The 49,730-nt window shown below is 68.8% G+C and carries 62 protein-coding genes (2 of these 62 running past the window's edge); 1 reads left to right on the top strand and 61 read right to left on the bottom strand.

The window, feature by feature from the left end; genetic code table 11:
• The 32 genes from DEIPH_RS18170 to DEIPH_RS18020 form a co-directional block, all read right to left on the bottom strand.
• Window positions 1-1,358 carry the 5' end (the start) of a hypothetical protein gene (locus DEIPH_RS18170; RefSeq protein WP_152545032.1) on the bottom strand. The gene continues 2,224 nt to the left of window position 1, outside the view, so the window shows 1,358 of its 3,582 coding nt (coding positions 1-1,358); it begins with the start codon at window positions 1,356-1,358; the stop codon falls past the left edge of the window.
• An 895-nt stretch (window positions 1,359-2,253) separates the two neighbouring features.
• A complete protein-coding gene (locus DEIPH_RS18165; protein WP_034360985.1) occupies window positions 2,254-3,624 on the bottom strand; it encodes a replication initiator protein A in 1,371 nt (456 codons plus the stop codon).
• 107 nt (window positions 3,625-3,731) lie between these two features.
• Window positions 3,732-4,292 carry a hypothetical protein gene (locus tag DEIPH_RS18160; protein WP_034360982.1) on the bottom strand — a complete coding sequence of 187 codons (561 nt, stop codon included), beginning with the start codon at window positions 4,290-4,292 and terminating at the stop codon, window positions 3,732-3,734.
• A gap of 31 nt (window positions 4,293-4,323) precedes the next feature.
• Entirely contained in the window at window positions 4,324-5,235 is a 912-nt protein-coding gene (locus tag DEIPH_RS18155; protein ID WP_152545031.1) for a hypothetical protein, read from the bottom strand.
• A 259-nt stretch (window positions 5,236-5,494) separates the two neighbouring features.
• Window positions 5,495-6,604: a hypothetical protein gene (locus DEIPH_RS18150; protein WP_034360978.1), complete on the bottom strand. Its 1,110-nt coding sequence runs from the start codon at window positions 6,602-6,604 to the stop codon at window positions 5,495-5,497.
• A gap of 65 nt (window positions 6,605-6,669) precedes the next feature.
• Window positions 6,670-7,191 (bottom strand): hypothetical protein, encoded by a 522-nt coding sequence (locus tag DEIPH_RS18145; RefSeq protein WP_034360976.1) that lies wholly within the window; start codon window positions 7,189-7,191, stop codon window positions 6,670-6,672.
• Window positions 7,192-7,521: 330 nt separating this feature from the next.
• Window positions 7,522-7,782: a hypothetical protein gene (locus tag DEIPH_RS18140; protein WP_034360974.1), complete on the bottom strand. Its 261-nt coding sequence runs from the start codon at window positions 7,780-7,782 to the stop codon at window positions 7,522-7,524.
• A gap of 184 nt (window positions 7,783-7,966) precedes the next feature.
• On the bottom strand, window positions 7,967-8,881 hold the full coding sequence (locus DEIPH_RS18980) for a ParB/RepB/Spo0J family partition protein (protein WP_051517525.1): 915 nt from the start codon (window positions 8,879-8,881) through the stop codon (window positions 7,967-7,969).
• Entirely contained in the window at window positions 8,878-9,813 is a 936-nt protein-coding gene (locus DEIPH_RS18130) for a ParA family protein (protein ID WP_161636100.1), read from the bottom strand. The genes DEIPH_RS18980 and DEIPH_RS18130 overlap by 4 nt, the downstream gene beginning before the upstream one ends.
• A 203-nt stretch (window positions 9,814-10,016) precedes the next feature.
• Entirely contained in the window at window positions 10,017-10,655 is a 639-nt protein-coding gene (locus DEIPH_RS18125) for a hypothetical protein (protein WP_034360972.1), read from the bottom strand.
• Between the two features lie 54 nt (window positions 10,656-10,709).
• Complete coding sequence (locus DEIPH_RS18120) at window positions 10,710-11,255, bottom strand: hypothetical protein (protein WP_034360970.1); 546 nt, start codon at window positions 11,253-11,255, stop codon at window positions 10,710-10,712.
• A 367-nt stretch (window positions 11,256-11,622) separates the two neighbouring features.
• Complete coding sequence (locus DEIPH_RS18975; protein ID WP_051517523.1) at window positions 11,623-12,321, bottom strand: N-6 DNA methylase; 699 nt, start codon at window positions 12,319-12,321, stop codon at window positions 11,623-11,625.
• Window positions 12,318-12,713 (bottom strand): hypothetical protein, encoded by a 396-nt coding sequence (locus DEIPH_RS18110; RefSeq protein ID WP_152545030.1) that lies wholly within the window; start codon window positions 12,711-12,713, stop codon window positions 12,318-12,320. Before DEIPH_RS18110 ends, DEIPH_RS18975 begins: the two co-directional genes overlap by 4 nt.
• A gap of 11 nt (window positions 12,714-12,724) precedes the next feature.
• Complete coding sequence (locus DEIPH_RS18105; protein ID WP_034360966.1) at window positions 12,725-13,012, bottom strand: hypothetical protein; 288 nt, start codon at window positions 13,010-13,012, stop codon at window positions 12,725-12,727.
• Window positions 13,013-13,274: 262 nt separating this feature from the next.
• Entirely contained in the window at window positions 13,275-13,421 is a 147-nt protein-coding gene (locus DEIPH_RS20305; RefSeq protein ID WP_161636099.1) for a hypothetical protein, read from the bottom strand.
• A 260-nt stretch (window positions 13,422-13,681) separates the two neighbouring features.
• Entirely contained in the window at window positions 13,682-14,938 is a 1,257-nt protein-coding gene (locus DEIPH_RS18095; protein WP_034360956.1) for a class I SAM-dependent methyltransferase, read from the bottom strand.
• A gap of 49 nt (window positions 14,939-14,987) precedes the next feature.
• On the bottom strand, window positions 14,988-15,692 hold the full coding sequence (locus tag DEIPH_RS18090) for a hypothetical protein (protein ID WP_152545029.1): 705 nt from the start codon (window positions 15,690-15,692) through the stop codon (window positions 14,988-14,990).
• An 80-nt stretch (window positions 15,693-15,772) separates the two neighbouring features.
• On the bottom strand, window positions 15,773-16,033 hold the full coding sequence (locus DEIPH_RS18085) for a hypothetical protein (RefSeq protein ID WP_034360952.1): 261 nt from the start codon (window positions 16,031-16,033) through the stop codon (window positions 15,773-15,775).
• A gap of 92 nt (window positions 16,034-16,125) precedes the next feature.
• Window positions 16,126-16,569 carry a BRCT domain-containing protein gene (locus tag DEIPH_RS21005; protein ID WP_407636523.1) on the bottom strand — a complete coding sequence of 148 codons (444 nt, stop codon included), beginning with the start codon at window positions 16,567-16,569 and terminating at the stop codon, window positions 16,126-16,128.
• Window positions 16,512-18,185, bottom strand: coding sequence for an NAD-dependent DNA ligase LigA (gene ligA / locus DEIPH_RS18080; RefSeq protein ID WP_407636522.1), 1,674 nt, complete (start codon window positions 18,183-18,185; stop codon window positions 16,512-16,514). Before ligA ends, DEIPH_RS21005 begins: the two co-directional genes overlap by 58 nt.
• 138 nt (window positions 18,186-18,323) lie before the next feature.
• On the bottom strand, window positions 18,324-19,064 hold the full coding sequence (locus tag DEIPH_RS18075; RefSeq protein ID WP_161636098.1) for a PRTRC system ThiF family protein: 741 nt from the start codon (window positions 19,062-19,064) through the stop codon (window positions 18,324-18,326).
• Between the two features lie 32 nt (window positions 19,065-19,096).
• Entirely contained in the window at window positions 19,097-19,798 is a 702-nt protein-coding gene (locus DEIPH_RS18070; protein ID WP_051517522.1) for a PRTRC system protein B, read from the bottom strand.
• A 96-nt stretch (window positions 19,799-19,894) separates the two neighbouring features.
• Window positions 19,895-20,347, bottom strand: a complete 453-nt coding sequence (locus DEIPH_RS18065; RefSeq protein ID WP_034360948.1) for a hypothetical protein — start codon at window positions 20,345-20,347, stop codon at window positions 19,895-19,897.
• Window positions 20,348-20,414: 67 nt separating this feature from the next.
• The gene (locus DEIPH_RS18060; RefSeq protein WP_034360946.1) at window positions 20,415-21,317 is read right to left on the bottom strand and encodes a hypothetical protein; all 903 of its coding nucleotides are present in this window, start codon (window positions 21,315-21,317) and stop codon (window positions 20,415-20,417) included.
• Window positions 21,314-21,502 (bottom strand): hypothetical protein, encoded by a 189-nt coding sequence (locus tag DEIPH_RS18055; RefSeq protein ID WP_034360944.1) that lies wholly within the window; start codon window positions 21,500-21,502, stop codon window positions 21,314-21,316. The genes DEIPH_RS18060 and DEIPH_RS18055 overlap by 4 nt, the downstream gene beginning before the upstream one ends.
• On the bottom strand, window positions 21,499-22,497 hold the full coding sequence (locus DEIPH_RS18050; RefSeq protein WP_034360943.1) for a hypothetical protein: 999 nt from the start codon (window positions 22,495-22,497) through the stop codon (window positions 21,499-21,501). Before DEIPH_RS18050 ends, DEIPH_RS18055 begins: the two co-directional genes overlap by 4 nt.
• 39 nt (window positions 22,498-22,536) lie before the next feature.
• Complete coding sequence (locus DEIPH_RS18045; protein ID WP_034360940.1) at window positions 22,537-23,496, bottom strand: hypothetical protein; 960 nt, start codon at window positions 23,494-23,496, stop codon at window positions 22,537-22,539.
• Window positions 23,496-24,476, bottom strand: coding sequence for a hypothetical protein (locus tag DEIPH_RS18040; protein ID WP_034360939.1), 981 nt, complete (start codon window positions 24,474-24,476; stop codon window positions 23,496-23,498). The genes DEIPH_RS18045 and DEIPH_RS18040 overlap by 1 nt, the downstream gene beginning before the upstream one ends.
• Before the next feature lie 61 nt (window positions 24,477-24,537).
• Complete coding sequence (locus DEIPH_RS18035) at window positions 24,538-24,753, bottom strand: PRTRC system protein C (RefSeq protein ID WP_034360937.1); 216 nt, start codon at window positions 24,751-24,753, stop codon at window positions 24,538-24,540.
• A gap of 73 nt (window positions 24,754-24,826) precedes the next feature.
• Window positions 24,827-26,050: a carboxypeptidase-like regulatory domain-containing protein gene (locus DEIPH_RS20300; protein ID WP_034360935.1), complete on the bottom strand. Its 1,224-nt coding sequence runs from the start codon at window positions 26,048-26,050 to the stop codon at window positions 24,827-24,829.
• Window positions 26,047-26,499, bottom strand: coding sequence for a hypothetical protein (locus DEIPH_RS18025; protein ID WP_034360933.1), 453 nt, complete (start codon window positions 26,497-26,499; stop codon window positions 26,047-26,049). The genes DEIPH_RS20300 and DEIPH_RS18025 overlap by 4 nt, the downstream gene beginning before the upstream one ends.
• Before the next feature lie 58 nt (window positions 26,500-26,557).
• Window positions 26,558-28,063, bottom strand: a complete 1,506-nt coding sequence (locus DEIPH_RS18020) for a vWA domain-containing protein (protein WP_034360931.1) — start codon at window positions 28,061-28,063, stop codon at window positions 26,558-26,560.
• Window positions 28,064-28,147: 84 nt separating this feature from the next.
• On the opposite strand from DEIPH_RS18020, the gene DEIPH_RS18015 reads away from it, so the two are divergent.
• Window positions 28,148-28,567 (top strand): hypothetical protein, encoded by a 420-nt coding sequence (locus DEIPH_RS18015; RefSeq protein WP_034360929.1) that lies wholly within the window; start codon window positions 28,148-28,150, stop codon window positions 28,565-28,567.
• A 54-nt stretch (window positions 28,568-28,621) separates the two neighbouring features.
• Here the strand turns inward: DEIPH_RS18015 and DEIPH_RS18970 are convergent, their stop codons facing one another.
• The 29 genes from DEIPH_RS18970 to DEIPH_RS17870 form a co-directional block, all read right to left on the bottom strand.
• Entirely contained in the window at window positions 28,622-30,196 is a 1,575-nt protein-coding gene (locus DEIPH_RS18970) for an AAA family ATPase (RefSeq protein WP_051517521.1), read from the bottom strand.
• A gap of 198 nt (window positions 30,197-30,394) precedes the next feature.
• Window positions 30,395-30,817, bottom strand: coding sequence for a type II toxin-antitoxin system VapC family toxin (locus tag DEIPH_RS20295; RefSeq protein WP_034360927.1), 423 nt, complete (start codon window positions 30,815-30,817; stop codon window positions 30,395-30,397).
• Complete coding sequence (gene mazE, locus DEIPH_RS20290) at window positions 30,814-31,044, bottom strand: type II toxin-antitoxin system MazE family antitoxin (RefSeq protein ID WP_034360925.1); 231 nt, start codon at window positions 31,042-31,044, stop codon at window positions 30,814-30,816. Before mazE ends, DEIPH_RS20295 begins: the two co-directional genes overlap by 4 nt.
• Before the next feature lie 163 nt (window positions 31,045-31,207).
• Complete coding sequence (locus DEIPH_RS17995; RefSeq protein WP_034360923.1) at window positions 31,208-31,597, bottom strand: hypothetical protein; 390 nt, start codon at window positions 31,595-31,597, stop codon at window positions 31,208-31,210.
• Window positions 31,598-31,708: 111 nt separating this feature from the next.
• The gene (locus DEIPH_RS17990; protein WP_051517520.1) at window positions 31,709-32,359 is read right to left on the bottom strand and encodes a Rad52/Rad22 family DNA repair protein; all 651 of its coding nucleotides are present in this window, start codon (window positions 32,357-32,359) and stop codon (window positions 31,709-31,711) included.
• Between the two features lie 112 nt (window positions 32,360-32,471).
• A complete protein-coding gene (locus DEIPH_RS17985) occupies window positions 32,472-32,912 on the bottom strand; it encodes an NADAR family protein (RefSeq protein WP_034360921.1) in 441 nt (146 codons plus the stop codon).
• Window positions 32,913-33,584: 672 nt separating this feature from the next.
• Window positions 33,585-33,824 carry a hypothetical protein gene (locus tag DEIPH_RS17980; RefSeq protein ID WP_034360919.1) on the bottom strand — a complete coding sequence of 80 codons (240 nt, stop codon included), beginning with the start codon at window positions 33,822-33,824 and terminating at the stop codon, window positions 33,585-33,587.
• A 15-nt stretch (window positions 33,825-33,839) separates the two neighbouring features.
• The gene (locus DEIPH_RS17975; RefSeq protein ID WP_034360917.1) at window positions 33,840-34,385 is read right to left on the bottom strand and encodes a transposase family protein; all 546 of its coding nucleotides are present in this window, start codon (window positions 34,383-34,385) and stop codon (window positions 33,840-33,842) included.
• 167 nt (window positions 34,386-34,552) lie between these two features.
• Entirely contained in the window at window positions 34,553-35,161 is a 609-nt protein-coding gene (locus tag DEIPH_RS17970; protein WP_034360915.1) for a hypothetical protein, read from the bottom strand.
• A 38-nt stretch (window positions 35,162-35,199) separates the two neighbouring features.
• Window positions 35,200-35,466, bottom strand: a complete 267-nt coding sequence (locus tag DEIPH_RS17965; RefSeq protein ID WP_034360913.1) for a hypothetical protein — start codon at window positions 35,464-35,466, stop codon at window positions 35,200-35,202.
• A 353-nt stretch (window positions 35,467-35,819) separates the two neighbouring features.
• On the bottom strand, window positions 35,820-36,032 hold the full coding sequence (locus DEIPH_RS17960) for a hypothetical protein (RefSeq protein ID WP_034360911.1): 213 nt from the start codon (window positions 36,030-36,032) through the stop codon (window positions 35,820-35,822).
• Window positions 36,033-36,256: 224 nt separating this feature from the next.
• Window positions 36,257-36,448 (bottom strand): hypothetical protein, encoded by a 192-nt coding sequence (locus DEIPH_RS20285; protein WP_161636097.1) that lies wholly within the window; start codon window positions 36,446-36,448, stop codon window positions 36,257-36,259.
• Between the two features lie 41 nt (window positions 36,449-36,489).
• Window positions 36,490-36,912: a hypothetical protein gene (locus DEIPH_RS17950; protein ID WP_034360907.1), complete on the bottom strand. Its 423-nt coding sequence runs from the start codon at window positions 36,910-36,912 to the stop codon at window positions 36,490-36,492.
• Window positions 36,909-37,613, bottom strand: a complete 705-nt coding sequence (locus DEIPH_RS17945; RefSeq protein WP_034360905.1) for a hypothetical protein — start codon at window positions 37,611-37,613, stop codon at window positions 36,909-36,911. The genes DEIPH_RS17950 and DEIPH_RS17945 overlap by 4 nt, the downstream gene beginning before the upstream one ends.
• A 233-nt stretch (window positions 37,614-37,846) precedes the next feature.
• Window positions 37,847-38,770: a ParB/RepB/Spo0J family partition protein gene (locus DEIPH_RS17940; RefSeq protein WP_034360903.1), complete on the bottom strand. Its 924-nt coding sequence runs from the start codon at window positions 38,768-38,770 to the stop codon at window positions 37,847-37,849.
• 493 nt (window positions 38,771-39,263) lie between these two features.
• On the bottom strand, window positions 39,264-39,719 hold the full coding sequence (locus tag DEIPH_RS17935) for a hypothetical protein (protein ID WP_034360901.1): 456 nt from the start codon (window positions 39,717-39,719) through the stop codon (window positions 39,264-39,266).
• A 64-nt stretch (window positions 39,720-39,783) separates the two neighbouring features.
• The gene (locus DEIPH_RS17930; protein WP_034360899.1) at window positions 39,784-40,053 is read right to left on the bottom strand and encodes a hypothetical protein; all 270 of its coding nucleotides are present in this window, start codon (window positions 40,051-40,053) and stop codon (window positions 39,784-39,786) included.
• Between the two features lie 190 nt (window positions 40,054-40,243).
• Window positions 40,244-40,567 carry a type II toxin-antitoxin system VapC family toxin gene (locus DEIPH_RS17925; protein WP_034360897.1) on the bottom strand — a complete coding sequence of 108 codons (324 nt, stop codon included), beginning with the start codon at window positions 40,565-40,567 and terminating at the stop codon, window positions 40,244-40,246.
• A complete protein-coding gene (locus tag DEIPH_RS17920; RefSeq protein WP_034360895.1) occupies window positions 40,564-40,776 on the bottom strand; it encodes an AbrB/MazE/SpoVT family DNA-binding domain-containing protein in 213 nt (70 codons plus the stop codon). The genes DEIPH_RS17925 and DEIPH_RS17920 overlap by 4 nt, the downstream gene beginning before the upstream one ends.
• Window positions 40,777-40,790: 14 nt before the next feature.
• Window positions 40,791-40,988 (bottom strand): hypothetical protein, encoded by a 198-nt coding sequence (locus tag DEIPH_RS17915; RefSeq protein ID WP_034360893.1) that lies wholly within the window; start codon window positions 40,986-40,988, stop codon window positions 40,791-40,793.
• A 47-nt stretch (window positions 40,989-41,035) separates the two neighbouring features.
• On the bottom strand, window positions 41,036-41,749 hold the full coding sequence (gene ssb, locus DEIPH_RS17910) for a single-stranded DNA-binding protein (RefSeq protein ID WP_081790998.1): 714 nt from the start codon (window positions 41,747-41,749) through the stop codon (window positions 41,036-41,038).
• 114 nt (window positions 41,750-41,863) lie between these two features.
• Window positions 41,864-42,490, bottom strand: coding sequence for a hypothetical protein (locus DEIPH_RS17905; protein ID WP_034360891.1), 627 nt, complete (start codon window positions 42,488-42,490; stop codon window positions 41,864-41,866).
• A gap of 469 nt (window positions 42,491-42,959) precedes the next feature.
• Complete coding sequence (locus DEIPH_RS20365) at window positions 42,960-43,145, bottom strand: hypothetical protein (RefSeq protein WP_034360889.1); 186 nt, start codon at window positions 43,143-43,145, stop codon at window positions 42,960-42,962.
• Window positions 43,146-43,227: 82 nt separating this feature from the next.
• Window positions 43,228-43,815, bottom strand: coding sequence for a TetR/AcrR family transcriptional regulator (locus DEIPH_RS17895; RefSeq protein WP_051517517.1), 588 nt, complete (start codon window positions 43,813-43,815; stop codon window positions 43,228-43,230).
• Between the two features lie 32 nt (window positions 43,816-43,847).
• Complete coding sequence (locus tag DEIPH_RS17890) at window positions 43,848-44,285, bottom strand: hypothetical protein (protein WP_034360887.1); 438 nt, start codon at window positions 44,283-44,285, stop codon at window positions 43,848-43,850.
• 58 nt (window positions 44,286-44,343) lie between these two features.
• The gene (locus DEIPH_RS17885) at window positions 44,344-46,422 is read right to left on the bottom strand and encodes a hydantoinase/oxoprolinase family protein (RefSeq protein WP_051517516.1); all 2,079 of its coding nucleotides are present in this window, start codon (window positions 46,420-46,422) and stop codon (window positions 44,344-44,346) included.
• Between the two features lie 19 nt (window positions 46,423-46,441).
• Entirely contained in the window at window positions 46,442-47,641 is a 1,200-nt protein-coding gene (locus tag DEIPH_RS17880; RefSeq protein WP_034360885.1) for an FTR1 family iron permease, read from the bottom strand.
• Between the two features lie 3 nt (window positions 47,642-47,644).
• Entirely contained in the window at window positions 47,645-48,637 is a 993-nt protein-coding gene (locus tag DEIPH_RS17875; RefSeq protein WP_034360883.1) for a hypothetical protein, read from the bottom strand.
• 445 nt (window positions 48,638-49,082) lie between these two features.
• Window positions 49,083-49,730, bottom strand: the 3' portion of a protein-coding gene (locus DEIPH_RS17870; RefSeq protein ID WP_051517515.1) for an MFS transporter. 567 nt of this gene lie beyond the right edge of the window; the window shows 648 of its 1,215 coding nt (coding positions 568-1,215); the start codon falls outside the window, past its right edge; the stop codon is at window positions 49,083-49,085.

Genomic DNA, 49,730 nt, shown 5'->3' with positions numbered 1-49,730 from the left:
TCGCTTCGCGCCTCGGTGGAGCGCACGAACTCATTGGCGTCGAAAGTCAACAAGGCGATGTTTTCAACCCCGGGAAGACCGAACGACGTGCGGAAGTCGAGTCCTGCGAGGAACACAAACTCGTCGATCGGTCGGGGGCGCGACACGAGGAACCGCTCATGCAGCGCGCGCCTTGCCTCCGCGAAGCGGTGGAGTGTGAGCGGTTGCTCGCGGTACGCGCGCGACACGACCTCCAGATCGTGCGGTCCGAGCATGATGAGCCGCATGGCGTCTTTGTCCGACGTGTGCAGCCGGACGGCGTCCCCATGGGTGGCACTCACCACAAGGGCGGGGGCGTCCGGTTCGCCCAGGTCGTCGAGGTACGCCCGCAGGCCCTCCAGGTCACACACCCAGCGGCTGACCAGCGAGTCCGGCCGCACGTTCTCCGCAGGCTCGATAACTTCGATGACGTACAGGCGACGATGTACGTCATACGTGTAAAGCCCTTGGTACACGGCGCACGGCCAAGGCGGTGGACCAAGGTCCCGCTCAGCCGGGTTGAGGCCGAGTCGAGCGAGCGCCACCAATGTTTGACCATGCACGCCGTCCGCCACACAGGCGTTGAGAACGTCCGTGACCTTCATGTCCTGCGCGAGGCGCAGGAGGGCGCGCGTGGCTGCGGCCAGCAAGGCGTGCGGGGCCGCCACGACGATGTCGCGCCCAAAGCGGACCAGGGGGCGCAAGGGCAGCGGACCGCACGCCTCACGCTCGAAATGCGACAGGTCGAGCGTTCCGCGATCGACGGCGAGGGCCGTGAGCAACCACTCGCTCTCCTCAGGACCCACGCACGCCATAAAATCGGCGGGGGTGAACACGACGGCCCGGCGGAGGTCAGTCAAGCGCTCAGGGGAAGGCAGCGTCACGTCCCGTTCCGGAAACTCCTCGTGCGATTCCTGTGCCGGGGGGATCACGCTGCGCGGCAGGTGGGCGCGCCTGGCGAGTTCGTCCGAGAGCCGCACCACGCCGTCGATGAAACGGGCGGCGCGTTCCGCAAACATCGTCGGCAAGCGCCCGTTGTCGAAGCGCAACGCCGCGTGAAGTTGCCCGAGAGGCTGAATGCCGCCCGTGACCGGACCGGGGAACACGGTGAGTGGCCCTTCGGGTGAGGGGAAGGCTTGCGTGAACAGGTGTTCGTGTGGATCCTCGTTCAAGGCGACGTCGCCGAGGCGAAGCGCCGGTTGACGCAGGAGGCGCCGCAGGTCCCGCCCCTTGGGGCGGCGGCCGGGCTGAACGCGGCTGGCGGCAGCGGTGGCCAGCACTTCGAGGCGATGCCACACGTCCGCGTTCTCTGGCAGGAGCTGCAAGGCGGCGGCCGACATGAGGACATCAGCGGCGTCCCAGCCTTCGAGGGAACGGCGAACGGCCTGGACAGCGTGCGACATGCGGTTTCGGGGAGGGAAAGACGTATCGACGTTGGAAATCCTAGCATGGCGGCTGTGGACTTCCGCGTGATTTCGGCGTCATGGGCGAGCATGAGACGCACGACGGCAAAGGGACGCCACATGGTCTGCATCGTTTGGGCCTGGTTGGGTACAGCGGGAGGGGGACAGGCCGGTCAGAGACTGGCAGAGGGGACAGGCGCATGACGATCTCCTTGCTGAGAGCTTCCGGTGATCCTTCCCTTGAAGGACCAGCTCTGCTGATTGATGTTTTTCTCTTTAAAAACATCTTGAAGACTTGATGACATCATCATATGAACGTGCAATCTACCCTCCAGAACGGCTTTTTCCCATTTTTTCCCCGAAGTTACCCGATATTTTCCCCGAAGTTACCCGATACTTCCCCCCGAAGTTACCCGATAGTTCAGCGCCCAAACCCCCGAAGTTACCCGATACTTTCCCCCGAAGCTACCCGATAGTTGGATCCGTCAAACCCCCGAAGTTACCCGATACTCGGTGCCCAAACCCCCGAAGTTACCCGATAGTCCAGCGATCAAACCCCCGAAGTTACCCGATAGCGTCCACTGGAGGACCTAGTTAACGTTCTAGACAACAAAAATTGCGGATTTCCCCGAAGTTACCCGATAGTTGGATCCATTAAATTCCCGAAGTTACCCGATACCCGGTTTCCGGGGTTCCACCCCGTCTCTCGTCGGAGAGAACAGGAATTCGAACGGTTCCGCCGGAATCTGTTGGGGAATACAGGAACGGCGTTGAGGTCGGCAGACCAGAAGAGGCAGAAAGCAAAGCGTCTCTGCCCCAGCCCACGTCTGTTTCACAGCAACTGCCGGAGCGCCTCCAGGCCCTCGGCAGACATCAAAGCCCGGTTCACCGCAGCGTCCATCTCCGAGGCAGTCACCTCACCAGCCAAGACCCGCGCCCGCACCTGATCCAGCTCCTGCAAGCTCAGTCCCCGGCGCTCGAGCTGCCTGGCCTTGAAAGGAGACAGCACAAACTCCAGGGCCTCTTCCGGGGTGGCTTCCAGCACGCTCTGGCGCTGGGCCTCGAAGAGCTGATGTTGCTCAGCCTCAGCCTTGCCCTGAGCCCCCTGGGCGGCCTTCCGGGTGCGCTGCACCTCCTGCGTCCTCAGGGCCTCGACCCGGGCCTCCTCGACGATGGAGGCGGCCTCCTTCAGCAGTTTGGAGAGGTACCCGCCTTCGTTGTTGATCTTCTCCCCTGTTCTCCGACGCTCCTCGAACTTCTGCACCACCGGGAGCACGTCGTCGCCCAGTTCGCGGACGTACTTCTCGGCCACGCCCCGGTGCACCCCGTACCGGGTCAGCAGCGTCACGTGTTCTGGATTGATCGGTGAGCTGGCCTCGCCGTATGTGTAATGCACGCTGGTCTTGCTGCCCCGCCCTATGAAGTCCACCTCCTTGAGGTACCCGATGTTCAGGAGCGGCGCGTGCATGCTTTCCAACGTCTTCCGCATATGGTCCGTCCGGCGCCCGAGCAGGCCGCAGCTTTCCGCGAGGGCCATCATCGGGACAACCACCCGGTACGGTTTCGAATCGCCCCTGTGTGCGGCCTCGTCCAGGTACACGTCCAGCAGGCGGTAGAGCGCGCGAGACCCGACGCTGGGCAGATGCTGGTAGACCGTGAGGTTCAGGGGCTTGATATACCCGGCATTGATGCTCTTGGTGATCTCTTCGTTCAACCGAATCCGCAACGCCGAGCGGCGGTCGAGGCGGATGCGGCCCTTCTCGGGCTCGCCATGGGTGCGGCTCAAGTTGTCGATGATGCGAAAGGACACGGTGGTGTAGCGCTTCTCCCGCACGTCGAACCACCCGTCCGTCACATGGTAGGTAGTGTGCAGCATCCTCTCTAGGCCTTGTCCGAGCGCCTGATAATGCTGGCCTCCGGTGTCCAGACCAGCCAGCTTCAGCAGGGCGTACGCCGTGGTGGTGATGACCCCGTCCGCGGGGCAGCCGGCCTCGATGTAGGTGTTGATGAGCGCAACCAGGAGATCGTTGTCGCTGCCACGGGCGAGCCCGATCTCTGACACACCCACGCAGACGATCCTGGCAGGCTGCCCGCTGGGACGGAACACGATCCGTTCGAGCCGGAGCATGTCCTCGGGCAGACGTTCCTGAGTCGGAACGAAGATCAGGGACGCGACGTTCTTCTCGTCATGACCCCTCAGCATGTCTCCTTCCCTCCCGTCTCCATGCGGGAAGTGTATGGAGGATGTGGTTTTGTCCAACGTAGGGGTCGCTGAAGAACTGGTACGCCCCCGCCCGCCCTTGGGTGCCATCAGAAGGGAGGTGGCTCACTGCCGCCCAGGAGGTCCGGCGCGCGCTCGATCTCCGGACTGGACAGGTGCGCGGTGCCGTGAGCGGTGATCACCGTCTCACGCCACTGGGGGTTGAAACTGCTGCTGGCGGCGATCTCCGCCTCTGTGTGCTTCACCGGTGTGTGTAGACCGGCCTGCACTTCACCCCGGTACCGCAGCGCCTGCACGTACTCCCGGACCACGGCCTCCAGCAGGGCCGCAGTGCCGACATCGACGCCGGTCACGCTCGTGGTGGACTTCAGCGCGGCCAAGTCGCCGTGCTCGAAATGCATCTGGCCCCGTTCCACGTCTTCTGGGGAGAGCATGGGCGCCAGCAGGTTCCGGAACGTCTCATCGCCGAGCAGGGTGGCCACCGGGAGGGTGCCCTGGAGCGTGACGTGCAGCCGTACCTGGCTGTGGCGCGAGGCGGCCTCCACGGTCAGACCACTGAGCACGGGACGCAGGGGACTATCCAGCATAGGCACCTTCATGGTGGCCACGGCCTCACGGTAGGTGGCGAAGGGATCGGCAGGATCGGTCATCTGAGCCTCCTGGGGGTGAGTGGTAAGGCCATCAGTCGGCGGCACCTGGTTGATGAAGCTCGAGGAGTTCGTCGGCGGGCCAGCGGGTGGGGGACGCCAGGTGGCGGATCTCGGCGATGTGGCGCCGTCCCATGATCAGGGCCTGGAATTTGTCGACGGCGATTCGCTCGCCCGTGAGTTGTACGTCAGGGTGAGCCGCGGCGACGCGCCGGGCCAGCTCGCGCAAAGCACCGAGCTGGGCAGGGTCACCGGGGTCAACGAGGGCGAGTACCCGGTAGCGAGGCAGACTCACAGGGTCTTCGACGCGAATCGACAGCAGCAGAATGCTGGGCGAGGCAGCCGGCAGCTCACCAGGGTCGCCCGTCAGCAAGGCCAGCTCTAGGCTGCTACGCTGGGCCACCCGTTCGAGCACGTCGTCCGCGAGTCGCTCTGTCGGTATGGTGCCGCCGGTCAGGGAACCGACCTCGCGGCCGGGGCGGGGGTGGACGCCGAGGAGCCAGTCGGGATCGACCTGCCACTCGTCGGCGACGTAGGCCAGGAGCGTGGCGGAGGCGTTCGTTCCGAATTCGGACAGGCTCCGTTGCAGCAGCTCCAGGGTCGCCTCGTTGTTCGCGAGCGTTGCCCAGGGCAGGAGAGTTGCCTGCGCCGAGGGAGGCAGCAGCCGGTGCAGCTCGGCAGGACCCGCGCCGTGCCAGCTCAGCAAGGCGAGCAGGCGCCGGTGCGTGTCTTGCAGCGGCGCGGCCGGCAGGGCGAGCTGGTGGGTGAGGCGACTGAGCACCAGTGCCATCATGGAGGCCCCGCTCAAGCCCAGCGGCCGCCCCTGCGCCGCGAAGTATTCGGACACCCCCCTGGGAAGACTGAGGGTATGGCGTACCACCTCAGTCGCCCGCAGGGAATGGGCGTCCGGCGGGTCGCCCAGCAGTGGGAGGTCGACCACAGTCATACCCCACCCTATAACGAACATCAATCCGCATCAACGTATGAATACGAAGAAGAAGGTCACCGCTTCATGACCTCTGAGCCCAGCCCGGTAGTCTGCGCTTGTCCGCCTCGCGTTCCACTGGAACTTCCGCTGGCAGCGGCCGCCGGGGTGCCCAGCAACAGTTTCCATTTCATGTTCTTACTCCTCACGCAGCGTCCACCACCACAAGTCGTTTTCCTGCCCACTGTTACGTGAGAACGGGACGAAGACTTTCATCTTCTTATGGAAGGCGAAGGCCGGAAATCTCGGTGGGCCACAGGTTATACCTGAAGCGGGGGGCACCCTGCGCGGTCAGGTTGAGGGTGAACGTCTTTTGCAGAGGCCCGTCCACCGCCGCGGGACTGACTGGCACGCCCGTGGTGACGGCGGTGCCCTGGACCGCCGCAGGAGGCAACGTTCCCACTTGCACCGGGCCGATGAACGGCGAGCCGGAGGCGGCCTGCGCCGGGAGATTGACCGGCGTGACGTCGCGTACCAGAACCTCGCGGGCCGAGGCGCGCACGTCCTGAACCTCGACCACCTGGGTGCGCGCGAGCGTTACCTGGGCCACCTGCTCCGCGACCGCGACCGTCCAGGCTTGCAGGACCTGCGGCACGGCCTGAGCCTGCCCGTCGGTCAGGGACAGGGCGAAGGACTTGCTCCACTGCTTCGCCCCCGGACCCTGGCGGGCTTCGATCACGCCTGTCCCGGCGGCGAGCGGGATCTGGGTCCAGCGACCGCGCGCGCCGCTGGGAAGCAGCATGATCTTCCCGTTTTCGTACCGAAGACGCAACTCCAGCTCCCGGGCACTGTCCCCGTTGTAGAGCCGCAACGTGGCCTGCCCCCCCAGACGCACGGTGTTCACCGGCGTCCACTGGCGCCCCCTCACGGTGTTGTTGATGGTCGTGGCGCTGACCTCGACCGGGCCGGTCACGCTCAGGCCGACCGCGCGTTTGGCCGCGCCGGTGACCGACATGGTCAGCCGGTAGGCGCCGGGCTGGAGGGCGCCGGAAAAGAGCGTCTGAGGTGCCACCTGTCCGGGCGCGGAGTCGCGCCGCAGCAGGACCCGCCCGGCCGCGTCGCTGAGCTGATAGGTGGTGGTGACCACCCCGGGCCGATACTGCTCGTCGCCGGTGGCCGTCCGGCGTGCCGTGTACCCCGAGCCGTCAAAGCCGGGGCGGTCCACCGTCAGGGTGACGACCCCCGGCTCGCGGACGTTCAACGTGAGGCTCTGGTCGCCGGACGGCCAGTTCAGCGCCTGACCGACCGCCACCAGGCGGTGCGAGGGTGTGGCCGCGTGGGCCACGCCTCCGAGGGCGAGCAGCAGCAGGGAAAGAGACAAGGTCCGCATGCTTTCAGCGTGCACCGGGAGCGGTTCTTCCCGAGACCTCTTCCCTTCCGCGGGGCAAGGGGGGTTCAGTGCGGTGCTGGGGAGGCTGGGAAGCGCCGGGGTGGCGTCTCACGCAGCACGACGCCGAACTCCTGGCCCGTCTGCTCCAGACGGTAGTGGAAGTCCCGCCTGAACCGGCGGCCGTCCTCTTCGGCCACCACCAGCGGGTGGTAAGCGGAAGAGTCACCCTCGAAGAGGAGGAAGCGCCAGTCCTCGTGATGGGAGGTCAGATCGGACCGGTACTCGAACAAGCGGCTCCCGTTGTAGAACAGCGCGCGAAGCTCGATCCGCTCGCAAGCCGGGGGATGCGGGTCCAGAAAGCCGCTGCTGAGAATGGCCGCTGGCCCGACTCGGCCCGGGAGGACGGCCAGAGCCGGGGCAACCAGCGGGTTGCACTCGTCGCCGAACGGTTCCTTCGCGCCCAGCGACTGCAAACCGAGCGCTCGCAGCAGGCGGAGGAATCCCACCGCAAGCGACAGGCGCGACAGCGAGAAAGGCAGTCCTTCGGCACTGGTCTTCTGCCTGTCGGTCTTGGTATCGGGCATCATCCGGATCAACTCCTTTGGTCTCTGGGCCTGGGACCGTGTGTGGACGGTCACTGCCCAGCTTGGCACGGTGGGGTCGTCGTCACTCGCGGCTCACCTGGTTGACGACCGCCGAGCATGGCAGGTCGACTTCCTCGTCGTCGCTGCCATTCCTGACAGGCTCTACGTGAGCACGGGTGCCGGTTGCCGCCGATTTTGGAGCCCTGCCGGTCCGTCTGGTCATGCGGCCCACGCAGATGCAGGCCCCACCCCGTGCCCAGTCTCCCCTCCCCTGCCTCCTTCGGGGCGCAGGCGTGCCCGGGCTTCGCGAAGGTAGCCGTCCGGTGGCCGTGCTCACCTCCACCACCCGAGGCTGACCGGCGGAAAGGAGGGCTCGCCCTCACCTTGAGCCGCTTCTGGCACGTCACTCGCCCGGCGGGTTTTGGCGAACACCTCCCCCAGGCCACTACGCAGGGGGCCGGACCCCGGCGGAATCGGCACGGCCGTCAGCATGCGCGGGTTGCCCGGGTCGATCAACAGCTTCAACTCCTCGCGGTCGAGGTCGTGCTCCCGGCGGATCAAGGCCCCCAGCACCGGCCAACCCAGCCGGGTCATCCCGGGTTTTGCCCGCAGCGCAACCGCTGGACCATTATCCAGGTCAGCCCCCGGTCGGCGTCGTGCAGGGCTCGGGGTGGTCACCCGACACCTCGTGCAGCCGGAGTGCGGTGTTCTCACGCAGCCCATTGGGGGACACCGGGGTCATGCGCGAAACGATACGGACGGGTAGGTTCTTCCCCGCTTAGCGCTTCTTGTCCTGACCCAGCAGGGCGCGCAGTTCTGCGATCAGCTTCTGGGCCTGGGCCGCCTCCTTGCCGGTCAACTGCTTGAGGCGCGGAAGGTCACCGCGCAGCCCTTCCACGGAGGACAGCAGCGGGTGAGCCTTCTTCGGGGTAAGCGCTTGGACCGCCTTGCGGACATCCTCCGCCTTCCAGCCGTGCCGCACCGCCTCCGCAAGCAGCTCGCGCCGCTTGTCCTGATCCTTGACGTTCAGCAGCTCGTACACCGCCTTCACGTCCAGTTGCCTCGCCTGGACGGCGCTCAACTCCTCGGGGGTAAAGTTCAGGATCTTGCTGCGCTGTTGAGCCCACACGCTGATGCCGGTGCCGTAGGTCGCCTGGAGCCACTCCCCCACGCCGTGAGTGTCCTTAAGCTGCCCTTTGCGCACCCCGTTCAGGTGGCGCACCAGTTCCTCCTGACTCATCTTCGTGCGGAGTGCCAGCAGCTTGAAGCCGCTGAGGGTCTGGTCGACGATGGACGGGTTGGTCCGGTGGGCGTTCTCGATCAGGGCCAGTTCCTCGGCCCGCTCGTCGCTGACCGCACCGAAGTTCAGGACCGGCAGGTGGGTGAGGTCGGCAATCATTGCGGCCCGGTACCGCCGCTCACCGGCGATCACGGCGTACTCCCCGCCGTGCAGGCGAACCCACAGGGGTTGCAGGACCCCGTGTTCCCGGATCGACTTCACCAGCTCCTGGAGTTTTTCCGAGTTCAGCTCGTCTCCGCTGTACCTCCCGCGCGGGTTGAAGCCCGGCAGGACATGCACGCTGGAGATCGGGGCGTTCACCAGCACGGCCTGCTCCGTGATGGCGGCCAGCTCGTCCGCGGACGGCACCAGGTTGGCGAATCCGGCACCCGGCTTCTTGCCCTTGACGGTCACGCGGGCACCTTCACGCCGAGAATCTTGAGCACGTTGTGGGTCATGGCGACGATGTCCTCGCTGACTTTCGCCTTCGGCTTGTAGAGCACGGCCGGGAGGCGCTGCTGGGTGGCCCCTCCCATCGTCGCCAGGCTGTCGCGCACGTTGGACGTGACCGGCGCGAGCCGGGACAGGTCGGTCTGGAGGTGGTGCAGCAGCTCCTTGTGGTGATCCACGTTCTCGCGGATGCGGTTGGGGATGAACGCCCGCAGGGTCAGGCTGGGCGCGATGCCCCTGGCCACCTTCACCAGCTTCAGCAGCACGTCCAGGTTTTCCAGGCCCTTGATGCCCGAGACCGGCACCAGCAGGTGATCGGCCGCGGCCACGCTCGCGGTGAGGAAATTGGTGCGCTGCGGCTTGGTGTCCAGGATGACGAAATCGTACGGCTCCGCCATACCGCTCAGGTAGGCGTCAAGCGCCTCGCGCAGGTTGGCGGCGCGGGCGAAGTCGTTGTTCAACACGTTGTCGACGCTGTTCAGGGAGTCGTTGGCGGGCCACACATCCACGCCGTGCACCTGCATGGGCTCGGGCAGCGGGGGCGGCTCGTCGCGCGAGAACACCCGGCCGACGGTCGCCTCCTCGGTGCGTGCTGGGGAGGCTGGATCGTCGTGCAGGCCCAGCGCCTTGGTGAGGCTGGCCTGCGGGTCGAGGTCGAACAGCGCCACCTTGTAGCCGAGCAGGGCCAGGCTGTACGCCAGCTCGCGAGCGACCGTGGACTTCCCCTCCCCTCCCGAGGCGTTGGCGATCACGAGACGTTGGGTGGGCATGAATTCCTCCTTGGGGCGGTGCTGGCGGGCGCGCCGCATGATCAGCTCCCAGTAGTCGGTCATGGGGATCAGAGCGGCCATGGGCGCGGCGTGCCGCTCGATCACGACACGCCGTCCCGCCTTCACCTGGTCGAGCGTGGCATACAGGTTCGTGCGGAGGGTCGCCGACTTGCAGCTCGCATCGCTCTCCACCCGCTGAGCTTACGAAAGGTTGTACAACTCCCGCAAGCCTCATGGTCCTCCTCATGCCCTCGTCTGATCCTGTTCCCTGATGACCTATGCAAATGGAGGCACCCCAGGGTCCCTCCGCATCGTGGAGAGGTTGGAAGTCAGTTCAGGAGGCTGAGCATCGTAAAGAAGCCCAGGACGGACACGACGCTGCCGAGGCCCAGAACCACGTACTCAACGGCTCGCCGCCCTTCTCTTGGAACCTCCACGAGACTGCGGCTGAGAAAGGCGAGGGTGCTCATGGCCAGCCAGCACAGCAGGATGATCCCCACCGTTCCCCAGGAGATCGAGTGGGCGATCCATCCCGGGGTCAGCAATCCCAGGAAAAGCAGAACCATGTTGATGACGCTGAAGAAGAGCAGTGTTGCTGTGAGGCCGTGCCGGAAACCTCGTAAGGAAGGGATGGTGGGGACGGTCGGCCTGGGCACTGGCACGCTGTGCCTGGCCCGGCGATCCCCGAGGGCTGACCAGCCCCAGATCAGCAGGAGAGGCAACAACAGAACAACGGTTAGCCAGGGACCATGCCGAATTCCCAGTTCAATCAGGGAGGACAGCACGGGAACGGCCTGGACCCGCGCCATGTCGAAGTCAAGCGTGTTGGAAGAGCTGGGAGCCTGAAGGTTCAGCGAGATCAGGCCCGCCACCATGACGACGGCACCATATGCCGCGAGGAGCGCGGCGGCCATGCTGGTCAGGGTGAACCGGAGAGGTTCGCGCAGAAGGGTGACAGTGGTCAGCATAGGCTTACTTCCTCTCGGGGACGGGTGAGCGACACGATTTTCGCCATGCCCGGTTCACCGCCAATGCATCAGGACGGTCGTTGCCTGATTGGTAAACGCTTCACTCCAGCCCAGGGCCTCGCGGAGAAGCGCGTTGGCACCGTCCGCGTCCCCCTGGTTCAGCAGGTACCAGGGATTGGGCGGCGCGTCATACGGCGCGCTGGTCTGGACCGAGGTGACCTGGACGTTCTCGGGGTCCACCTCCGGGTAGAGCTGCCGCAGGATGAGGCCGAGCAAACTTCCTTCCCGGAAGGGTTGGTGGACCGTGCGGTACTCACCCACCAGTTGGCTGATCTGTTGCTCAGCGGTGGCCACCCGGTCGAGGAGACGCCGCATCTGGCGCTCCGGCTCCAGCAACTCCTGCTCGACCGCGACCTCGAGCACAGCCCGTGGCCCCCGAGTCACAGGCAGGCCGCAGGCCTCGGTCAGGAGTTGCGTGGCATCGGCAGCCGTCAGCCCCTCCAGCAGGTTCACCCGAACGCTTTCGCCAGCGAACGGTTCAAGAATCAGCACCTGGCCTTCTTCGATGTTCGGCCGCCTGCCCGCACCCTCTTCGTTCACACATACTCTCCCCTCTTCCCACGTGCCGCCGGGACGAATCTTCTCTCTGTCGTCACCGCCTGCTGTTACGCGCATAGCATAACCCTTGCTCCTCTTTCCTGATGGGACGTGAAGGACACCTGGTGTCCTCAACTTTGCGGTTAGGCCATCTCCGGCAGTCCACCCCTCTCCCCTACCCCCATAGGGGCTGTTCCGGCACTTTTTTCGCGGTCATGCCCCTGACCGCGACTTCACTTCCCCGGCCTCAGAGATTGGGCGCGGGAGAGAAGCACCACAGGGCACCTCCCTTCACGGTATGAGGGTAGGCGACTCCTGCTTGCGCCCGGAGCCGAACCGGCAGTTCCATGTACTCTGCCGGTTCGGCGTCTCAGCCCGCCGCTCTGACGGGGAGCGGGGCGGTCAATCGCAACATGCCCAGTACGTCACCCCCTTGCAGACTCTGGGTACCCGGTTCACCGCTGTACGGGCACGTGAAGTGCCAGGCGGGGGTCGGGTACTTGTGGAAAACCTGCCCCGTCAGGCTGTTGCCGTGTCGCACCACGGCTGGGATGCCCGCCAGTCCCAGGTTCACCAGCGCCATGTCTACCGCGAATGGGTTGAGATCGGTGGCCACTACCTGCATGTGGAGGCGGCTGACCCCCAGGTCCTCGAGTGCCTGGGCCGCGGCCAGGACCAGGGTGCCACTCCCGACCGCCGGTTCCGCCACTTTCAGGGTTTCACCGGGCTCGGGTGGGTGCATGACCAGCTTCGTCATCAGCAGGGCCACCGAGCCCGGTGTGTAGACCTCCCCCAGATGCTGCCGCGCGTGCGTGCTCAGGCGTTCCATGTAGGTCGCGCTGAACAGGTCCAGGAACGGATCTTCGAGCTTCAGGCGCATCAGGTCCCCGAAGGCCTCGCATAGCCCGCTCAACTCCTCCGGCTTGTACTTGCCAGCGGTGCGCCGGTACTCGTCCTCGCGCTGTCCCGAGCTACACACGCAGGCGGCCAGGGTCACGAGGTCCCGGAACACGTCGGAGTGCCGCTGTTCGAGCTTGAGGACGATCTTCAGCCAGGATGGGTTCGTCAAGGTGGTGCCTCCTCGATCTCCCCTGGCGCCGCCTGCGGCGCGACCCCTGCGCCTGCGCGGCGCCGAACGTCCGGCAGCGTCAGAAAGGCGCCCAAGGTGAAGGTCGAGCCGTCCTCGGAACACAGAACGCTCCCGGCTGCACACCGCTCCTTCAGAAAGGTCACCCAGGCTCCAGGCGAGGACAACGGCACGCCGTCTTCCGTCACCACACTGGAGCGGAACTCGAACTGGCTGGCGATTCGTCGCCCGACCTCCAACACCAGGCACGCCTCGGGGTAGGGAAACGGGCGGCCCGCCGCCGCAGCCAGACAGTTCATGGTGCTCTGCCGGATGCGCTCGGGAGAGTCGTCTTCACGCGGCCGGACGGGCGTGATCAGGAAAACGGTTTGCATGGTGGTCTCCTTCAAAACGGATTGTCGTTCCTTCCTGAAAAGGCAGGGGGGGACTTGGCGAGAAGCCAGTCGCCGTGGCCAACCAGTTCCAGCAGTTGGTCCAGGAGGTCGAATGGCAGCGCGCCGTCGCCGCGTTCCAGGTCCAGCGGGTACCCCAGCTTGTTGCGGACCAGGAGGCTCAGGCCGGTGCGGTGCCCGGAGTGCGTCGCGACAAGTTGGACGGCGTACGCGCCGGGAAAGCGGGCGCGGATCTCGTCGCTGAGCCCCTCGTAGGCCGCTTCACACTGGTCCTTGTCCATGTGGGGTGGCGGCGGCAGACGAACGGGGTACTCCCGTACCGGGGGCTTTTTATTCGACCCCTCCGGCGCTGCCCAGGGGGCGCGGGGCAGGGGCGTTTCCTGGGCAGCTGGGGCCGCCGCCACAGGTGGGGGAGGCTCTGGCGCAGGAGTTGGATGGGACTCCGGTGTGGCGACCGGGGAGTTGGTGGGGGTCTCCGAGCGGCGCCAGAGGTCCGGGTTGAAACGCTGGGGTCCGGATGGCATGGCGAGCCACTGCTCCCCGTCAGGGGAGCGACGCCTGCCCCTCGGGGCAGGACTCGCCCAGAGGTCTCTCGATCCGTTCCCGGGCCTGCTCCACTCCTTGGGCCAGGGCGAGCCACTGCCCCTGGACCAGTCGTGCCTCGTCCCAGACCAGGCCCCGCAGGGTCATGACTGGGTCCAGGGCGCCGGGGTGCTTCTGGCGAGCAGATGCGCGGGGCGAAGTTGCAAAAGCTCGTCCACCAGGCTGCAACAGGTGAAGTGGAACAGTTCCGGGTCCTGGCGGTGGGTCTGGTCCACGTGGGGGCTGCCGCAGTTCGGGCAGCAGATGGGGGAGGAGACGGGGGCTCCGGCCGGTGCGCTGGGGCTGATCATGACCTTCCTCCTTGGCAAGCAGGGTGAGGGGCAGGGGAGAGCCTGCCCCACCGCTCCTCAGCCCAGGGGCGGCTTCACGATTCGCACGGTGCGAGTCTGGACCCCGGTGCTGTGCCCGGTGGTGCTGACCTTGAAGGCGTCCGGGTCGTTGCTGGTCACCTCCGCGCTCACGCCAGCCAGCCAGGCCCGGAAGTCCCGGGCCACCAGCTCCTGCCGGAAGAAGGGTCCGTTCCCCATCACGGCCACCAGCACGCCGCCGGGGGCGAGCAGGCGGTAGGCATGCTGCACGTGGCCGATGTCGGCCAGCCCCTCGAAGGGCGGGTTCATGACGACGCGGTCCCACTCGCCGCTCAGGGCCATGCTGTTCTCGCCGATCACCCGGTACCCCTTGGCCTCGAGCACTTCCCGCAACCTGCCGTTTTGCTCGCAGACCTCCACGTGCAGCTCGGGCTCCAGGGCCAGCAGGGCGTCCACCAGGTCGCCCTTCCCGGCCTGGGGCTCCAGGACCCGCAGACCCGGACGCAGCTCGGCCAGCGTCGCCAGGTGGGTGGCGAGCGGGGCGGGGGTGGGCCAGAACCCCGGGACGCGGTACCCGACCAGGTCCCGTTCAAGCGCCGCCACCCGGTCCCTCCAGGCACGCTCGGGATCGACTCGCGTCCCAGCCAACTGGCGCAGGGCGGCGGCGGCCTCCTCGGCGAGGGCCGGGGTGGTCAGCCCACAGGTGTTCATGGCTTCCCAGGTCCTCGCCTCGGACACGAACCGCTGACAGTTCACAGGGATGTGGTCGAAGGGCTTGCGCGGCGCGACCTCCCGGTAAACTGCGAGGACCCCGTTCACCTGCTCGGGGAGGAGTTTGCGCGGCCAGCCGTACTTCACCGGCAGCGCCTTGACGCTGCCCAGGACCAGGGACGCTGGGGCGTGCGTCCGCAGGGCCTCGAACTCCTCGTTGGTGAGGCAGACCCCGGCAAGCGCGGCGGCGTGATCCGGGCCGAGATGCACCAGTCGCTCGATCAGCTTGGGATCGGTCACCCGGGCCAGCACGGGCGGGAGTGTGCCCGCCTCCAGTCCGTCCGCCACCGCACGGTAGGCGCGTTGCAGGCGGCGCAGGCGCGAGGCGTCCTCGGCCCGGCTACCCGCATCCAGGCTGCGCTTGCGGGTCATGTTCATGCCCACATAGGAGGGCGTCTCTTTGTCCTGCGCCCGGCGTTCCAGGCCGTCGGCACGTCTGCGTAGCAGGGCAAGGACTTTGGGGTCTGCGGCGCCGGACGTGATGGTGGGGGAGGGCGGGGCCGTCTCGGGCAGGGTGTGGGTCATAAGAACCTCCACCCCTCCGGGGCGGCCCGGCTGGGCCGCGACCCCTGCCCTACTTGGAGGGCAGGACCTGCTTCAGGGCGCGGTAGACCTGACTGGTGCTCAGGCCGAAGCGCTCGGCCACCCGCTCCACCGCGCAGCCCGCCCGGCGCTTGGCGGGAGGCAATGCCGCCTGCACCTTCCGCACCAGGTCCTCGGTGATGCGTCCGCGGTGCCGGGTCGCTGGCACGGGGGAGACCATCTCATCCTTCTGTTCCAAGAGGCCCGGCGGGGTCACGGCGGGGTCCACCGAGTACACGAAGGTCGCCCCCACGGCAACGCCGCACAGTTGCCCCTCCAGGTGCATCACCTTGCACGTTTCCGCCACGTTTTCCAACGGCTCGCCGAGGTCGCGGGCCACACCGGAGGCCAGGGCCGGACGGCCTTGCAGGCAGGCCCGGATACTTGGCCGCAGACGGTCGAGGACCAGCCGCGGCTGCACCGGAGTCTGGGCACGCTCGTAGAGGCGGCGGCCACCTCCTGCGGGCCGGGCCAGTCCACGGCCGCACAGCTCGTCGATCAGCGGACGGGCGGCGGCGCAGGTCAAGCCCAGCGCGTCCGCGAGCTGCGTGGGCGTGGCCCGGATGTGCCGGTCCAGGCAGGCCAGCAACCGCTCGACGCGCTCAGCCGAAAGGGACAGTGGCACGAAGGCCTGCACGTGAGTTCGTGGGGCCTGGGGTGGGCGGGCGGTGGTGCGGGCAGGAATGGGATTTGGCATGGTGACCTCCACCCGGTCAGAGCGGCCTGGGCCGCGACGCCTGAGAAAGTTCGCTTCCCTCCCAGGCGGGCAAGGGGGCTTCAGCGTTCGAGGTGGGTGAGGGCGTCCTGTTCCGCCAGGGAGAGGCGCAGGCCCTCGCGGAACAGCAGTCGGATGGCTTCCTCGGCCGTGACCACGCGCCGCAGTACCTCCTCCGGCTGAGGCCCGGTCAGCCACGGGTGCCGGGCGTGCTGGCGCCCGAAGTCGCTGCTGCCCGGGTGGGGCGTGCGCTCGACGACCACCAGCAGGCCGCCGCGGCAGGGGGTGATGGTGGCCTGGACCCGTCCCTGTTCGATCTGCATTTCCCGCCGCCGCGCCCGGCGCGACACCTGAGGGTTTAAACAGGTGAAGAGGGGCAGCGCCAGGCCGCCCCCCGATCCTGATGCCGGTGCCTTTACCCGATGGCTAGGGCGCAGCGTTCGGGCAGCAGCGCGTTCAGGCCCGCCTCGTCGAGGGTGGGCACGCCCAGTTCGCGCGCCTTGTCCAGCTTGCCGCTGCCTTCCTCGCCCGCGATCAGATAGCTGGTCTTCTTCGTGACGCTGCCGCTCACCCGGCCCCCGTGCAGTTGCAGGTGGGCCTTGATGACGTCGCGCGGCACGCTGAGGGTCCCGGTGATCACGAAGGTCAACCCGGCCAGTTGCTCGCCAGCCTGCACGTCCTCGCCCGGCGTGGGCCGGACACCGGCCGCTTCCAGCCGCTCAATGAAGGCGCGCATGTCCAGGTCGGTCAGCCCGGAGACGATGCTCTCGGCCGTCTGGCGCCCCACGTCGGGAATCCGGGTCAGGTCCTCGACCGAGGCTGACTGGAGGGCGCCGAGGCTCCCGTATACCCGGGCCACGCGGGTGCTGGTCCCCTCCCCACGAAGGGCAGGCCCAGCGCCCGGACGAGGCGCCAGAGTTCCCGGGTCTTGCTCGCCTCGATCTCGGCCACCAGCTTCTCGGCGTTCTTGCGGCCCACCCGGCGCACGCCGCCCGTGGCGGTCTCGCCCATCTCCAAGGATTCGATCCGCTCGGCGGTCAGCGCGTACAGGTCGGCAGGGTCTTCCACCAGGCCCGCGTCCACGAGCTGTTCGACCAGCCGCTCACCCAGGCCCTTGATGTCCAGCACATCCCGGGAGGCGAAGTACCGCACCCGCAACGTCGTCTTCGCCGGGCAGGCCGGGTTGGTGCAGAAGGTCCCCGCCGCCCCCTCGTGCCAGACGGCCTCGTGGGCACAGACCGGGCAGTGGGTGGGGAAGACGAAGGGCAGGACGCCCTGCGGGCGCTTCTCCAGCAGCACGCCCAGCACCTCGGGGATGATGCCGCCCGACTTGTGGACCCGCACCGTGTCGCCCACCCGCAGGTCCAGTCCACGGATGAAGTCCTCGTTGTGCAGGGTCGCCCGGCTGACCGTGCTGCCCTCGAGCTGGACGGGCCGCAGCTCCGCGACGGGCGTGAGCTTCCCGGTGCGGCCCGTCTGGACGGTGATGGCCTCCACCACTGTCGCCGCCACGTCCGCCGGGAACTTGTAGGCGACGGCCCACTTGGGCGCGCGGCTGGTGGACCCCGCCTCGTCCTGAAGGTGCAGGTCGTCGAGCTTGACCACGCTGCCGTCCGCGTCGAGGGGGAGATTCGGGCGCTGCGCGGTCATCTCGGCGTGATAGGCCGCCGCCGCCTCGCTGCCCACCACCCGGCGCGAGTAGGGGCTGGTGGTGAAGCCCTGGGCCGTCAGCCACTCCAGGATGTCCCACTGGGTCCGAACCGGAACGTGATCGCGCTTCCCCAGAGCGTAGAGGATCATGCTGAGGTTCCGGCGGCGGGTCTCCTCGGGGTCCTTCTGCCGCAGGGCACCCGCCGCACCGTTGCGGGGGTTCTTGAGCAGCGGGCGGCCCTCTTCCTCCGCCCGGGTGTTGTAGGCGAGGAAGGCCTCCTTGCTCATGTAGACCTCGCCGCGCACCTCCAGTTCCCCCTTCAACCCAGGCAGTTCGGTGGGGATGCCGGGGATGCCCAGGACGTTCGCGGTGACCTTCTCGCCCACCTCGCCGTCGCCGCGGGTGGCGGCCCACTGGAGCACGCCGTCCACGTAGTAGAGATTCACGCTCAGGCCGTCGATCTTGAGTTCGCAGGTGTACGCGAAGTGCTGCTCTCGAGGAGCTAGATTCAGCGCGCGGGCCACCCGCTCGTCGAACCCGGCGAGTTCGGCATCGGAAAAAGCGTTGTCGAGGCTGGTCATGGGCGCCTTATGCCGGACCTTCTCGAACAGCGTGCTGGGACGGCCGCCCACCGTCTGGGCAGGGGAGTCGGGGGCCGCGAGGTCCGGGTGCTGCGCTTCGAGGTCACGCAACTCGCGCACCAGGGTGTCGTACTCGAAGTTGGGGATGGTGGGCGCGTCCTCTTCGTAGTAGGCGCGGTTGTGCCGGGCAACCTCGGCGGTAAGCTGGGCATGGCGCTGGGCGGGGGTCTGCGTCTGGGTCATGTCTCTCCTGAGGGTGCGGCCCTCATCTTATTCTGTCGTGAGCGAATTCATGCGGCGATATTTGCTTGACGGGCGGTGCGCTGCTTCTCTCCCGCCCGGTCGGGTGGAGAGGGTCGCTCCCCCTCCACCCCCTGAAGTTCAATCGCCCGCCTGTGCCAGGTACTCGGCGTACACGGGATTGACGATGTGTGAGCTGGCGTCCAGGAACACGCCTATCACGTCCAGCTTGCAATCCAGGATCACCCGCCACAGGATGTTCAGCGCGTGCTGCGCGAGCAGGGCGTTCAAGAAGAGGTCCTGGCGCTTCAAGCTCTCCAGGGCGCTGCACGAAGGCTGCTCGTCCTCCGCGAGGCGGGTGTTGGTCAGCTCGGGGTACAGCTCGCTGGCGATGGGCAGCCGCCCGGTCCGCCGGGAGCGCCAGTTGCGCAGGTTGCTGGGTTCGCCCAGGACCACCTGCCCGCCGAAACGTCCGTCCGGGAAGCGGGCGTTGCCGATGTCCAGCCAGAAGCGCGTGCGGGCGCAGGGACCACTGGTGATCATGCGGCGGATCTCGGCGCGGCCCCAGCGCGAGTCCACGCACCCGATCACCAGGTCGAAGTTGGGAATGCCCGGTCCCTCGGCGAAGGTCCTGGGTACCGCGCGCCAGTGCAGGCCGTGGGCGCGGTTGATGCGGCTGATCAGCACCTCACACTTGTGCTGTCCCACGTCGCCCGGATAGAAGCGCTGGCGCACGACGTTGTGCGCCTCCACGGTGTCCGGGTCGTAGGCGACGACCATGAGCCCCTGGCCGCCCAGCGCCTGGACGGCGTGGTGCAGGTGGGTCAGGCCGCTGAGGATGTGACTGCCGGTGCCGCCGCAGCCGACCACGGCGACGGTCATGGGGCGTTTCAGAGGACGCAGGTACCGGCGGATCATTGCAGGGCCTCACCGAGGGTGCGGCCTGCGGGCACGAGCCAGGCCGGATCGAAGGTGCCCGCACGCTCGGCGGCGAGCCACAGCTCGGCGTGGCTGCCACCGAAAGCGGTGATCTTGCGGGTGCCTGCCGCGTTGTGCGTGAAGTTAGACCCGAAAAAGGCGCGCTCCCACTCGTCTGTGCGGCCAGCGTCTACCTGCTCGGGGTACGGCGTGGTGCCCCGGCACACGCCGTGCCCCTGGAAGATGTTGAAGTAGGGCGCGCACATCAGCGGCGTGTCGGGACCCGGGCGGGCGTTCTCGGCGAGGGCATACACGGTCAGGCTGCCACGCCGGGCGATGAACAGCAGCGGGGGTTGCGGGAAGACCCGCCCGCTCAGCTCGTTTACCGCCTGGTCCGTGTGGCTGAGGAAGAACATGGCCCGGTTCTGCGCCGGGGTCCACCAGGCGACGGCGAGGGCGCTGACCGCCACGGCATGCTGGGGCACGAACTGGAGCGCGGTGGCACCCAGGCTGTCGAGCAGCTCCTTCACGTCGCCGGCGGTCAGCGGGTGCGCCTCCGCGACGTGGAACTCCTGGCCCTGGCGGTAGGCGGGGTGGAATTCGGCGATGGTCTGACCGGACTGCCCGTCGCGGTAGACCAGGATGGCGGCGTGAGGTTGATAATCGCGTCCAGCGTCGATCTGGATGTCCACGTGCATAGGAACCTCCTTGACAATTCATTCCGGCGCCCCGGCCGGGGCGCGACGACCGTGGCAGGGGGTAAACGTGAGACTCCCTGCCACTGCACATCCCCGTTACGTCTTGAGCAGTTCCTCCCAACCGCAGCCCAGGGCGCGCCAGGCCTGGCCGTCCGGCGTGACCACCACGTCCCCGACGCACATGGAGTGCGCGCTGTGTGCCCGGGCACGCACCTGCGGGTCGTGCAACCAGCCTTCCTGGGTAAAGTGTTGGCAGATCACGAAGACCGCCTCGGGCTCCGGCACGTCAAGGGTGGCGACCAGTCGGTACGCCTCCGGGAAGGGTGGAAACCCGGCCCGCCAGGGCGTGAGGGCCTGGAGCTGGAACTCCTTGGTTCTCGGCTGCCAGACCTGCACCGGAAGCATCCCCGCGCGCACCTGGTCGCCCTGGCGTTCGAGCGGGAGGTCTCCGTCGGCGGGCGCCTCGATGGAGCCGGAGGTGAGGACCGCTCCCTCCTCCTCGGTGATACGCCAGACGACACGGCCGTCCGCGCCAGGCTGGTGGTCCATCTGGAGGGTGCGGACCTCAAAGCCGTCCTGGTAGGTGGTGAGGTGCCGCCGGGAGTGGAGCCCGGCGTCAGAGTTCCTGAAGCAGGTCGAGCAGCGCCTCGGTGTGGCGGAACAGCGTCCGGGCGTGTCTGGCGTAGGTGTTGAAGACCCCCAGCCCCCCCTGGTCCACGTTCACCCGCAAGGCCGGGCCGAGGTCAACGGTTTCCAGAAACTCGGCGGCGAACTCCAGGCACAGGCCGTCATCCCCGTCGTAAAAGGCGAGCACGTGGGGGCAGGGCCGCTGCGGCGACATGTGGGCCGGAATGCGCCGGTCGAGGCGCACCAGCGCCACGAGCTGCTCGGCGATGCGGCGGTGCAGCGGCGTGGCGGCCTGGCGCTCCAGGGCAGGGAGGGAGAGCAACTTGCTTCCCGGGTCGAGGCGAAGCTGCCGCGCCACCGTCCAGGGATCGAGCATGTCGTGCATCTCGGCCCAGGCCTGCACGTCCCGGTCGGTCAGGTCCTGCTCCAGCACCTGCTGGTCTATCGCGCACTGGCGCCGGAAGCTCTCGAAGTCGCCCCACCCCCGGGTATAGTGGTGCCAGGCGTCGTAAGGGGTCCAGACGGACAGGCCCTGCGAGCTGGCGGTGCTGAGGTAGGCCATGACCGTTTGCAGCCACAGCGGGTCGGTGGCGTCCAGGAACTCTGCCGAGAGGCCGCGGTACTGGGTCACCGGCTCATAGCTCACCTCCAGCGTGGCCGGGTGGTGGCGGAGGGGGTGGCCCGCGACCTCCAGGCGGAGCGTGGGAGCGGCCGTCTCTGGAAACCGGGCCCGCAGGCCGCTTTTCAAGGCACGTCCGGCAAACACTGGCAGCGTCTCGCCCGGCTCGGGCCGCCCAGGCAGCAGCCGGTGGCGCGCGAGGTGCTCGAACACGCCCGCGTGCTGCGTCACGGTGCCGCTGCGGAGGTGGGACCTCGCCCCGTGGATGTTCATGGCAGGAGTTCCGCTTCGTCGGGGTGTGGGGTGTGCAGCGCCGGGCCAGCGTGCTTCAGGTTGGCGACGGCCTGGGCGAGCGTGAGGTGCTCGGGTGGGCGTTCCCCCTCCAGAATCTTGGCCCCGGCGTCCCTGGGGTCCTGGGGGGCGGTGCGCAGCCACTGGACCAGTTCCTGTTTGTTCATGAAGACCTCCGTGCAAGTTCTCTGAGGACCGCCTGCGCGGCGCGTTGCACGCGCGGCGCGACGGCCGCGTAGTCCAGCAGCCGCCGCGCGGCGGCGGGGTCACCCAGATACACCGCCCAGTGCGGTGCGAACTCCGTGTTCATGCCCCGGTCACCCAGATCGTCCAGGGCGTGTTCGACCTGGCAGGGCACGTGGCGCTCCCCGGACCGCCCCGGCGCGGAGACGAACAGCGCGGCGGCGAACCCGCTCACCGTGGCGCTGTAGAAGGGGCCGTCCTCCCCGGCCTTCCAGTCGTCCCATTCGGGCGTCGGCACCTGCCGCGAGGCCTCGTGCAGGGCCGTCAGGGCGCGAACCACCCGGCGCAGGTGGGGGTGCCCGGCGGCCAGCCGCGTGAGGCTTTCCAGACTCAGTGGGGCGTCGGTCAGGTAGGGCGCCAGCGCCTCGGCCATGACGGTCGGCGTGGTCGTGCCCTCCTCGGCCAGGGCCGCCTCCAGGGTGGATAGGTCGTCGGCCTCGATGCCGTACTCCTCGGCCAGTTGCCACAGTCCCTTCTCGCGTCCCGAGGCGGTGGTCGCGTCGATCTCGGGGAAGGTGTACTCCAGCGCGAACTGCGGGGTGAAGACCGGGTAGACCCCCGCCGCCCCCTCGCACAGGTGGTACAGCACGCTGCCGAGCATTCCCTCCGGCAGTCCCTCGTACAGCGCAGGCAGATGATCGATGTGAGGGATGTTCATGCCCTGGGTGTGGCGCACGAACCCCACGGCCAGGGAGCGCGTGCGCCGAGTGATCTCGTACACCCGGCACGCACAGTCCAGTTCGTCGAGCGGTGCGAGGAGCGGCGTCAGCACCTCGCGAAGTGCCCAGACGCTGGGGTGGTCGTCCGGCAGGGGAGGGGAGGCCAGGGGTACGCCTGCCCGGATCAGGTGATCGTATCCGGCGGGCGGCGGCGAGCCTGGCGGCTGGTACAGGTGGTACCGGGCTCCATGAAGCTGCATGGTCTTCCTCCAGCTCGCCGCAAGGCGGGCGACTCCCGGTCACGCGCCGCGAAGGTCGGCCAGGATCGCCCGCAGGTGCCGCGTCAGTTCCGAGCCGTGGCGCAGGTAAGCGGCGGCGGCGAGGCGGTGCTCGGGCCGGTGCAGGTCCCAGGCGTGCAGGGGGCGGACGCCCGCCTCATTCATCTGCCCTTGAAGGCTATGAAGGGCGTGCTCAACCCAGCCCACGTCCTGGCTGCCCGATGGCGTCGTCGTGAGCAGCACGGCCACGGGGTCTTCGCCGTCCAGGCTATAAGGCGCGGTCATGGAGTCCGGCCAGTCGCCGGGGGACATGGGGTAAAGCCTCGCTGCGATGTCCTCGGCCTGCTGGAGCCGCCGCACCACGGCCAGCGCCCGTCCGGGGAGTGCTGCGGCCTGGCTCGCGAGCTGCTCCAGGGTCGCAGGGAGAGAGAGGAAGGGGCCGAGTTCCCGCATCAAGACGCGGGGGGTCGGGCGGCCCTGAGCTTCCAGCGCCGTCTGGAGGGCGTCCAGGTTCTCGCCTAGGGCACCGTACCACTCGGCCAGACCCCTGACGATCTCCTCGTGTTCACCCGGCACGGTGAAGTTGCCGTACATGCCCAACAGGTGGTCCCCGGCATCGAAGGGAGAGATCACCGGCATGACGGGCCGCGCCACGGCGTGCAGGTGAGGCAACAGCCCAGCCACGAAGGTGTGCCCCCAAGCCCGCGCCGCCCCAGCCAGGGAGACGGTCTCCTGCACGTCGTCCAGGTTGACGAACGCGATCAGATCCTCCTGATCGGCGTAGACGCCAAAGTGCCCGGGCAGCCTGAGGCAACGCAGGGGACCCAGCAGGGCGTCCTCGATATAGGCCCGCGGCGTCTCATCCGGTCGCGGGTCACGTCCAGGTCGGAAGTCGGCTTCCAGGCAGAGCTGGCCGAACTCCACCAGGGACGGTTCGTGACCGCCGCTGCGCAACCGGGCCGGGGCGGCGTGAATCTGCATCACTTCCCTCCCAGGGCATGGAGGGACTTCAGCCAGGTTCGGACGCCCTCTTGCAGGGCCGGGACCTGCGTGAGGTAGGCGTCAAGGCGCTCCAAGTCGGGCTCGCCCTGAAGCACGAAGGTGCGCAGTGGGTACTCTTCGCCGCCGTGGTACTGGAGTTCCCCGTGCATCTCGCGGGTGAAGCTCAGTCGCTGCTGGTCGCGGGTTGGGAAGGGGTCCACCAGCAGGCTCTCGCGGTAGTACGGCCACAGCCCCTCGGGGGAGACACAGCACTCCGCGTTGGAATACTCGGGCAGGGCCTCTGCCTGCCGTTCGAGCGCCTCCAAGTCCGCCACGACTGCCTGCACCCTGGGGGGCAGGGTCAGCCCGGGCAGCACCGATTCCGGACGCCACAGCTTGAAGCCGGGCACGCGGCGTTCCACCTGGCTGGGCAGGCGGACACCCGCCCGCCGCGCGAGGTCCAGCGCCGCTTCCACGGGAAGGTGCGGCTCGGCGTCCCACATGCCGAGGTCGGTAATCAGGTCCGCGTAGTCCTCGTCGCTCTCTGCCCCGTGGAGATGGTGCTCGGCGTAGAAGCCCAGTGCCTCGACGGGCGTGAACAGCGGCAGGACCTGACGGCTGGCGTGGGCCGCGCGGCTCAGCAGTTCGGGCAGCAGCAGGCGGTGAAGTTTCCCCAGCGCGCGTCGTGCGCCCCCCAGGTGCATCGCGGTGAAGGTCTGTACAGGGACGTAGTGGAACTGCACCCGCAGCACCTCCTCGCCTAAGTCGCGGGAGGTATCGACCACCGCCTCCAGGTGGTGGGGCAGGGAGCGCAGCTCGCCGGGCAGGGCACTGAGCACGTAGTCCAGCACGGTGCCCGGCGTGCCGGTGAAGTCCCGTTCGGCCATCGCTAGGGCGAGCGGGCGCAGGTTCAGGTGGGTAACGGCGGGGGAGAGGGAGGCGAGCAGGGTCGCGGGCGCGGCGTGGAGCAACATGGTCACCCCGCGGTGCGTGAAGGGTGCCGCCCCCGGGGAGGCGGCGGCACCGGGTGGCAGGCCGGGTTCAGCCCTTCGTGCCGACCGCGCGGCGGAAGGTGTACTTGTGGACGTTCCCCTCCACCTCCGGGCCCTCGATGCTGGCGTTCGTCAGGGACGGGGTATTGACGGCCAGCAGCTTGCGCACGTCGTCCGGCGTGCCCGAGGGGTTGGGGTCGTTCATCGGCTGCCCCCCGTTGAGATCGGCGTAAACGAACTTGCGGACCACGACGTTTGCTTCCATAGGTGTTCCTCCAGGGAAGGTGACTTCCCGTTCTGACGGTGGAGGGGGCGCTTCCGGCCCCCTCCGACCCCTGTCAAGACCCGAAGAGCGTCGGGGGCGCGTCGTCCAGCGTGGCCGTGACCTGGGTGGGCGGACCCGCCTTCACCGTGCCGTGCCAAGTGAAGGGCTTCTTGTGCTCGGCCTCGACCAGGACCTTGTACATGCCCTCCGGCAGTGGCCCGGCCGAGTTCACCGGGTTTCCTGCGGCGTCGAGCACCGTGACAGCCGCCCCGCCCGGGGCATGCACCGTCAGTGTGCCGCCCAGCGTGAAGGCGAGGTCGGCGGTCTTCCCGCGTTCGACCTTCACCGTCTGCTTGGCCGCCTTGTAGCCCTCGGCGCTGGCCTCGACGGTGTACCGGCCCGGGGTCAGGTCGTTTTCCCCCACCTGCACGCTGATGCCGTGGCCGCCCAGGGTCGCCTTCAAGGTGGTGCCGGGGACATCCACCGCGATCCTCAACTTGCCCTTGTTGCGGTCGCTGGCCGCCGCCAGTGCGGGACTCGGCGAGGCAGGCTTGGTCGGAGCGGTGGCCTTCGTCTGCACGGCCCTGGCCTGGCTGCGCGCCTGGTCCCGCAGGCCGCCCTGCACGGCCGGGCGGTACTCGCGCAGCGCGTACAGCAGCTCGGCGCTGTCGAACTCCTTCACCGTGCCGGTGAGGGTCAGTTCCGGAAGCGCGGGCAGGTTCAGCGGCTTCACCTGGGCGGTGAGGCGGCCGTCCTCACCGAGGCTCAGCGTGAAGGCCAGGGCGCTGCCCGGGCTCATCAGGCTCGCCAGGTATCCGAAGACCTCTCCGGTCGGGGTAGGCAACTCGGGGGCGTCCCTGGCCTCCGGCACGCTGGCCGCTTCCTCCACCTCGGTGGGAGCGGTCTCACCGGACTCCTCCTCAACCCCTTCCTCTTCTTCCTCGTCGGTGCCCTCCGGGTCGTCTGCCTCGTCCGCAGGCGCGCGCTGCTCCGGCGCGGGGGACTGAGGTTCGGGGGCAGGGGGCAGGGGTTCCGCCACGGCCTCCGGTGCGGCCGGGGGAGGCGCGGCGGGTGCGGGCGGCGGGGGCACGGCCGCGGGGGGAGCCAGCAGCGCGGGCGCGTCCGGCACTGGTGTGGTGGGGGCCACCGGCGGTTCCTGCACCGGCGACGGCACGGGGTCGGGCTGGACCGCCGCTGTCGGTGCCGCCTGGGGACCAGGGGTCGGCGCCGGGTCGGACCCCCAGTTCTTGAAGAAGCTTCCGAAACTGCTCTTTCCGACGTTCATCCCGTTGCTCATTTCGACCTCCACCTGCCCCGAGCGCCCCCCAGGCGCGACACCTGCAAGGAGGCGTCCTCGCACTCCGGGTGCTTGAGGAGACCGCCCCGCCCCCGTTGCGCGTAGGCGTGACGCCGGGTGACCCGCCGGGGCCGGGGAACACGCTGCCCTCCCCGGGGAGCCAGGCCGCGCTCGGGATGCAGGGCGGTGTGCAGGAGCTGCCGGACCGGCGAGTAGACCAGCAGCAGCGCCTGGCCCTTCCAGACCACCTGCACCACCTGGCGGTTCTGTCCGTCCTTCCGCAGCACCCGGAAGGGGATACGGCGGGTTTCGATCAGGCGGCACAGGCGGAGGTATTCCCCGCCGCGCAGCCGCAGGCCGTAATACTGCTCGAGGCGGTGGTTGACGTGGGCCAGACGGCACAGCACGTCTTCGTCGAGGGAGGGTTGGGCGAGCACCGAAGGGAACATGGCGAACCTCCAGGGAGAGTGGGCGCCCACCCCGGCATGGAGGTGGGCAGGGCCCCGCTTAGTGACGAAAGGCGCGCAGCCGCGCGCGGATGACGCCCGCGAGCTGGGTGTGGTCGTGGGCCAGCAGGAGTGTGCCGAAGCTCACCTGCCAGGCCTGCGCGACGCTGCCGTTCGCGGCCTCGCCGATCAGCACGGGCAGGACCCGCACGTCGCGGTGGTCACCGATCAGCCGTCCGCAGGCCGCCATGTCCTCGGCGTCCAGACCGCCGTCGCAGATCACGATGTGCAGGTGCTGCTCGCCCGCCCGGCGTGGACTCTCCAGCGCCCGGCGCATCGCGGGCGCGAGTTCGGTGTACCCGCGCGGGAAGATCGTGCGCAGGGCCGAGGTCGCGGCCGCGGGGGACAGCCCGAACGGCACGGGCTCCTCCACCACGTCGTCGAAGGCGATCACCCGCACCGGCACGTCCGCGATCTGCGCGGCGCGGATGCCCATGTGCAGCGCCCGGACCGCGCAGCCCATGCGGCCCTCCTCGTTCATGCTGCCGCTGCGGTCGACGATCCAGGTGACGTGCAGTTCGCTGGGCCGCGTGGGCTCCTGGCGTTGCCGGAACAGCCTGGAGCGGCCCTCGATGTAGCGCGTGAGGTCCAGGTTCCCGCGGGTCTCGTGCGGGCGGGTCCGTCCCGGCCGGGCTCGCTCGCGCAGCACCGACGCCACCAGCCGCGCGGGACCCTCCACGTCGCCCACGGTGAGGATGTCGGTCGGGTCGGGGGCCGGATCGGGGGGTGGCCGGTCCCCGGGGTCTCCGCTGCCCTGGCCTCCCGGAGACCGGCCGCCCTCCGGGCCGCCGTCCCCATCGTCGCCCGGCTGCTGCCTGTCCGGGTCGCCCGCGCCGACCAGGCCGTCGAACGGGTCGCGCTCGTCTTCCTGATCCAGCCCCAGGAGGCCCAGGATGCAGCTCGCGATCCAGGTCACCCGGTCGCTGTCCGGCGCGGTCCAGGCGGCCTGCACGAGCGGCCAGACGTCGGCCCACTCGTCTGGACGGGCGGGGGCCCACTTGGGGGCGGCGCGGTCGTGCTCGAAGCGCATCGCCAGGCAGCCCTCCAGCGAGTCGAACCGCCACTTCGGGCTGACCTTCTCGGCGAGGGTGTCGCCCAGGAAGTCGAAGGCGGGCGCCAGCTCCGGGTAGCGGGCGGCCATCAGGTGCTCCATGCGCTCGTCCTCCAGCGCGTTCCAGAGCTGTCCAAGCAGCGCGGGCGGCTTGTCGCCGCTGAACTGGACGTGCCCGGCCTCGTGGGCCAGGATGGCCCGGAGCAGCAGCGCCCGCCTGCCGTGCTCGTCCCCCGGTGCGTGCCGGAGCACGTCGGGATCGGTGACGGGCAGCAGGTCCGGGTCGAGGTACACCACCTTCGACTCCGGGTCGACGGCCGCCGTGCCGCCGCGCCGCGTGAGCAGCACCGTGAAGTTGCTCTTGCGGCTGTAGAAGCGGAACAGTTGCCCCGCGAACGTTCGCCAGGACGGTTGTTGCGGCCAGGGGAGGGTGGAGGGTCCGCTCGGTACGATCATCAAAGCTCCTTTCTGCCCCTCCCCGGCGCCGCCCCGGGGCGCGACCCCTGGCGGGCAGAACCAGCGGCCTCCTACCGTTGGGATATGCAGAAGTTCGCAGGCGAGACGTGGGGCGATGTGGGCTACCGTGCGCTGGGCATCCTGGGAATGGCGGGGTTGGTCGCTCTTTCGGGAGGCGACCTGGTGGCCCTGCTCTCCAACTTCCGGGCCGCGACCGGCGTGCCGCTGTTCATGGCAGTCGTCACCCTGCTGCTGGAGGTGCTGGCGCTGGTCTTCGTGTGGCGCAGCGGCGGGCGCGATCTGCGCCCCTCGCCCCACGGGTCACCGGCGATGCTGGCCGCCCTGGCGGGGGGCGGGGCGGTGGCGCTGGACGTGCTGGGCTTCGGCGTCCCGCTGTTCATGGCGATGGCCGCGCGCCTGGTGGGGCTGGTCGGTCTGCTGACGCTGCTCGCGCTGCTGGAACCCAGGGCGATCTGGGAGGCGCCGGAGCTGGAAAGCACCTGAAGAGGAACCGCTGGCCGCCGGAGCACCCTTCAGTACTCCGGCGGCCAGCTTCTGCTACACCAGCTTCAGCGCCTGCTCGTTCAGCACGCGCCGCAGGTCCTCCAGCGCGGCGGGCTCCAGCCGCCCGAAGTCATTCCGGGGCACGCAGAAGGGGATCAGGGTCGTCTCGGCCGCCCGCCGGAACGCCTCGTGCCGCTCCCACCCGTCCTCCACCAGGGCCAGGATCGCCTCCAGCCAACTGATCACGACCCGGGGATTGGCCTCGCGCTCCAGCAGCCCCGAGCGGCTGACGTGGTTGGCGCGGGTGTCCACCTCGATGCTGTACAGGTGGGCCGCGAGCTGGGGATCGCCGGAGAGCCGCTCGTACAGCGCCACGGTGACGGCCGGGTCACCGTACTCCATGTCGAGGTGGAGGTTGAAGCGCCCCAGCAGCGCGGTATCGATGCTCTGCCCGGCCTGGATGTACCCGTCGCCGAGGTTGGTCGTGGCGATGAGGAGGACGTTCTTCACCGGCGCCCAGACCAGCTCGCCGTTTTTCAGGCGCAACAGGTAGTAGCGCCCCCCTTGCAGGTGCGGCACGCCCATCAGTCCCGCCTCCTCGGCGCTGACATGGTCGAGGAGGCCCACGGCGCTGGAGAGGTTGATCGGGTCCGAGCGCAGCAGTTCGTCGAACAGCAACACCACCGGCCCTTCCTGGGCGCGCAGGAAGGCCTGGGTGAAGGGGCCGTCCACCCACTCGGGCTTGCCCCCCACCATCTGGTAGCCGCCGAGGAAGTCCTGGTCGTCCATGTTCGGGCTACCCTTGACCACGAACAGCGGGCGTCCCAGCCGCACGGCGGCGGCCTTGGCCGTCTCGGTCTTCATCACCCCGGTGGGGCCGGTGATCAGCACCCGCCCGCCTCGGCGCGAGACCCGCAGCAGTTCGTCCAGCGGCGTGTTCCCGGCACTCGGCTGCGGCGCGGTGGTGGGCAGGCTGCCCTTGAGGATGGTGAACTCCTCGGGGGGCAGGAACAGGGTGGCCTGGGTGGGCTCGGCGTCCAGGTGGTCCATCTCGCCTGCCAGGAACAGGGCCTTCATGCTGTAGTAGAGGCTGTCGATCAGGGCCATCATGGCGAGCGTGGCGTCAGGGTCGTTGCTCGCCTGGCGCAGGTCGGCCTTGGTGAAGACCGCTTGAGCGGACGTACGCGGGCCGCGTAGGCGGGAGAGTTCGCCCACCAGGAGCCACCAGCGCGCCTCGACTTCCACCAGGGCGGGGTGGCATTTCAGGACCGCCAGCACGACCGTCAGGGCGAACGGGCCGGTGCGGCCGATGCCCCCCTCGAAGGTGATGTGGGTGCCATGCACCGTGGCGCCCAGCCAGCGGTTCCCACTCTGGCCGCCTGCGGTGGTGGGGTAGCAGATCAGCACGTCCTGCCCATGGCCCGGCGTGGCCTGGACGTCGCCGGTCAGGACCCCGCAGATGGCGGTGAGCACACCGAAGCCGACGACGCTCTGCGCCGTGGTGTCCTTATGCTGTGAGTGCGCGCTGGGCGGGATGGCCTGGTTATAGGCCAGGCTGGGCCACACCAACTGGCTCTTGGTGTGGGTGAACGCGATAGCGCTGACGGCCGACCAGAAGTTCTGGGACACGGGGCACCTCCGCCTCCCCGCTGCCCCCGCGAGGGGGCGACTTCTGCCCGGCACGTCGGTTCTGGTCAGCTCACGAAGGTGGTGCGGGTGCCTCCAAGGCACGGCCCGCAGGTCGCACGTCGCGCAGCCCACCCTGCTGATTCCCGGTGCGGGCCTTGCTCGTCAGCGGTGGAACTCAGATCGGTGCCAGGCCGACCCTCACAGCGTGAGGAGGGTCAACGCCGGAAACGCCAGGCCGTAATGCTGCGGGTCCAGCGTGGCCAGCCGGTCCGCTTTCACCTGAGCATGCGCGCCAATCAGAAAGTCTGCCAGGATGCGCAGTGGGGCACCTCCGCCACTCGCCTTCCTCCGTACTGCATACGCCTGGAAGGCCACGCCTGCCGCCTCCCACACCGCCAGCGGGAACGCCTCCTCCAGCGTGATCCCCGTGTCGTGCAGGAACTCCCCGACGAACTCTGGGGTGGGGGGGGGCGTGCCGAGTAGCTCGCTGTACACCACCGGACTGATCAGGAGCGGACCGCTTCCGCGTGCCCGCTCCAGCAGGTCGATCAATGGCAGGGAATTCGGTTCGGCTTTCAGGATGGCACTCAGGACGTTCGTGTCGATGGCCGTGCGGGTCACTCCTCCGCACCGTCGCGCTGCTGGCGATAAAACGTCACGCTGTCCTGCCCGGCCTCGAAGGGCGGGGATCGCCCGACCCAGGCCAGGAACGGACTGACGGGCGCAGCCGGACGGAGCAGTTCGCCCTGGACCTCGACCGTATCGCCCTCCTTGAGACCGAGTTGCGCGGTGACTTCCTCGGGGAACACGAGCTGGCCGCCTTTGACGACGCCTTTGATGGTGGTCATGTGAGGCCTCCTGAACGAAGTGTAGGGCTGGGAAACCGTCACAGGCGTGCCGCAGGACAGGATCGCCTGGCAGGACAGAGGGAGGGGTGATTGCGGCCGCTGGAGACGACGTATATCAGAGACTCAAGGGGACGGAGCATCCCCGCTCAGTCTCGCCGCCCCATCAGAGGAGGTGGGGAGCCAGCAGAGCCAGCGCCTCAGCGAAGGTAAGAGTGCAGGCCACGGGCTGGCCGTGCACCTGACGCGCCCCCTGCCACACCAGGCCCCGGAGGGTCATCACCTGCCGGGTGATCACGCCGCCGAATGGATCGAGGGTGGCCTGCACCGCCAGCACCAGCTCGGTGTCCTCGTCCTGGGTCAGCAGTTCGAGGATGCAGCCCTGAGCATCGCGTTCCTCGCCGGTGGCAGGCTGCACGAAGCAGCAGTCGGCACCGGAGTGGGTGGCCAGAACCTGGGAGGCCTGCTCGGCGAGGGTGCGGGTGGCGCAGTGCGCCAGGTGGGTGCCGTGCGGCGTGGAGAGGACGTAGGCGGGAACTTGCGGGGGCTGGGTCATGGAAGCTCCTTTCACGCGGGCCGCTGCGCCCCCCGGGCGCGACGCCTGACCTCCTGGCACGTTCTGGTCCCGGAAGCGGCCCTCTCCCTCACCGCTTCCGAGGTCACCCGCTCAGGCGGGGGTGTCCTGACTGCGTTTGAACGCGTCAATGCTGCCGAGCGCCGCCTTGAGGTGCTTGTACACCTCGCGCTGGAGATCGAGGTCCTCGGGCAACTCATGCCGGAGCTGCTCCATCGCCTGGGCGAGGTGGGCCCCACCGGCGGTACGCTCGTACTCCGGCCGCGCCCACTCGGGCAACTCGGGGGTGGCGGCAGGCTCACGCCGCGCGTCATTCCAGTCCACCCAGGTTTTGGGCAGGTCGTACAGGTAGCGTCCGATGCCGAACTGCACCGCGCAGCGCTTCAGCGCGTCCGAGGACGCGGCCCCCCGGGTGCCCGCCTCCCCCTCGCCCGCCTCGCCGATGTCCTCGCGGGTCACGCCGAGGACCGTCAGGCGGCCCTTGACGGTCGGGGTCGGCGTGCCGGGCACGACCGCGATCTCGAAGGACCAGTCGTCCGGGCACACGGCATCCAGACGGTCCTGGACAGCGCGAGCGTCCACGTAGGCCACCAGCAGGGCGCGGCTGCGGTCCTTGGTGAGGGCCTGCGGTTTCCAGCCCACCAGGTGGCTGGGAAAGGGAGCCTGGAGCCGCCGCTGGACCTGGGAGAGGTGGGAAGTGGGCAGGGCAGGGGAGAGGGGTAAGTGACTGGGCTGGTCGGGCATGAGCATCCTTTCTGACCTCGCGGGGTCACCCCTCCCGGGCGGGCGCCGGGCGCCCGCGACGCCCGGCCCGGCCAGAGGGGGACCTGCGTCCCTTCCGGCCGGGCAAGGGGGGCTACGCCGCCTGAAGCTGCACGGCGAGGATCTCCTCGCGGACCTGCATCAGCAGCACCCCCAGCCGATTGAGGCCCTGCCCCCGGTAGACGCCCCAGTAACGGTCGCGCCACGCGTTGTCTTCCACCAGCGCGGCGTCTCCAGTGGCCAGTAGGCGCTCGCGCAGGTCGGGCTGGCGAAACTTCACGCGCAGCATCGCCAGCATCACCTCTTCCTTCATGTCGTCCCAGCCCGGGCGCAGGGTGACCTGTTGCCCGGCCTGCCGCGCCTCTGCCGGGGTCGGCAGGCCGGCGATGACGGCCCGCTCGGCGAGGTTCTCGGTCTTGCAGGCCTGGAAGGCGTGCTCCACCGTGGGATACCGCACCCCACGCACCCGGATAACGGCAGGCTCGAAGTTGCTCAGGAAGGCGTACTGACCACGGAACCCTCGTATTTCGGTCATGCTGGACCGTTCCCCCGGCCCCGCCGGGGGGACCCCTGAAACCCAGGCGGGGCGGGCAAGGTGGGGGAGGCGGCCACAGGCAGCGCCGCTCCCCCGAAGCTGGCTTGCTGCCTGGCGGCGCAAGGCTCCTCCAGCGGCACGACCCGGAAGGTCTTTCGATTCTCCGGCAGATCATGGACCAGGCATCCCCGCGACTGCCGGTGCCGCCGCACTTGTCGCGGGCACGGGTGGTGGGTTCAAAGCGTGCCAGGCGGGTGGACCGCGTGGTGGCGGCCGCCTGGTCGAGGAGGGTCCAGAGGGAGGAAGCGGGGTGGACACGGTCCCTTCACGCTCAGGGAAAACAACTTTCTTCCTGGTGACCAGGCTTTTATCTCAACCGGGTTCAGGGCGGAGGAGGCGGAGGGCGGCGAGAGGGTCAAGGCGGAGTCGGCGAACGAGGGCCGTGACGTGGCGTGTCTGTGAGGCGAGCAAGGTGAGGATCACGCCATTGAGCATGGCTTTTCCCTGAGCGCCCTTTCTTGAACGGCAGCGATCTTCGTGGAGGACGGTATCGCGGCGGTGATGGCTCCGATTTTCAATGCCCCAATGTCCTCGCCAGATGTCCTCGGCCTCTCTGGCCGTCAGCAGCCTGCTGCTGACGGCAAAGCGCACTTCAAGGGTCTGAGTGCCATTTCAGCGAGTTACTCGGTGTTCCCGGTGAATCAGGGTCTTCACTTCGGGGAGCGCCTGGGAAATCGCTTCGGGAATGTCAGTGAGAACATCGGTGCGCCGCTCCCAGACCTCCCCACTGCGGTGTTCCACATCCACCACGCCGTTCTGCACAGGGTAGCTGAAAGCTAAGACGGCCCATTCTTTCAAGTCTTTGACGTTGTTCTTGAGGGGAACGAGGTAGGCTCCGCCTGCCCCGGTCACTTGTGTGGTGAAGCCTCACTCGGTATAGGCCGCATCCAACGTCAGCAACCAGTTCGGCCCGAAGACGGCGGTCAGTGTCTCCAGCAGTTCCCCCATGCCTTTGGCCTCGTGCCGTCCTGCCTGGTCCGCCTGCGTCACCGTCAAGGCCAGCTCGTGGAAAAATACCGACAGGAACGAGAGGGCCAAGCGGCCCTCTCGTCCACTCCCCTTGAGCACCTTGCCGTCCCCGGCGAGGAGGACAAGCTTGTCGTGCGCTGTAGGATGCTGGGCTTTCACCCAGGCCAGCAGGACGGTCTGGAGCTGGGTGAGATGCTGCTCCAAGACCCAGAAGAAGCGGTAGATCATCGCTTGTTGCGGTATCCGGTCCAGCGCGAGGTGCTGACACAGCACCTCGCGCTGCCCTTGCAGCCACTGGGAGAGCGCCAAGATGTTTTCTGGCCCCGACAGCAGGCCCACGAGAATGACTGTCCAGAGCGTCTCCCAGGGGTAGTGGATGCGCTTCTGGTCACGCCAGTCCGGGATTTGGGTTAAAAAGGGCAGTGGGCTGATGGGTGGTCGCACAACTCCCTATCAGCCCTCTTCCTTGTCCTCAGTCAAGATAAAAGCCTGCCTGGTGACCTCTCGTCTTTCATGGTGGACCGGTCCCTGGCCCCGTCTAGGGGACGCCTGAAGCTGAAACCCTCCCGTCGGGTGGGCAGGGTGGCTGTCCCCGGATGCTGGAGCTCGCATCAGTTCGGGTCCCTCGGGCCGCAGGGCTGGTCCCCAGAGTCGATCCCGCCCGTGTCCGCGTGCTGCCGCTGGTAGCGGAGGGCGTCCCGGTAAGCGACCGCGAATGCCAGGAAAGGTGTGGAGGCACAGGCGGCGGATGTCCGTCCGGTGGCCGAAGTGACCTGAGCGTCGCACCGGCCAGGCTGCTCCTCCAGGGCGTAGCGCCAGTTTCGTGCCAGAACCGCCTCCCGCAGGGCGAGCTGCACCAGGGGTTGCAAGCCCGACCACTCGAGTTGCTCGGGCTCGGTCCAGACCATGCCCGCCCAGGAGAACGGCACGCCTTGGAAGGCGAACCCGTCCGGGTCGAGGACCGCGAACTCACGGACGACATCCGCCAGGGCTTCTTGCGTGAATTCAGGTGCGAACAGGGTGACCGGGGCGGGCCGTGCATCCAGCGCGGCGAGCAGGGAGGCGGCAGCATCCCGGGCGATCAGGCCCCGAGCGGCGGCCAGGGCCTGGCGATAGGCCTCCTGTTCCTGCCCACCCTTGAAGGTGACCTGGCCGCAGTCCAGCGCGGCGAGCAGGGTGGAGAGGGCCAGGGCAAGTTCACGGCGATCTGCTGGCAACATGGCTACCTCCCGGCCGCGCTGGTGGCAGTGATGAAGGGTCAATCCCGGCCACCCAGGCGTGCCAGGGCCTCCCGCTCGGCGCGGCTCAGCCGCAGACCTTCCTGCAAGAGAAGGGACTCGACCTCGCTGGCCTGGACCACCCGCCGCACCACCTCCTCGTGGACGGGAGCAGTCAGCCAGGGCCGCCGTGCCACCTGCCGCACGAAGCCGCCGCTGCCCGGGTGGGGCGTGCGCTCGATCACGACCAGCAGGCCGCCTCGGCAGGGCGTGATCGTAGCCTGGGTCCGTCCCTGTTCGATCTGCATGGCCGCCCGCCGCGTCCCATCCGGGGCGCGACGCCTCCTGCAAAGGAAACCTGGCAGGGCGGCTGGGGGAAGGGCACCAGGACGACGTCAGGCGGGCCGGTCCTGGCCGCCCCAGTGCGGCAGCCGGCTGACGCGACGGAGCGTGCTCACGACCCCGACTTCCTGCGCAACAGGACGAACGTTCTGGCCTGCCTCAACCGAGCGATGCAACCGATCATGCTCACAACGGTCAACGCGATCACCAGCACGAGGCTGTTGCCCAGCGGCTGGGGAAGACCCAGCACGGCGTCACACGGCCGCGCTGAGGGTCAGCAACAGGAGGCCGAGCAGGATCGGCAGACCCAGGCCGCTCATCAGTTGGGCTGCCTTTCGCCAAGGGCACGCTCCTCGCGGGCGCGCTCCTCGGCTTCCCACTCCTCGACCAGCTTAGGGCCGACATGGCGCGTCTCCAGGGCGGCCTCCACCCAGGAATCTGGGAGGTTCAGGCGGCGGGCCAGGCGTTCGTGCTCGCTCAGGTGCTCCTCGCCCTTCACGGGTTCGGTCTGGTCCTTGGAAAGGTCAGACATTAGGGTTCTTCCTCCTGTGTTCCTCCCTGTGGAAGGCTGAGGGGTGCTCGATCTTCTCGCCCGGACAGGGGACCCGGGCCCGGCCTTCTCCGAGGGTAGGGGGGAAGAGGTTGCCTCGCCGCCTGTCCCCAGTGCTGACCCGCAAAGCCAACGGTGCGTCCATATCCGGCACCTCCGCGCTTCCTGAGCACATGGAAGCGCGCGACACCTGGAGTCAGGAACACTTACCCGTTGTCGTGCAGGGCCTCGAACGCACGGTAGGGGCGGGCGACCTGGCGCGCGTCACAGGCCAGTTGCGCCAGCTCGCGCAGGCGGGCGCGGGTGGTCCGCTCGGGGGAGGGGTGCTGGATAGCCGAGTCGTCGATGTCCCGGCCATTCAGGCCGTGCAACCAGAAGTGCTGGCGGTGGCACTTCACCAGGTACAGCAGGTGCCGGGCCCTAAGGTACTCCCCACCACTCAGATTCCCCCGGCAGGCCGTGACGAAGAGGCGGTCGGCGAGCGCAAGTGCCTGGTCGAAATCCATACAACCTCCTTAGATGCGGGCGCCTCACCGGTGGCACGCTCCAGCGGCAGGAGCACGTTCACCACCCGCTTACGGGCGGCCTCGCGCAACCGGCCCAGCTCGTCGGGCGTGTACTGGTCGGCACGCGTCCGCCTGGGCAGCCACGGCCGTAAGTTGGCCAGGGCCGCTAGGCAGGCGAGCGGCTGGGCCTCCTCCGGGAACGCGGCACCTGCCAGTTCCTCCAGCGTGGCCCCTTCGAGAAAGGCGCTGAGGTCCCGCACCAGGCGGTACAGGTCCTCGGCGCTGCCTCGCCGGTCCCCGTCCCCCAGCAGCGCCTCCGCCTGCTGCCGGAGGGCCGCGAGGTCCGGGGGGCTCACACCGGCACCGCGTAGACGGGCAGGCCGCTCTGCTGCGCGGCCGCGAACTGCGCCTGGTTGGCCCCCTGTACCCCGCCCTGACCCACGATGCGGCTGATCCCAGTGATCGGCACCGACGCGAAGATCGCCCGGGCGTAGCGCACGGCGGGCGCTCCGGCCCCCAGGCGACCCCGTAGCTCGTACTCCCCCTCGCCGAGGTACCGTGTGAGGGTGCCCGGCGTGGCGCTCGGCGTGACCCACCAGTGCAGTCCAGTGCAGTTCGTGTGGCCGGGGTGGCGCTTGCCCGTCGGGCAGACGTGCGTCCCGTCCAGGTGGGGCATCAGGGCCTCGGGGTTGGCGATCAGGGCCTTGTTGTGGATGAACAGGAAGCGGCTCTGGGCGCTGAGCTTGCCCACCGGCAGGGTGGGGGAGATCTTGCGTGAGAAGCCCATGCGCCGCGCTTCCTCCCAGAAGTCCGGCACGAAGGGGTAGTGCCCCTCGCCGATCAGGTCCACGACGTGCGTGACCCCCTTGGGGTCGGTCCAGAGCGTGACGCCCAGCGCGTTCACGGTGAGGTGGGGGGGCACCAGGGTGGGGAAGTCCACCAGGAAGTGGTCGAGCGGGTGGGCGCCGCTCGCGCTGACTGCGCATTCCAGGTACCACCCGCCGAGCATCCGTCCGTCGCCGCAAAGCCGCCGTCCACCCTGTGCCAGTCCGTGCATGCTGCACCTCCGTCCCCCTCCGCCTGCGCGCGCGAGCAGCGCGACCTCCGCTCAGGGCGGAAGGCCATGCCCGACGGGGACCCCAGGCGTGGGCGCTACGTGGCGGAGGAACAGGGTCATGGGGACCTCGGGGGGTGGCGGGACACGGCGGCTTCTGGCAGGCCTGAGAAGGGGTCTGCGCGGGCAGGAGGGTTTCACCCCCAGGCCCATGCCGCCCCTGGCCTTGCTGGCGCTCAGGTGACCCCGGAGCGGGTCGCGCGAACCCGGCTCGGGGGCCGGTTCACGGCGGGCGGGGCTGGCACCCCCAGCGGGGCGGGCTCCGGCTCAGCCTCTACGGCGGGTGAAGCGGCCGATTCCTCCTCGGCGGTCCCGTCGCTGGCCAGGTCCAGCAGTGCCTGGGCCAGCGCGCCGAGGTCCACGCCCTCGTTGCGGGCCATCGCCATCACCCGGCTCGCCAGGTCAGTCGCCGCGTCCACCTCGATCAGCGGCGCCGGGGTGTCCAGCAGGGCGGCGCTCAGCACGTCGCCCAGGTCCTCGGCGTGGGCGACCCGCGCGCCCTTGAGGTCGTCGGCCGTGAACTTCGCGCCCGGGCCCCCCGCTACCTTGGCCTGCAAGGCCTCGACCGCCTGCGTGCGGTACGGCTCGTTCAGCGCGGCGATCTGCTCGACCACGCCGACGGCCACCCGCTCGCCGACCAGGTGCAGCACCCACTCGGGCAGCTCGAGCAGCTTCGCGCGCTTTTTCAGGGTGCCGAGCGACGCACCCCACAGGTCCGCGACCCCCTTGAGGTTGTAGCCCTGATTCAGCTTCTTGCGCAGGGCCAGCGCTTCGGCAACCGGGTTGTTCGAGCGGCCCAGGTTCTCGATGCCGGTGATATCCGCGGCCGACCCGTCGCTGCTGCTCACGAACGCGGGCACCTCGGTCAGTCCCACGTCCCGGGCGGTGTGGAAGCGGCGGCTCCCGGCGGAGACGCGGTACCGGTAGGGAGTGCCCTGGGGTGCCGGGTACAGTTCCAGCGGCGTGAGGATGCCGAACTCCCCCACGCTCGGGCCGATGGGGTTGCGCGCGCCCCGCAGCTCGGGCGGCTCGATCTCCGCCAGCGGCACCACCTGGTACTGCCGCTCGCTTGAACCCTGGAACAGTGGTGTTGCATTCATGCCGACCTCCATTGCGATGGGCCGCGCCGGTGCGGTCCTGGCGCGACACTCTCCCCGCGCCGCTGCCCGCCCTGCGCCCAGTCGTGCAGCAGAGTCCAAATCCAGATGTCCGCGAAGCCGCCGACCAACCGCCTGATCACCTGTGGCACGTTCGCAGGTCCGGCGTGCTACGGCCAGCCGCTCAGGGATGCCGAGCAGAACGAAACGAAGGAGCGAAGGCATGGACACCTCCACGGAAAAGGGGGTCCTGCGGCGCGCACGGCACCGCAGGACCCCGGAAGGGTCAGGTCACATCACTGTGACTCGCTGCCCAGACCTGAGGGGTCAAACCGCCGCCTGGTCTGGAACAACCACGACCAGAGCGCCGAGAAGTCCCACATGTGTTCACCTCCTTTCGCACCCGGCCCTGCGGCGGCTCCGTCCGCCGCGACCCCCACAAAAAAAGGGGGAGATGCGCCCTCTGCTTACGTGCCTCCCCCTGCTCACGCCGAATTCAGTCGGCAGCGTTCTCCACCCCAGGTCCCAGCCCGGCCGTCTGCCAGAACGCCGTGACGTACGCCCGGGCGCCTTCGAGCCACTGCGCACGCTGCTCGCATCTCACCCCCGCCTCGCGGTACAGGGACAGCAGATCCAGGCGCCGGATGCCCACCCACGTCCGCCGGAAGTGGGCGCGCACGCCGGCGTACCCGCCCAGCACCGCCCCGTCGAACACGCGGCGGCTCAGGGCGAACGACAGCACGTCCGGCATCGCCGCGTGCAGTGGACATTCCCACAGCAGGTCGCGCGCCTCGGCCAGCGTGTTGAAACGCACGCTTACCCCCGCCACTGGCGTGTCCGCCCGGCCCACCGCGTGGAAACGTTCCTGGTGGAACCTGAGGTTGCAGTGCGTCAGCCGGAAGTCCGATCCCTGGAAAGCCGCCGTCACCTCCGCGCGTTCATCCTCATGCATGCCCCCCAGCCGCGCGCGTCAGGCGCGCGACACCGTGACCCCTGAGTACCGCGCGCACGGCACTTCACTCCAGCGGCTGCCAGCCTGTAAAGGGCAGACACAGTAGCGGCTGGCCGTTCAGGACCACCACGTCCCCCGCCCTGGTGCTGCGGGCGGAGTCCTCGGGGACCAGGCAGTGGACGCCGGGCTGCCGGGCCCAGTGCGAGGCCCCGAAGTGCTGCACCACCCGGAACGCCAGGTCCGGGTCGTCACACCGCTCCACCTCCGCCACCAGCACGAAGTCCTCCGGCCACCGGGCATGCGGGCCTTTGGCATGAAACACTTTCGCGACCATCCTGCACCTCCGCTGGCTCGGCAGCGCCGGGGGGCGCGAAACCTGCGGGTGCCGAAAAAGAGGGGGAAGCGAGGTGGACTTCCCCGGACGCGTCAAAGCTCCGGCAACGACAGTTCCGGAAAACCCAGCCGGTAGGGCTGCGGATCGAGGGTCAGCAGCGCGGCCCCGAGCCGGGCCGCGTGTGCGCCAATCAGGAAGTCCACCAGCAGTCGCCGGGGCAACCCCCTCCCCCGCTGCGCTGACGGCGGGCACTGTAGGCCCCGTAGGCCGCGCTCGCCTGCATCCACATCTCTGGGTCCGTCTGCCAGTCCACGCGGATGTCGGTCGTGTTCAGGAAGTGATCGGCACCCTCACGCGTCTGCCCCGGCGCGGCGAGCAGTTCCGCGTACACAGACACGTGGATCACCAGCGGACCTTGCTGCCGGGCGGTCCAGAGGGCCAGGGCCAGACGTTGGGCGCCCGGCTCGTTGCGGAGCCGGGCGCTGAGGACATGGGTATCGATGCAGGTGGTCAATCTTCGTGCCCCCGCTCCCGGCGGTAGCACGTGCGGCTGTCTTCTTCCAGGGGTGGCAGGTTACCGATGAACTGCAGGAAGGGGTTGGGGGGTGCGGCCTGCACGTCGAGTTCGATCACGACGGTCTGCCCGGCCCGCAACTGACACGCGACCTCTGCGGGCAGGGTGAGTTGGCCCTGCTCGTCCACGGTGGCAGTGATCTTCGTCATGTGGCCTCCAGGTGTCATGGTAGCGCTGGCTCATCCCGCCAGGTGAGCCGCTCGAGCGCGCTGGCGGTGCCCGGCCCCCAGGGGACGCGCTCGAAGAGGGTTGGCCAGGCCACTTCCGGCTCATCCTCCCAGCCGATCAGGCGGTGGGGCGACCACGTATCGGTGGTGTCCAGCGCCCAAGTCACGGCGGCCAGGAAGGCAGAAAAGGACATGGGTTCCTCCACGCTGGAGAAACCCGCAGCCCTTCCTGTTCAGTAGGTCAGGCGACGTTCGCCGTATCTTCGGGCGTGTTCACGTTTGGCGTACCTCTCGCCAGCGTCACCACCCGCCGCGCCTCCACCTTGGTGGACAGCCGCTTGTTCCCCTCGCGGTCGGTCCACGCCTCGTTGAAGAGCCGCCCCTCCACCACCACGCCCGTCCCCTTGCGCGCGCCCTGCTGTGCCAGGGCCAACTGGCGCCACAGCACCACGTCCAGCCAGTGGGTCTTCTCCTGCGGCTGCCCCTGGCGGTCCCGGAAGCGGTTCGTTAGGCCGAGGCGCAGCTCTAGCACCGGCTCTTTGGCAGCCGTGTGCCGCAGCACCACGTCACGCGCCAGGTGACCGGAGACCAGCACCTGGTTCAGGCCGAGGACCGCGTCTGCGGGAACGTCCAGCACCGCGAGCTGCAAGGCCTTGACCTTGAGCGCGCTGCGCTTCCCGCCCGCCGGGGTCTCCCACTCGCTGTACTCGAGCGAGCCGTCCAGCACCATCGGCGTGCCTTTCGCGCACGGGCGCTCGGCCGAGTATTCGGCAGCCTTCCCGATCTGCTCGAAACGGTGGTACCACTCCACCATCCGCACGCTCTCCCCGACGAACAGTTCCTCCTGCCCGTGCAAGGTGCCCTCCAGCACCGCCACGCCGGACGGCGTGTACCGCAGCGCCGCGTCCTCTGCCAGCCGCCCGATCAATGTCACCCGGTTCAGTCCTAAAGCCATGATGCGTTCCTCCCTTTGCGCCTTTGCGTGATCTCGAATGGCCGAACAACTCCCGACACCTCATCCCTGGACGCGCCAGCGTCCGACGCCTGGCGCGTCCCGCTGACACGGCGCCTACCAGCCTCTTCCGCGCCGCCTGCGCTCCGGGCGGCAGGAGTGTCCGGCACCCAGCGTGCTGTTCTGCGGCTGGGGGCGCGAGAACGGACTGGCCAGCTTGTGCGTCCACGAGCCCTGTGGGGCCTGCGCCGCCAGCAGCAACCGCGCCGCCTCCGCGTTGCCTTCCACCAGGTGGCACAACTGCCGCGCCAGCGCCCGCCCGGACGGCGCGTCGAGGAACACGGTCTCCTGCACCCCGTACAGGGACAGCGACACGACCTCTGCGGAGGCGCGCACCTTCAGCTCCCCGTTCGCCAGGCCCTGCCAACCCTGGTCCGCTCGCGCCACGACCACCATCAGGAGCGTCACGGCCTCTGCCCAGGTCAGGTTCACGTGCGCCGTCCCGGTCGTCAGCAGCAGCCCCCCCAGCAGGCTCTCTGCCACCTCCACCCGCGGCGGTGCCCCGGCGCTCCAGACCGGGCGCAGTCGGCCGTCCAATTCCTCCAACACCTCTCCGGTCTCCCGGTCCCAGACCGTCACGCGCTGCGGCATCTCCCTGAAGACCACACCCGCGAGCGCCAGCTTGTCGTTGACCGTGACCGAGCGTCCGCCTTGGAAATGCACCTCGTACCTTTTCTGCGACATGACCCGCCAGCGCGCATGTCAGTGCGCGACACCTCTTCCCTGCGGCGGCACGGAAAGAGGGAAGGGGCCACCACTCTCCCTTCCCTTCCTGACCACTTCCCGGGTCAAGTCATGCGGCTTTGGCTTCCGGCCTTTTGGCAGCGCCTCCTCGGGGCTTCGATTTCTTCCCCGAACGGCGTGGCCCTCGCCCCGCCTTCCCTTGTGCGAGTGTGGCGTCGCGGCGGGATTGAGCGCTCCGTGTCCTGCCACACGGCGCTTTGGAGCCAGCAGGGCCGCGAGACTCTTGCGGGTCCGCAGGCCCTCTGGCAGGCTAAGTTCCCCAGTCACTGCGGGCCAGTCGCTGCGAGAATGCCGCCAGCAAGGAAGAACGAAAAAGGGTAACGCTGGCCTGCCGGGTTTGGGTGCCCAACCGAGCAAGGACGTGTGCACCCAGGATCTACACAGCGCTGCCAACTGTTGGTTTCCGAAGTCAAGGCGCGCCAATGGCACGAAGGTCTCGCAAGGCCGCCTGCGCACGTGCCACGTTCGCCTGCACGACCTCCGCGTCGCGCTTTGCCTCGATCGTGTCGGTGAGGGCCGCATCGTGGCTGCTGGCGTTGCCCTTCTTGAGGGGGTAGGCGGCGGAGAGTCCTGGCTGCCCCGCGCCGATCACCATGATGTCCGTCCGGGGGGCGACAGGCGGGTGGGCCGCGCTTCCCCGTTCTCCCGGTGGGAACCGCTGGCTGTGGGGGGAGGCATCACGTCCCCCCCTCCGTGCTCTCCGAGCGCGGGTGAGGCACCAGCAGTTGCCCAGTGATCAACTTCGCCCGCCGCAAGGCGTCCCGATCCTGCCCCACACCGGCCAGCAGGGTGGCACCCTCCAACACCAGGTGCAACTCCGCCGCAAGCCGGTCGGGGTCGGGCTGTCCGGCTTGCCGCGCCAGAACGGTCAGGTACTCGCGCACGCGCCGCCGGTGGTCCTGAAGCACCTGGACGGCCGGGTGGTGAGGATCAGCCAGTTCGATGACGAGGCGGGTCAGCAGGCAGCCCCGGAAGGTGGGGCGCGCGAACCACCCGGTGAGCGCGTCGAACACGACCAGCAGTTGCCGCTCGGGACGAGGTTCCAGGTGCGCGACCGTGTCCTGAAGCCATTGGAGGAAGTCCTGCGCCTCCAGCCGCAGGACGGCGAGGATCAGGTCGTCCTTGCCGCGGTAGTACTTGTAGAGGGTGGCCTTGGTGCTCCCGCCCTCACGCACGATGTCGTCGACGGAGACGTGGTGGAGGCCGCGGGTGGAGAGCAGGGTGTGGGCCGCCTGCAGCAGGCGCTCCCGGGCGGGGGAAGTCATGGGATGTCCTGCATCCGGAGGGCGGTTCGCGGTCAGGGCGTGCCGATCGCCTGAAGCTCTCGCAGCGCCGCCTGCGCGCGGGTCACGTTCGCCTGCACGACCTGAGGGTCACGGTTCGTGTCGATCGCATTGGTCAGGGCGGCCAGGGCCGCCTGCGCTTCGCGGTACCCGCCCGGGTTCAGTTGCCTCAGCAGTGTCGCCGCGTCCAGTTCCGCCTGCGCCTGTCGGGCGGCGCTGCGGGCTGCGTCACGGCTGCTGGCGTTGCCCGGTTGCGCGCGGGCGTACTCCAGTGGGACGATCTCCAGCGCGCCGGAGGCCTTGCGGGCGTGCTCCACCCCGGGCGCGACCAGGCCCGCCAGGGTCGGGGTGGGCGCGGTCGTGCGGCCGGCGAGGAAGCCGAGCGCGAGGCCGACCAGGGCTGCGACGGTCACGAGCAGCGGGGACAAGTTACGTTGACGGCGGTACAGCATGGTTCATTCTCCTTGCCCGCAGCGCGGGTGGTCAGAGCAGCCCCCGTGGCCGCAGGGCTCACCCCTCGACGATGAGCGCGACCTGGCCCTCCAGGCGCAGGTTCTCGGTGAGCTGACGCAGCAGCAGGGCCGTGTCGTGCAGGTGGGCGTAATCCCGCAGGCGGGAGGAGGTCAGTGCTGCGACGTGGGGCGCAACTGCCCGTCCGGTGAGCAGTGTCTCCAGTTGTCCCAGCGCCTCATGCGGGCGGCCTACCAGAACCTGCGCGTCCTCGAAGCGCAGCAGCCGCACCCCTCGCCCGTCCAGGACCAGGGCCGCCTGCTGCTCCACCCGGCGCAGCAGGCCGCGCCGGACGCGTGGGGCGACGAACAGCGTGTGATGCCTCCCGCCGAACGCCCGGTGTGCCTGATCCCCCAGCACCTGCCGCGCCTGCTGCTGCAACTCGTCCGCGTCGAGCGGGCGGGTACGGGCACTCAGCGGGTGGGCACCGGTCGCGACGGCCCGCAGGCGGCCCTCGCGGGCGCTGTACTCGGTTTCGACCCGCAACGAGGCGGGATCAGCGCCCAGCCGCACGGCCTCGTCGCCCACCTCACGCTCCAGCAGGTCCGCCACGGTGGGGTCCTGCCGGGTGACGCTGCGCTCCCGTTCCACCCGGATGACGGCGAGTGCCGCCCCGATGGAAGAGATCACGTCACTGTGCGGGAGCGGAACGAACCGCACCTTCAACCGCCGGGCGACGACCGGGCCGAGCACGCTGGCCGCGCCGCCCCCGCCGTACAGCGGCGTGCCGCGCAGCCCGTACTCGCGCACCAGGCCCTGCACCGTCCGCGTGAGCTTCTCCGCGCTGGCCTCCAGCACGGCCTGCGCGGCCGCTTCCATGTTGGCCCCCAGATGCTTTCCGAGCAGGCCCAGCGCGAGCCGGGCGCTCTCCGGGTGCGCGTGCGCGTACCCGCCCTCGGGGATTGCACCCAGGGCGTTCGCGGCACAGGTCGGGGTGATCGCGAAGCGTCGGCCAGCCGGTGTCCGCAACACAGCGTAATCCGCTGGGTCGCCAGTGCTCGGGGCGATCAGTTCGAGCTGGGCACCGGTGAGGTCGCCGGGCGGCGTGAAGCTCGCGTACGCGAGGCCCGCGATGTGGGCGCTTCTCGGGCCGACGTCCTCGATGCGCCGCCCGCGCAGGCGCACGAGGCTGCCGCCCGCCACCCCCGCGATGCGGATATCTGCCGCGCGCAGACCGGTGGGCACGTCCATCACGGTCATGTACTTCAGCGCGGGCTGGCCGTCCTTGATCACGCCGATGTTCGTGCTGGTCCCGCCCACCTCGAAGAACACGCCGTCCATCACGCCGTGCGCGAGGATCGCCCCGCCCAGGCTCGCGGCGGGACCGCTCACCACGGTGTGCAGCGGCGTTTCCTCGAAGGCGCGCAGGTCGGCCGCGCCGCCGTCTCCGCGGACGATCAGGAGCGGCACGTCCGGCAGGAGGTCACGCACGGCGTCGCGCACATGCCCGGCGGTGCGGACCATGGTGGGCAGGATGCTCGCGTTCACTGCGGCCGACAGGGTGCGCATCTCCAGCCCATATGCCCCGGAAAGGTCACTCCCCAGGCTCACCGGGAAACCCGCCTCACGCGCGAGTTCCCCGGCGCGCTGTTCGGGGCTGGCGTCGTCCACTCCAAACGCTCGCGACACGGCAACCGCGCCAACCCCCTCCGCGCGCCAACGGTCCAGCACAGCCCGCACCCGGGCGCCGAACTCCGGGGTATCTGTCGCGACGAAGGCGTGCAGGGCGCGCAGACCTGCCGGGGGGCGGGTGACGTTCTGCACCCGCCGTTCGTCACGGGCCTCCCCGAGCGCCAGGATGCCGACCAGGGCCGTGTCCCCCTCCAGCAAGGCATTGGTGGCCTGCGTGGTGGAGTGCGCGACGAGGGCCGGGACCGCTTCCGGCGCCAGGGCGCGCAGGAGGGCGCGCAGGGCTTCGAGGACCCCGGCGGCCACGCCCAGCGCGTCCCGGTGCGTGGTGGGCACGTGCGACACGGTCAGGATGTGTCCAGCCGGGGCAAGGGCGACCCCCTTGGTGAAGGTGCCGCCCACGTCGATGCCGATGCGAACCGGAATGGGCACCGGGGTATCAGCGGTCAAGGCCGGGCCTCCGCCGGATTCACGTGTGTGCTCCGCGCTCCGTACGGCGCTGTGCGCGTGAGCGGAACACGATGAAGCCCACGACATACACCAGGACCATCAGCAACTGTGCCGCCAGCGTCTCCACGGTGGGATGCAGGCCGGTCAGGGCCGCGACATTCGGGTCCAAGGTGGGCACCTTCCCGTACAGGTTGGTGACCGGCAGCCAGCCCGCCTCCTGGAAGGCACGCACGCCGTTGCCCACAAACGCGACCGCGAAGAGCGCGGTGACCGTCACCAGGACCGGGAAGAGGCGCTGGGTGGGCACCCGCCGCCCCAGGCGGAAGAGCACCGCGAACACGGCCACGAGCGCCAGCACCGCCAGCGCGATGCCCAGGTACATGTATCCCAGGACTGGACCACTCGCAACCGCGAGCGCCTGGTAGAACAGCACCGTCTCGAACCCCTCGCGGTAGATGGTCGTGAAGGTCACCAACGCGACGGCACCCAGGCTGCCGCTCTGCACGGCCTGCGAGACGCGCGCCCGCATGAACTCCGCGCTGCGCTTGCGGTCTCCCTGTTGCAGCATCCAGAACGAGAGGTAGAACAGGATCACGACCGCGATGACGCTGGTGATCGCGCTAATCAGCTCGCGCGAGATGGGCGCGATGGAAAGCAGGTAGGTGGCGGCAAACCACGTGACGGCGGTGGCGGCGAGGGCCGCACCGGCTCCCCACCACACGCCGCCCCGCAGGCGGTCGTTGCGGGTGCTGGCCAGGTACGCCAGGATCGCGGCCATCAGCAGGGCCGCCTCCAGCCCCTCGCGGAAGAGGATGGTGAAGCCCCCGGTCGCGGCTAGGGTGGGTGCCAGGACGCCGGTACCGTTCACGATGCTCTCGGCCTTGCGCAGGCTGCCCTCGATGTCGCCCGCAATCTCCCGCAGCTCGCCGAGGCTCGCCCCGCTCTTCATGCCGTTGCGCAGGTCCGCGAAGCGGTACTCCATCTCCAGGATCAGGTCCGGGTTCAGGACGCGCAGGGGCGGCTCGGCGTACTCGAAGTGGTCGAGGTAGGCGGCGCGGGCGCTGCGGAACGCCGCCTCCCGGTTGCCGCCCGCGTACTCGCGCAGACTCTGGGCCACCAGATCGTGCGCGGTGCGGAGTTCCGCCGTCACGTCCACCTGCCCGGGCGCGGCACAGGCCACGCCCAGCAGGGCCAGGAGCAGGATCAGGAACCGGTTCATGGCTTACTCCCCCAGCAGGGCGCGGGCCTTTTTCAGTTCAGCCAAGGCGGCATCGACGGCGGCATTGAACTTCTGGGCGCTGGGCTTGCTCTTCAAGAGGGCACGCAGGTCCTCGCGCAGGGTCTTTTCGAGCTTGGTTTCCAGTGCCTTGTCCTGCTTCGCCAGGGGGCTTTCCAGATACTCGAAGTTCTCGAGGTATGCGCCGATCAGGGCTTCCTCGGCATCGTCCGTCATCCCACCTGCGTAGTGTGCCTTGGCCGCTGCCAGCAGGCGATTGATGTTGGCGAAGTACGCTGCATTGCTGCTCTTAGGAGCTTGCTTTACCCCGCTGATCTCCCCGAGTTCCTCCTTCGCTTGGTCCACGGCCTTCTCCAGGGTCTTCACGTCGCCCTTGCGCGCGATGACCGCAGCAGCATCACGCAACGCTCCGGCAGTCTCGTCACGCTGACGCTGCGGGAAATTGCGGGCGCTCCGGTCGAACCAGGTCCTGGCGCGGGCCACGTAGGAGATCGCGTCCTGGTACTCGGCGAGGTTGGTCACCTTGCCGCCCTGCACGCCTTCCTCGTACTCGTGTTCGGCGTTCTCGAGAATCTGCGCGATCACCTGCGCCGCGAACTTCGGGTCATTGCGCGCAGCCCCGAGGGTGGCGAGCGCCGTGTCCACGTCGGCATAGAAGGTATTCATGACCTTCTGGTATTCCGCGTAGGGCTTCTTCGCGGCCAGGGTCTGGTTGATGCGGGCGTAATCCGCCAGGAACTTCTGCTGTAGGGCGGGGGTCAGGTCGCCCCGGACCGCCGCATACAGCTCGTTGGCAGGGTGCTTGGCGTGCTTGGCCGCCATTGCCAGGTCACCGTTGCGGTAGTTCAGCAGGCTGGCGTCGTAGTGACCGCGCATCTGCTCCAGGGTCACGGCGAACTTGATGGGCTCTTTCGGGGCCGCCAGAGCAGCGCCGGTGAGGGTCAGGGTGAGGAGGGCGAGGGAGGTGGGGAGGCTCACGCGGAGAACTCTATGGACTCCCCTGGCCAAAGTCAACCATTCCAGTCGGAATTATAGACATTAGAGATGCAGGGCGAAGCAGTCTGCCACGTACGGAACCAAGAGAACCGAGCCGGTCGGCCAGTGGAACTATTCGGGGCAACGCTGGGAAAGCCTCGCTCATTGCCCCCGCCTTGTGCACGATTCGGTGTCAGGGGACGGGTACGTCTCGGTGCTTGATCTTCTCCTAGGTTCGCCATGGCTGGTGATGGTTACGCCTTCCACTTCGGCCCGCAGTGCTCCCGTCTTACTGTCATGCCCCCTGCTGGTCTCTACGCCAGGAGCGATGTGCCCGGCATCCCCGATGAGAGCCAGCGAACACGGCAGCAACCTGGCGGTGAGTCCCAGCACGACGAAGGCGACATTCAGGGTGATCCCGATAGCGAAGGGGCGGCCAGGGCATCAGTCATTGCGGACTCCTTTGTGGGGTGGTGTGGGTAAGGTGGGTAAACTGCACGGCGGCCAGCATGGCGAGCGCGATCAGGCCGCCGATCAGGAAGGCGTGCGAGGTGAACTGCGCGCCCAGGAACCCGGCCAGTGGGTAGGCGAAGGCCCACCAGAGGTGGCTCCAGGCAAAATGTGCGCCGTACACCCGGCCCTGCGCGGCCTCCTCGGTGCGTTCGGCGAGCAGGGTCTCGGTGGGCAGATTCACCCAGTTCTGCCCCACACCCGCGAGTAACCAGAAGGCCATCAGGGGAGCCAGAGGAACGAAGTCACCCGGCAGGATCGCCAGGGAGGTCAGCAGCGCGCCAAGCAGGATGAAGCGGGTGCGGGGCCAGCGCCTCCCGACCATGCCCACCACCAGCGAGGCCAGGGTGGCGCCCAGACCGTAGGCGGCCATCACCCAGCCGTAGGACGCTTCCCCAAGGTTCAACCCGCTGCGCACGCGGGTCACGGTCTCGACGAGGATGAGTGCCCCCGCGACCGCCGCGACGAGTTCCATCAGCAGGGCGAAGCGGATGGGGGGATCGCGCCAGAGCCGGGCGGTGCCATCCCGCACGTCGGCCCAGGTCTCGCCCTTGACTTCACCCCGCCCAGCGCGCAGGGCGGGCAG

Source organism: Deinococcus phoenicis (assembly GCF_000599865.1).
In the GTDB taxonomy this organism is placed as follows: domain Bacteria; phylum Deinococcota; class Deinococci; order Deinococcales; family Deinococcaceae; genus Deinococcus; species Deinococcus phoenicis.
The sequence above is the reverse complement of the archived record's forward strand: the minus strand, read 5'-3'. Positions and strand labels throughout refer to the sequence as shown.

Coding starts and splice junctions, on each gene's coding strand:
- DEIPH_RS20305 (WP_161636099.1), bottom strand. CDS start 13,421: ATGACCCTGCGGGGCCTGGTCTGGGACGAGGCACGACTGGTCCAGGGG.
- DEIPH_RS17880 (WP_034360885.1), bottom strand. CDS start 47,641: ATGAACCGGTTCCTGATCCTGCTCCTGGCCCTGCTGGGCGTGGCCTGT.
- DEIPH_RS18075 (WP_161636098.1), bottom strand. CDS start 19,064: ATGACCGTCGCCGTGGTCGGCTGCGGCGGCACCGGCAGTCACATCCTC.
- DEIPH_RS17960 (WP_034360911.1), bottom strand. CDS start 36,032: ATGTCTGACCTTTCCAAGGACCAGACCGAACCCGTGAAGGGCGAGGAG.
- DEIPH_RS18045 (WP_034360940.1), bottom strand. CDS start 23,496: ATGCAGATTCACGCCGCCCCGGCCCGGTTGCGCAGCGGCGGTCACGAA.
- ssb (WP_081790998.1), bottom strand. CDS start 41,749: ATGGCTTTAGGACTGAACCGGGTGACATTGATCGGGCGGCTGGCAGAG.
- mazE (WP_034360925.1), bottom strand. CDS start 31,044: ATGACCACCATCAAAGGCGTCGTCAAAGGCGGCCAGCTCGTGTTCCCC.
- DEIPH_RS17965 (WP_034360913.1), bottom strand. CDS start 35,466: ATGCAGATCGAACAGGGACGGACCCAGGCTACGATCACGCCCTGCCGA.
- DEIPH_RS17930 (WP_034360899.1), bottom strand. CDS start 40,053: ATGGTCGCGAAAGTGTTTCATGCCAAAGGCCCGCATGCCCGGTGGCCG.
- ligA (WP_407636522.1), bottom strand. CDS start 18,185: ATGACCCAGACGCAGACCCCCGCCCAGCGCCATGCCCAGCTTACCGCC.
- DEIPH_RS20300 (WP_034360935.1), bottom strand. CDS start 26,050: ATGAGCAACGGGATGAACGTCGGAAAGAGCAGTTTCGGAAGCTTCTTC.
- DEIPH_RS18150 (WP_034360978.1), bottom strand. CDS start 6,604: ATGCGGACCTTGTCTCTTTCCCTGCTGCTGCTCGCCCTCGGAGGCGTG.
- DEIPH_RS18090 (WP_152545029.1), bottom strand. CDS start 15,692: ATGCCAAATCCCATTCCTGCCCGCACCACCGCCCGCCCACCCCAGGCC.
- DEIPH_RS18110 (WP_152545030.1), bottom strand. CDS start 12,713: ATGCAAACCGTTTTCCTGATCACGCCCGTCCGGCCGCGTGAAGACGAC.
- DEIPH_RS17905 (WP_034360891.1), bottom strand. CDS start 42,490: ATGTCGCAGAAAAGGTACGAGGTGCATTTCCAAGGCGGACGCTCGGTC.
- DEIPH_RS18085 (WP_034360952.1), bottom strand. CDS start 16,033: ATGCAGATCGAACAGGGACGGGTCCAGGCCACCATCACCCCCTGCCGC.
- DEIPH_RS18095 (WP_034360956.1), bottom strand. CDS start 14,938: ATGACCCACACCCTGCCCGAGACGGCCCCGCCCTCCCCCACCATCACG.
- DEIPH_RS17935 (WP_034360901.1), bottom strand. CDS start 39,719: ATGCATGAGGATGAACGCGCGGAGGTGACGGCGGCTTTCCAGGGATCG.
- DEIPH_RS17915 (WP_034360893.1), bottom strand. CDS start 40,988: ATGTCCTTTTCTGCCTTCCTGGCCGCCGTGACTTGGGCGCTGGACACC.
- DEIPH_RS17970 (WP_034360915.1), bottom strand. CDS start 35,161: ATGTTGCCAGCAGATCGCCGTGAACTTGCCCTGGCCCTCTCCACCCTG.
- DEIPH_RS18140 (WP_034360974.1), bottom strand. CDS start 7,782: ATGACCCGGCTGGGTTGGCCGGTGCTGGGGGCCTTGATCCGCCGGGAG.
- DEIPH_RS18060 (WP_034360946.1), bottom strand. CDS start 21,317: ATGAACATCCACGGGGCGAGGTCCCACCTCCGCAGCGGCACCGTGACG.
- DEIPH_RS17940 (WP_034360903.1), bottom strand. CDS start 38,770: ATGAATGCAACACCACTGTTCCAGGGTTCAAGCGAGCGGCAGTACCAG.
- DEIPH_RS17995 (WP_034360923.1), bottom strand. CDS start 31,597: ATGACCCAGCCCCCGCAAGTTCCCGCCTACGTCCTCTCCACGCCGCAC.
- DEIPH_RS17985 (WP_034360921.1), bottom strand. CDS start 32,912: ATGACCGAAATACGAGGGTTCCGTGGTCAGTACGCCTTCCTGAGCAAC.
- DEIPH_RS18025 (WP_034360933.1), bottom strand. CDS start 26,499: ATGTTCCCTTCGGTGCTCGCCCAACCCTCCCTCGACGAAGACGTGCTG.
- DEIPH_RS17945 (WP_034360905.1), bottom strand. CDS start 37,613: ATGCACGGACTGGCACAGGGTGGACGGCGGCTTTGCGGCGACGGACGG.
- DEIPH_RS18015 (WP_034360929.1), top strand. CDS start 28,148: ATGCAGAAGTTCGCAGGCGAGACGTGGGGCGATGTGGGCTACCGTGCG.
- DEIPH_RS17990 (WP_051517520.1), bottom strand. CDS start 32,359: ATGCCCGACCAGCCCAGTCACTTACCCCTCTCCCCTGCCCTGCCCACT.
- DEIPH_RS20365 (WP_034360889.1), bottom strand. CDS start 43,145: ATGGTGATCGGCGCGGGGCAGCCAGGACTCTCCGCCGCCTACCCCCTC.
- DEIPH_RS18050 (WP_034360943.1), bottom strand. CDS start 22,497: ATGCAGCTTCATGGAGCCCGGTACCACCTGTACCAGCCGCCAGGCTCG.
- DEIPH_RS18055 (WP_034360944.1), bottom strand. CDS start 21,502: ATGAACAAACAGGAACTGGTCCAGTGGCTGCGCACCGCCCCCCAGGAC.
- DEIPH_RS18160 (WP_034360982.1), bottom strand. CDS start 4,292: ATGACCGATCCTGCCGATCCCTTCGCCACCTACCGTGAGGCCGTGGCC.
- DEIPH_RS18145 (WP_034360976.1), bottom strand. CDS start 7,191: ATGATGCCCGATACCAAGACCGACAGGCAGAAGACCAGTGCCGAAGGA.
- DEIPH_RS18070 (WP_051517522.1), bottom strand. CDS start 19,798: ATGCACGTGGACATCCAGATCGACGCTGGACGCGATTATCAACCTCAC.
- DEIPH_RS17890 (WP_034360887.1), bottom strand. CDS start 44,285: ATGCTGTACCGCCGTCAACGTAACTTGTCCCCGCTGCTCGTGACCGTC.
- DEIPH_RS17920 (WP_034360895.1), bottom strand. CDS start 40,776: ATGACGAAGATCACTGCCACCGTGGACGAGCAGGGCCAACTCACCCTG.
- DEIPH_RS18155 (WP_152545031.1), bottom strand. CDS start 5,235: ATGACTGTGGTCGACCTCCCACTGCTGGGCGACCCGCCGGACGCCCAT.
- DEIPH_RS18125 (WP_034360972.1), bottom strand. CDS start 10,655: ATGCTGACCACTGTCACCCTTCTGCGCGAACCTCTCCGGTTCACCCTG.
- DEIPH_RS18105 (WP_034360966.1), bottom strand. CDS start 13,012: ATGGACAAGGACCAGTGTGAAGCGGCCTACGAGGGGCTCAGCGACGAG.
- DEIPH_RS18065 (WP_034360948.1), bottom strand. CDS start 20,347: ATGGACCACCAGCCTGGCGCGGACGGCCGTGTCGTCTGGCGTATCACC.
- DEIPH_RS18035 (WP_034360937.1), bottom strand. CDS start 24,753: ATGGAAGCAAACGTCGTGGTCCGCAAGTTCGTTTACGCCGATCTCAAC.
- DEIPH_RS18020 (WP_034360931.1), bottom strand. CDS start 28,063: ATGATCGTACCGAGCGGACCCTCCACCCTCCCCTGGCCGCAACAACCG.
- DEIPH_RS18165 (WP_034360985.1), bottom strand. CDS start 3,624: ATGCTGAGGGGTCATGACGAGAAGAACGTCGCGTCCCTGATCTTCGTT.
- DEIPH_RS17895 (WP_051517517.1), bottom strand. CDS start 43,815: ATGACTTCCCCCGCCCGGGAGCGCCTGCTGCAGGCGGCCCACACCCTG.